The organism is Amniculibacterium aquaticum (genome assembly GCF_003852705.1).
GTDB classification, from domain to species: domain Bacteria; phylum Bacteroidota; class Bacteroidia; order Flavobacteriales; family Weeksellaceae; genus Amniculibacterium; species Amniculibacterium aquaticum.
Window position 1 is genome coordinate 230,686 of record NZ_REFA01000001.1, and the last position, 57,671, is coordinate 288,356.

Sequence of the window (57,671 nt, forward strand, 5' to 3'; positions counted from 1 at the left end):
CAACGCATGTAGGTGGTACTATTGCAGCACAAGGTATTACGGCAAATGCAAAAGGAGTCGCTTTTAACTCAAATTTAAAATCTTATGATTGGACTAATGACCTTGTAGAAATGCAAGCTGAAGCTGAAGCAGGACTTCTGTTGTCAAATCATTCATATATGATAGGCCAATTAGGATCATTATGGTTTTATGGAGCGTACGACTCAAGAGCAAAGCAGTTTGATCAATTGTGCTTTAATAATCCATATTATTTGCCTGTTGTTGCTGCAGGGAATGATAGAAATAGTACGGTTGCTCCTGCGTCTACGCAAATTGCAAATAAAGGAGGGAATGATTTGATTTTTGGACATGGAAATTCTAAAAACGCAATTACAGTTGCCGCTGTTGAACAGGTGAATAATTATCAAAATGAAGGTGATGTAGTAATGTCTTCATTTAGCAGCTGGGGACCTTCTGATGATGGAAGAATTAAACCGGAAATTTCTATGAAAGGAGTTGCTGTATATTCTTCTGTTAGTAGTAGTGATGCAGCATACGGAACCATGAACGGGACTTCGATGGCTACGCCAGGTGTGACCGGTGTGTTAACTCTATTGCAACAATATCACAAACAACTTTATACCAATTATTTGAAAGCGGCAACATTGAAAGGTTTGGTTTTGCATACTGCGGATGAAGCGGGTTATGCTCCAGGACCTGATTACTCTTTCGGATGGGGGTTGATTAATGCAGAAAATTCGGCTAAGGCAATTCGAGATAAAAATCTTACGAATAGCAGAAGTATCATTGAAGAACGATCGTTGTCCAATGCAGCAGTATTTACCAAAACCATAACAGCCAATGGGACAGGTCCTTTGAAAGTGTCCATATCTTGGACCGATCCTGCGTATCCAACTCCTAATACAGGTACCGTTGATCCATCAACAAAATATTTGGTAAACGATTTGGATGTTAAAGTAACTTCTTCATCAGGAACGGTTTACTATCCATGGAGGCTGTTTGGTATGAGTGATTATACCAATCCTGCTGCAAATGACGCTCAAAACAATGTTGACAATTATGAAAGAGTTGATATTCCAAATCCTTCGGGGACTTATACCATAACAGTGACTCATAAAGGAGCATTGCTAGGGGGCAGTCAAAACTATTCATTGATTGTAACATCCACAAATTTATCGAGCTTAGGAACTAATGAAGCTGCATTGAAAGGAGATGAGATATTGTTGTATCCAAATCCCACACAAGACTTTTTGTATTTTAAAAACAACAATTTGATCGAAGCTAATGTTACGGTATTGGATCTTTCAGGGAGAATTGTTTTGCAAAAAGTAATTAAAGACGGTAGATTGAATGTTCAAAATTTGAATAAGTCTGAGTATCTTCTGATTTATAAAGATAAAAAAGGAAAAGAGTTCTCCGAAAAATTTATTAAAAAGTAAAATATTTAACTTTTTATTTTGAAGTTAATGAAAATCAAAAAAAGTTGAGCCTTGGTGCTCAACTTTTTTTGATTTATAAGCCATTTAAGCAAATATTTTAATTTTATTTTGATTTCTATAATCGTTATTTTAGTGTCAAAATTAGAAATATGATAAAATAAAGAATTATTATTAATGCAAAACATCGATATTAGAAAAAATTGGCATGGAATGTTAAGTTTTTTCTTTTTTTTAATATTTCTTTGTGTATGTTAATTATATTTAACATATTTGTACGATAAAAATATTAAAATTTGTTAATATGAATGTAAAATTGCGAGTGCTAAGCATGGGGGTTTTGTTCTTTATTGGACAAGGCGTTGATGCTCAGGCGAAAAAAGACACAGTAACTAAGGAGAAAAAAATTGACGAAGTTGTTGTGCAAGGGTACAGAACCGTAAGTAAAAAAACAGCGGTTATCTCTGTTGCTCAAGTGAAAAGTGAAACAATTGAGGATAGACCAAATGCAAATGCCATGAATATTGTTCAAGGACAGCTTGCAGGGGTGAACATTTCCACAGGAACAGGTCAGCCAGGTGCAAAGTCTTCAGTAATCATTAGAGGGGTAGGTACCTATAACGGTAGTACAGATCCTCTATATGTTATTGATGGATTTCCATCCAACTCTGATAACTTTAGATCAATCAACTCCCAAGATATCGAAAGTATCGAGGTATTGAAAGATGCAACTGCAATTGCACAGTATGGTAACAGAGGTTCAAACGGTGTGGTTGTTATCAAAACCAAGAGAGGTTCTTATGGATCTCGTTTTGATGTTCGTTATCAATCTTTCTTTGGGGTGTCAATGCTTCAGACTAACAAGTATAACAAAGCGAACTCCAGACAAATGTTGACTTTAGAAAATCAATTTGGTGTTGGTCTAGGAGCAACCATGACACAAAGCGATATTGATAATTATCAAATTGATACAGACTGGACTAAATATTTCTTTAGACCTGCAGTTTCTAGTAGCCATACTTTGTCATTGACTACAGGAGGTAAAAATGTGAATTCTTATACTTCTGTTGGGTACTATGAGCAAGATGGTATCCTAAGAGGTACTTCACTTAAAAGATTCAATGTTCGTAACAATATCGAAGGGAAAAGTAACAACGATCGATTGAAGTATAGCTTGAATACGGCTGTTGGTTTCTCTAAGAACAACGAAGCACAGGCTTTGGGAACTGGAGGTGTTAATAACAACTTTATTATTGGTGCTTTTAAAGGTGCTCCTTATGTTTCTCCAAGTTTATATACAGGATCTCTTGATGTTTTTGATCTTTATGCAACGGACGGTACTTTATTGTATACACCATTGTTTTTGATTGATAAATTATACACTTCACCTAACCTAACCGACGAGTTAAGATTGGATGCGGGTGCTGAGATGTCTTATAAAATCTTAGAAGGGCTTACAGGTAGAGTTAGAACTTCAGGGCAATTCTTGACAACGAGATCAGTTTCTTCAACTGGACCAAACTCTTTTAACGGTTTGTTGTTCTCTTCTACTCAAGGTACCCCTTCATATATGGGAGGTAACTTTAACGGTAACGAAGGGATTGCTCAAAGAAGAGAGTTCTTATTCAATAACCTTTGGCAATTGGATTATTCCAAAACGATTGGAGAGCACAGCTTCAATGTTCAAGGGAATGCGGAGTATAACCATTCAACAACAGAGAATAATAACTTTACTCAGAGAGGTTTAAATCATAAAACATTCATTCCTAATACAGGTGCTGGATATGTTACAGATGTGTCCTCACACGATTTCTATGTACCTTCAGTTTCGGCATCAAGATTGCATTTGAACATGATTTCTTATTTCGGAAGTTTCGAGTATGATTTCAGTAAAAAATACGGTTTTGTAGCTACTGCGAGAAGAGATGGAACCAGCAGATTTGACAAAGACAGACAATGGGGTACATTCTGGTCTTTAGGTGCTCGTTGGAATGTTGATGAAGAAAAATTCATGGACAATGTATCCTTTGTTGATTCTTGGAAAATTAGAGGATCTATCGGTACTGTAGGTAACCAAAGATATGTTTCAGGTTCAATTTATTCAGGATTGGTGCCTCCAGGTTTCTTAGATATCTATAGTCCATCTAATAATGCCTATAACGGTGGTTTAGGATATAGTATTTCTTTCGGTTATCCAGAATTGAGATGGGAAACAACTAAAACATATAACATTGGTACAGACTTCGAATTGTTCTCAAGAAGATTAAGAGGTAGCTTCGATTATTATACCAAGAAAACTTATGACTTGTTCATGTCCGATCCAACAGTTCCTGCTTTAGGTACTACGGCAATCGATAAAAATACAGACAATGCAATCTATAACAAAGGTTATGAATTGGGATTGGCGTACGACATCTTGAGAAGCAAGCACGGAGAAGGTTGGAACTTGACTCTTAGAGCGAATGGATCTATTAACAACCAAACTATTGAAGGAATTCAAATGAATGGTGGTAAAATTTCTGTAGGAACTAATCCAACTCAAGTATCTCAAAACGGATATCAAACATTCTTGCCTTTTGTTTATCACTACATCGGTGTTAACCCAGCAAATGGTAACTTATTGTTTGAGGATGCAAATGGAAATCCAACAGAAACTCCAACCATGGACGATAGAAAACTTGCTAAGTACGGATCTACTCCTAAGTATCAAGGTGGTTTCGGTTTCGATTTAGGATATAAAGGATTCTATGCAAGCACGACATTTACTTTTGTAAGTGGTGTATCTAGATTTGATTGGGATTTAGAAGGAATGTTAGATCCAGGAGAACTAGGAACATTTAATGTTTCAACTGATTTATTGAATGCATGGACTCCAACAAATACGAATACTGATGTTCCTGCTCTTAATGCTTCTAACTATGCATATCAAGCCAACTCAGATAGATTTTTAGTTGACGCTTCTTATGTTCGTATGAGAAATGCACAAATTGGTTACAAAGTGCCTAGAGCAGTGTTAGAAGGAACCTTTGTGAAAGATTTGTCTATCTTTGTACAAGGTGAGAACTTGTATAACTGGACTAAATGGAGAGGATACGATCCTGAAAGTAATAGAGGATCCGATCAATATCAATATCCATCTCCAAGAACATTTACTTTAGGAGTTGATGTTAAGTTTTAATAAATATTATTAATATTTAAATTTAAAAAAAATGAAAAAAATATTCAATATGTGTATCGTCGTGGCAGGTTTATCATTAGTATCTTGTGATAGAGACTTAATGACACCTTTCACTCCAGGTGCACTAACAGAAGATGTTGCTATTCAGACCAGTTCAGAATTACAACAATTGTTAAATTCTACATACGCTAACTTAAACAGCAGATCAGAAGCAGAATTTGTATCGGTATTTACTGATGAAGTAGGTATTGGTTTTGCAAACGGTGGTCAAGGTTTAGATGATGATTTCGTATTCTATATGACTCCATCTGCAGGTGCACCTGGTGCTCTTTGGAATGGTGCATATTTCACATTGGCTAGAGCTAATAGAGTGATTACGATTGCAGATAAAATTACTCCAGTCGATGCGGCAGACGCTTCTAAAATTGCAAATATAAAAGCTCAAGCTTTGGTTGTTCGTGCATTTTGTCATTTGAGAATCTTGTCATATTTCACACCTGACATGAAAGATAATAACGCCTTGGCTGGTGTATTAGCAGATCATGTTTTTAAACCGGAAGAAAAGACAAATCCAAGAGCTACTAACGGTGCTTTTTATTCTTTAATTCATTCAGATTTGGATAATGCAATTGCTTTGTATAATGCCAATCCAATGGCTCAATCTCAAGTGGCAGCGAACTTGTTTTTTGCAATGGGATTGAAAGCAAGAGCTTATGCGTATAAAGGAGATTATGCAAATGCAGAAACTTGGGCAGACAATGTAATTACTTCTGGAGTATTGACTTTGGCTACTCCAACTCAGTATAAGCAGATGTTTTTCTCAGATACCAACTCTTCTGAAGTAATGTTCAAATTGAAAAGAACTCCTAACCAAAACTCACAAGGTTTCAACTTGCACAATGCATGGTGTTCAATTCGTCCGAACTTGACAGGTTCTCCATTCTATGAAGTTGGTAGATCTTTGCACAATGTTTTAAATCCAACAAACTTACCTGCTAATACTTTAGGTACTTTGTCCGATGTTAGAGCAAATGTTATTATCGCTCCTTCTTCAGTTGTAGATGTTAATTATGCTACTTCTTCTGATTATAGAAATACGGATAAATTAATTATTAATAAACACGGAGGTGTTGCAACTGGTTCTGCAACTTGGGCAACAGCAGCTACGAATGCAAATAACAACGATATCAAAGTAATGAGATTGTCTGAGATGTATTTGATCAAAGCTGAAGCTAGAGCTGCTGCTGGTGACCTTGCCGGCGCTGCTACTGCGGTACAGGCAATTAGAACAGCAAGAAATACTGTAGCTCCTGCAATGCCAGTTTATGGTAATGCAACAGCTGCTTGGGCTGGAATCTTAAATGAAAGAAGAATTGAATTCGCTTTCGAAGGATACCGTTTCTTAGATCTTAAGAGATTGGGTAATTTAGCAGGTTTAGGTATTGATAGAGATGCTGCGGATTATACATCTAGTTCAGCGAACTATCCTGGTGCAAACCCATCCAACTTGCCAATGTCAAGTCACAAGTGGGCTTTGCCAATTCCACAAGATGAAGTTAATGTGAATTCAGCTATTCAACAAAATATTGGATACTAATTAATATTAATTACATACCAACCCCGCTTCTAAAGCGGGGTTTTTTATTGCTATATTTTCGTATTTTTGCAAGATATCTTTAATCTATGCGAAGTTTATTTTTAATATTCTTATTGGTTTCCAATCTTATTTTTTCACAAATCGTAAAGCCTAATAATAAAGTTACAGAAGTAGATCAAGATACTTTGGTTGTTAATTCAGGTAAAAACGATTCTCTCAAAATTTTTAATCCGACCATTTCGGATTACCGTTTTCAGACTCAGTTTTCAGAAAAAAAAGTTTTTGATACTTTGCTGACTCATGACAAGTCGTACTCCTTTTCACAATACACCAATCACGATAATTTTGGTGCAATACAATATGCCAACATCGGTTCTGGATACAATTCTTTAACCTACAATTGGAATGGGCAGTACGACCTTTCTCTTATGCCAACCAATAAATCGTACGGAATTGTAGCGGCGGATCAAGTAAAATATTACGATGTGAAAACACCAACTACGGCTTTTGTATTCCATAACGGTATTAGCAACGGTGCTTCTTTGTATTCTACTTATACCCAAAATATAGGTAAACGATTCAATTTTGCAATTGATTATTTTGGACTACGATCACAAGGGGCTTATCAAAAATCTTTGGCCGTAAATAACAATACAACAATTTCCACCCATTATATTTCCAAAAATAACCGTTACGAATTGTTTGGACATTTCATTCATCAAAACATAACCAATCAAGAAAACGGAGGGATAACTAACGAATATGATTTGCTCTACCAAGCGGGAAATTCTGAGATCAGCAACAGACAGACCATACCGGTTAATTTTTCGGACTCGTATTCCCGATTTGCGTACAGAAGATATTATCTCAGTCATCAATTGGCATTGTTTGATATTGCACGATTTCCTTTCAAGATCAACCATACTTTTTCCAATCAAAGCAACAAGTATTACTACGAAATGTCATCGGCCGATTTAAGTCTTTTTTCTGATGCCATAGACCATAAAAACAATTCGTCCAAGAAGTTTTCTGATAATTTAAGCAACAGCATTTCTTTGTTGTACGATGCCGAAAAGTTTAAATTGGATGCGGGGATACGACATCAGCTCATTCGTTTAGGAACCAATAACGAAGCTTTGTTGGGAAATCCCATGTTGCCGGAATATCGCGAGAACCGCTTGGGGCTTGTCGGAAATTTAAAGTATAAATTTTCTGATGTATTTTCTCTTGCTTCAAAATTAGAATTGTCCAAAGGATCTGTTTTTGGAAATTATATTTTATCGCAAAACTCTTTGTTTATTCAACCCATCAAAGACTATACACTTCATGCTTTTGCCAATTTCAAATCCTCGGCTCCGGGCTTTAATTATTTAGTAAATTCATCTCCCGTATTGTCGTACAATTTCCAAATGCCCTTTTTTCAGAATGAAAATGCACTGTCTTTTGGTGGTGAATTGGGTATGAAATTCTGGCAAACAAAGTTTTTTGCTAAATACCACAGAATAGAAAATTATACTTATCTAAACCGTTTTTATCAACCCGAACAAAGTTCAGAAGCCGTAGGCATTGCCCAACTCGGAGGTGAGACTACCATGAACTACGGTCGCTTTTTCCTGAATACCCGTTTGCAATTTCAACAAAACAGCTCTGGAAAAGACATGCTGCCACTTCCTAATTTTTTAGGAAGAGCCAATTTTTTCTATCAATCCAGAGCATTCAAGGATAAAGCTGAAATACAAACAGGAATAAAAGTGTACTATTTCAGTAAATTCAATTCCAGAGAATTTTCGCCCATTTTAAATGAATATGCTTTGCCGGGACTTACTTCTTTTGCAATTGGAGGACAACCCATTGTCGATGCATATTTTAATTTTAAAGTAAAAAAAATGTTCTTCTTTATCGAAGGTCAGCATCTTACCACCTTGATCAGTCCTAACAAAGTTTATGCAGCGCCACATTATCCGTTTTACGATTTTCGTTTGAATTTAGGTATTGTGTGGTATTTATTTTCCTAATTTAGTCTCGTGAAAGCCTTAGCCCAAATACCATTTCAGAATTTAGAAAGCATCCCAACTCTTGTGAAAGATTTTCTAAACGCAAAGATTGAAGAAACTCAATCTTTGGTGTGGAATCATGAAAATATTAAGAATAAAATAGAATCTAAAACTTTAGGTTTTTCACCTTATAATAGAGAAATTCTTTCTGAAGTTTTGTGCGATCAGCATCAAGATTTATCGTTGAGTGCTTTGCAAAAAGAAAATCTAGATAGGTTATCCAACAAAAATACACTTACCATAACGACGGGGCATCAGCTTAATTTATTCTCGGGGCCTGTATTTTTTATTTATAAAATTGCGCAGGTTATCAAAAGCACTAACGAGTTGAACAAAATCCATCCCAATCATCATTTTGTTCCACTATTTTGGATGGCGACCGAGGATCATGATTTTGAAGAAATCAATCATTTTAAAGCCGAAGGAGAAGTGTTTTCGATTCGAGAAGAATCGGGTGGAGCAGTGGGACGAATTCAAGTTTCAGACTTAGATTTTATCCAAAATTTTGAAAATTCTTTTAAAGATAGAAAGTTTGGTGGCGATTTGATAGACCTCATGAAGAGTTCCTACAAAGAAGGGGAAACTCTGACCCAAGCAACTCGAAAGTTGGTGCATCAACTTTTTTCCGAATACGGCTTGTTGATGATCGATGGCGATGACAAACGATTGAAAGCTCTTATGAAAGAAACTTTTCAAAAGGAGCTAACGGAAAATTTGTTGTATAAAAGTACTCAGAAGACCATCCTTGATTTGAAGCAGCACTATGGAAAAGTTCAGGTAAATCCTCGAGAAATCAATTTGTTTTATCTTGAGAAAACCAGAAACCGTATTGAATTTGATGGCGAAAAATTTGTGGTGGTAGATACTTCATTACAATTTTCAAAAGAAGAAATTCTTAATGAGCTTAAAAATAATCCTGAAAAATTCAGCCCCAATGCGGTTTTGAGACCTGTATTTCAGGAAATAATATTACCCAATTTAGCCTACATTGGCGGGAATGCGGAAATTGCCTATTGGTTGGAACTGATCGAATGTTTTAAGTCAATAAATTTGGATTTTCCCATTCTGGTCCCTAGAAATTCACTTCTGTTTTTGTCTGAAAAAACTTTAGGGAAAATGCAAAAATTAGGATTAAGTATTGAAGAGGTTTTGGGAAATAAACAGACGGCAATCAAAACGAAATTATTGTCCAATCATCCGTTGGAATCCTTAATTTCTGAAAAGGAAAATGAACTGAAAACCATTTTTCAGGAACTTAAATTCCAATCCATTCATACCGATTTTAGCTTTGGACAATTGATTAATGCTGAGGAAATGCGACAAATGAAGTCGTACGATCGTATGAAAAAAAGACTTTTGAAAGCGGAGAAAATTAAACAACAAGAAAAGGTATCTCGAATAGAAAATGTATTTTCAGAAGTCCATCCTGCCGGTATTTGGCAAGAAAGAGTTTGGAATTTTTCTGAATTTTATGCCGATTATGGCTCAGAATGGCTTCAGGATTGCTATAACAATATTTCAATTGAAAAATCCGAACTCAATGTTGTTGTCTATTCATTTTGAAAGCCTTAATTTTGTGCTTTATAAAAACATGAGAAAAAAAATATTCACCGTAGCATTATCAACCCTATTTGTTGGACTTTTTGCCCAACAGACACATGCGGTATCCCAAGGGGATACGGCATACAGTATTGCAAAAAAATACGGAATTACGCTGGACGACCTTTTAAAACTGAACCCTTCTATAAAAGATGGAAAAGTGAATTTGGGCGATGTTCTTACGGTGAATTCTAAATCAAAACCTTCGGGGAATATAAAATCCGATTCGGATTTGGGAATCATCATCATTCAGCCCAAACAAACGCTATACGGAATTTCAAAGAAATTTAAAGTTTCTGAAAGCGATATTAAAAAATACAACCCACAACTAGAAACAGAAGGTTTAAAAATAGGAGCTCAATTGAAGCTTCCTATGAACAAAATCAAAAAATACGGCGATCCGCAAGAAGTATTTGTTCCTGTTGCAGCAACACCGGTTTCTGTAAACACTTCAGTTTCACCAAAAGATGAGTTTGCGACTTATACCGTAGAATCTGGTGATACCATTTTTTCTTTGGTAAATAAATTCGGTTCCAGCATCGATGAACTTTTAGCATGGAATCCATCGTTGTCTCAAGGCTTAAAAGCTGGGATGAATCTGAAAGTTAGAAAACTGGATGTGGCGTATAAAAAGAAAAGTGGTGATGCACTTGGTGTAGTTTTGATGTTGCCGTTTGGATACAACTCCAACGACTCTAAATACAGAGCGATGTCTCTAGAGTTTTTAAAAGGGGCAAAATTAGCAATAGAAAGAAATGCAAAATCCGGTCAAAAATTAGATGTTATAGTGGTTGATGCCGGAAATGAACAGAGTTTTAAAAATTCACTTTCTCAGATCAATGTCAACAACACCGATTTGATGATCGGTCCTTTTTTCAAGTCCAGTATTTTAGAAGCTTTGGAATTTGTAGGGGATAAAAAAATTCCGATCGTGTCTCCATTTGCCAACTCAGAAGATTTATACGATTATAACAATCTGATTATTGTTGAAACCAACGATAAAGTCTATGCCGACAAGATCAACGAAGAGGTGGAAAAAGTATATTCCAACCAAAAAATTTATATTTTAGCAGGTAACGATCCCGGAAACGCACAGTACATTCGTGCTCAGTTGGAGAAAAAATTAAAAAATGCGGTCGTAAGTATTGTTAAATCAGCGGACGACATCAAGATCGATAAGAATATGATGACCGGACAACCGGCTCCCATCATTGCTATTTTATCAGATCCTCAACAAATTTCTGGCGAAGCCTTTACCAATCGCATGATACAGTTGTCCAAAGAATCTACGGGGAATAAAGCATTCAGCATGTATTATTCTTCTAGTTTTGAGAAGAAAATTGACGATTTGTCTCAGGTGAATCTCGTGTATCTTATTGATAGAAAAATTAATACGGATGGGACTTTTGAAAAAGAAATCCTAGCCGATTACAAAGCTAAATACTGTACAACACCATCCAAATACGCCATCATAGGTTTTGATGTGGTGAACGATATGTTAAGCCGTGAGAACAAATCCGGTGAACTATTTAAGCAAATAACGAAGGTACAAACTCAATTGGCAACCAAGTTTGAATTTGTAAAAGCTAAAAACAATGGCGCTTTTATCAATACGGGGTTCAGAGTGGTAAGGTATTGATACCTTTAAAATAAACAACTAAAAACCTATAAAACATTCAATTATATTTATGAAAGCACTAATATTTCCTGGTCAAGGTTCTCAGTTCGTAGGAATGGGAAAGGAATTGTACGATTCCAGAAAAGATGTAAAGGATTTGATGCAAGCAGCAAATGAGATCTTAGGCTTCGATATACTTTCCATCATGTTCTCCGGATCAGACGAAGATCTTAAAAGAACCGAGGTAACGCAACCGGCTATATTTTTACACTCTGTAGCTGCTCTAAAAGCAGTGAATGGACTGGGTGCCGAAATGGTTGCAGGGCATTCTTTGGGAGAGTTTTCTGCTTTGGTTGCAAACGGAGTTCTTTCTTACGAAGACGGATTGAAGCTGGTGGCAGCAAGAGCTAAAGCCATGCAGGAAGCTTGCGATGCCAATCCGAGTTCTATGGCTGCAATCCTAGGATTGGCCGATGAAAAAGTGGAAGAAATTTGTGCTTCTGTTGATGGTATTGTGGTTCCGGCAAATTACAACTGCCCAGGTCAGTTGGTAATTTCAGGTGAAACAAAAGCTGTGGAATTGGCTTGTGAAAAAATGAAAGAAGCCGGTGCAAAAAGAGCTTTGTTGCTTCCTGTGAATGGGGCTTTTCATTCTCCTTTGATGATGCCCGCACAAGAAAAATTGGCCATTGCCATAGAAAATACAAAGTTTAGAAATGCAACCATCCCGGTGTATCAAAACATAACTACAACAGCCGTTTCTGATCCTGAACAGATAAAACAAAACCTGATTAAACAATTGACAGGGCCTGTGAAATGGACTCAAACTGTTCAAAATATGATTGCCGATGGTGCAATTAATTTTGTAGAAGTAGGACCTGGAAAAACACTGCAAGGTCTTGTGAAAAAGATCAACTCAGAAGCAGTATTGTCTTCAGCAATTTAAAATAAGAACAGAAAACCACAGGAAAATTGTGGTTTTTCTCTTTATATACTCATGATTCAGTCTCCTATTTTTTCTCCCGGCAAACTTTTATTAACATCAGAGTACTTCGTTTTGGATGGAGCACTTGCTTTGGCTGTTCCTACAAAAGCCGGACAGGAAATGGTGGTTCGAGTTATGGAAGACCAAGCTTCTTTTATTTTTTGGGAAGCCCATCATCAAAATAGACCATGGCTAAAAGCCGTTATTGACTTCACGACTTGGGAAATAATTGAAACGAACGATGTGGTTTCGGCTGAATTTGTGAAAAAAACCTTGCAAAATGTTGAATTTTTGAGAGGAGGTATTTTCGAAAAAGGTAATTCGTACCACTTTAAAACCAACCTTCAGTTTCCATCCAATTATGGTTTGGGTAGTAGTTCGACTTTGATGACCAATTTGGCAAGTTGGGCCGGAGTTTGTCCTTTTAAACTCAACGAAATATCACTTGGTGGTAGCGGTTATGATATCGCTGTTGCCGAAAGAAAAACAGCAATTTTATATTCGTGTACACCCAAAAGAGAAATAAAATCTATGGTTTATAAACCGGATTTTTATTCTGAACTTATTTTTATTCATCTCAATCAAAAAAAAGACTCTCGTGAGGGCATACGATTGTATCGATCAAAAGAGAAAAGCACCTCTATGATTGACGAAATGTCTTCTTTAACCAATGAAATTTTGAATGCTAAAAACATGAGTGCATTTTCAAATTTAATGGACATTCATGAAGGGAAAGTCTCTGAGTTTTTAGGACTAGAAACGGTGAAAAGCAGTCGCTTTTCCGACTGTCCTGTTTTTGTGAAAAGTCTTGGGGCTTGGGGTGGAGATTTTGTCCTTACCCAAAAATTTGAAGGATACCGGGCATACTTTTCGGACAAAGGATTTGCCGATATCTGGGATTGGGAACAACTAATTTTGTGATTGATAATGTTTTATATCAGTTACAATTATTTGCCAATTTAGTGCTTTATTAATATCTTTAGAACCTTATTTTTTTAACTATAAATTAATCTAATAATCTGTAAAATACAGAGAAGTAATTATGAAAAACGACAAAATTATTGATCAGTTGCATCAAATGGGAATTAAAGGATTCCAAGAAGTAGTTTATAATCCTTCATACGAAGAACTTTATCAAGACGAAATCTCAACAGAAAACCAAGGATACGAAGTAGGTGAATTGACTGAATCTGGAGCGATTTCTGTAAAAACAGGTGTGTTCACAGGGCGTTCTCCTAAAGATAGATTTATCGTTAAAGATGATGTATCCAAAGATAACATCAATTGGGACGGTAAAGTGAATTTGCCAACTACTCCAGAAGTTTTTGCAGCTTGTAAATCTTTGGTTATCGACCAATTGTCAAGTTCAAAAAAATTATATGTTGTAGATACCTATTGCGGTACCAACCCGGATACCCGTCTGAAAGTGAGATTCATTATGGAGGTAGCTTGGCAAGCACATTTTGTAACCAATATGTTCATTCGTCCTTCCAATTATGAGTTGGAAAACTTTGGAGAACCGGATTTCATCGTTATGAACGGCTCTAAAACAACGAACCCGAACTGGAAAGAACAAGGATTAAACTCTGAAAATTTCGTAATGTTTAACCTTACCGAAAAAATGCAAATCATCGGCGGTACTTGGTACGGTGGTGAAATGAAAAAAGGGATGTTTGCCATGATGAACTATTATCTACCTTTAAAAGGAATGGCTTCTATGCATTGTTCTGCGAATGTAGGTGAAGACGGCGATGTTGCCCTTTTCTTCGGTCTATCCGGAACAGGTAAGACTACTTTGTCTGCAGATCCTAAAAGATATTTGATCGGTGATGACGAACACGGTTGGGATAACAATGGAGTTTTCAACTATGAAGGTGGTTGTTATGCAAAAGTGATCGATCTTTCTGAAGAAAAAGAACCGGATATTTTCCGTGCGATTAAGAGAGATGCTTTGCTGGAAAATGTAGTTGTTAATAACGGTGTTGCCGATTACAAAGACGGCTCAATTACAGAAAATACCAGAGTTTCTTACCCAATCTATCACATCAACAAGATTGTATTGCCATCCAAAGCGGGACATGCAAAAAAAGTAGTTTACTTATCTGCAGATGCTTTTGGAGTATTGCCTCCGGTTTCTATTTTAAATGACGATCAAGCTCAATATCACTTCCTTTGTGGATATACTTCAAAATTAGCGGGTACTGAAAGAGGAATTACAGAACCTCAACCTTCTTTCTCTCCAGCGTTTGGTGAGGCTTTCTTAACCCTTCACCCAACCATGTACTCTAAAACTTTAATCGGTAAAATGAAAGAGCACGGTGCTAAAGCTTATTTGGTAAACACTGGTTGGAACGGTACTGGTAAAAGAATTTCTCTAAAAGACACCAGAGCGATTATTGATGCAATCATCGACGGTTCTATCGAGAAAGCAGAAAAAACCATCGTGCCAATTATGAATTTAGAAATTCCTACAGCGTTGCCAAATGTTTCTGAAGGTATTTTGGATCCAAGAGCAACCTATGCCGATGCTTCTGAGTGGGAAGTGAAAGCTAAGGATCTTGCAGGAAGATACATTAAAAACTTCGAGCAATATTGCGATAACGAAGAAGGTAAAAGATTGGTTGCAGCAGGTCCTCAACTATAAAATTATCTTATCAATTATAATAAAACCGTTCTCAAAAGAGAGCGGTTTTTTATTTTGTGGGACAATTTGAGTTGGCATTCTGATTTTCCTTTGTTACGAGTGTACTAAATTTAAAACAGCCAATCGGTAGCCGTTAAGACCAAAACCGGTAATTACACCGTCCGATTGTGCAGCAGTAACCGATTTTTGCCTGAATTCTTCCCTTTTGTAGATGTTAGAAATGTGGACTTCAATTTTAGGTTTTTTAATGTTTTTAAGGCCATCTGCTATGGCGTAGGAATAATGTGAATAAGCACCAGGATTGATGATTAAGGCGTCGTAATCATCAACATGCAAACGGTTGATAATTTCCCCTTCTATATTTGATTGGAAATAATGAATATTCAAGCTACTAAATTCCTTTTTTAAAGTTTCTAAAAAACTTTCCATACTTGTGGAGCCGTAGATTTCAGGCTCGCGACTACCTAAGAGATTAAGATTGGGACCGTTGACAATGAGAATATTCATTTTATTTTTTTTTTATTCAAATATAATAAAAAAACCTTCAGATTGCTCTGAAGGTTTGTAGCCCGTAGGGGAATCGAACCCCTCTTACCAGAATGAAAATCTGAGGTCCTAACCGATAGACGAACGGGCCGTAGATTTTATAATTACGCTAATTTGTTAACGTGCTTAGTCAATTTACTTTTTAAGTTAGCAGCCTTATTCTTGTGAATAATGTTTTTCTTAGCCAACTTATCCAACAAAGAAATTACTTTAGGCAATTGCTCAGTAGCAACTTTTTTGTCCTCTTCATTTCTTAATACTTTCATAGCTGTTCTAGCAGTCTTATGATAATATCTGTTACGCAATCTTTTTACTGCGTTTTGTCTGATTCTCTTTAATGCTGATTTATGATTTGCCATAATTACTTACTGTCTCAATTGTGGTTGCAAAGATATAACTTATTTTTTATTCTGCAAATATTTTTTCAATTTTTTTTTCGATTGAGAAAATATTTGAAAAAACTTAGTAGCCTATAGGGGAATCGAACCCCTGTTGCAAGAATGAAAATCTTGAGTCCTAACCACTAGACGAATAGGCCGTTTTTCCGGTTGCAAAAGTAGGAATATTTTTTATATCTGCAAGTGTATTTTTAATTTATTTTATTTTTTTTTCGATTACTGAGTTTTTTATCCCTTTGGCCTCTATTTCTTTTTGCAGTTTTATAGCGTCTTCCAGGTTGTTTACCTTACCGTAAGTATAATAGAATATACCGTCCTTCTTGTTTCTTTCCAATGGACTAAGCGTTTGTTGTACATACGATTTCGAGTTTAACTTCTCTTTACTTACAGCAACTTCTAAGGTGTAATATCCAAAATTGATGCTTTGGTTTGGGACGAAGCCAACGGAATAAGAATTTCTAAATCCTGCATCTCTTGCAGTCTTTTGGTTGTTGTCTCTTATAGAAGCCATATTGGTAGCACCATAATAATATTTGTACATGTCGTTTTCCTTTAAGATCAAAATGTTGTTGAGACCTTTTAGTTCGGGGTCGTTTTCATTGTATTTGTTGGCGCTGCTGAATAAAAAGATTCTGAAATCATTTTTCAAAGGAATTTCAGCGGGTTTGTCTTCTTTTTTAGGTCCGGATTTTATTCCACTTTTTTGATCAATGGTTTTCTTGTATTTGATGATCGCATCAAAGATGCTGGCTGCAACTTCGTCTTGGCCGTTGTCGGAAGCCAGATATCGAGCATCTTCCGGATTGTTGATGAAGCCGGTTTCTATCAAAACAGAAGGCATGGCATTCATCCTAAGGACATGGAGATCCTTTTGCATTACTCCTCTGGAGTATCTTTTGTCTTTGTTTACAAAATTTTCTTCCACCAATGCTCCAAAGGTAAGACTGGCCATAAGGTATTTGCTTTGGTTAACCTTTAATGCAATTAGGGATTCCGGAGAACTGGGATCGTAAGACGCGAATCGTTCTCTATCCTTGTCGTCTAAAAAGACCACATCGTTCTCTCTTTTAGCAACTTCTAAGTTGGTTTTGTTTTGGTTAGGACCTTGTACAAAAGTCTCTGTACCTGTAGCAGTCGCTATTTTGCTGGCGGTAGAATTTACATGTACGGATATAAATAAGTCGGCTTTGCTGTTGTTGGCCAAGTCGGTTCTATCTCCTAAGGACGGGTAGAAATCTTCCTTTCTGGTGTAGATCACTTTGTATTCTTTGTTTTTTTCCAACATCCTACCCAGTTTTAGTACGATTGCCAAGGTGATGTCTTTTTCACGAACGGTACCCAAATCGTCGTATTTTCTAGTTGCACCCGGATCTTTTTCGCCACCGTGACCTGCATCTAGGACGATGGTGAATTTTTTTTGAGCCATCGTTAATCCAAATAAAAAAACGAAAATGAATGTGAAATATCTTTTAAAATAAAATCTTATTAGGTTCATCTCTAAATTTTAAAAATTATATTTAATTTTGAAGCCGAATTTTTATACTTATAAAATTGTTCAGTAACTGCTCCAAAAATATATTACATATTTTAATTATCCTAATTTTTAACAATTTTTTAGCACAACAAAAAAGTGATAAATTATTGGCTGTTAAAAAGAATCAGGATACCGTTTCCCCCACAACGACTACCCAAAAAGAAGCGTTGGACGATGTTGTTCGGTATAAAGCCGAAAGCATAAGAAATGATTTGCCTAAAAAGATGACTTATCTCAAGCATAAAGCTCAGGTGAAATATCAAGATATGCAAGTAGATGCCGATTATATTAGTATAGATTGGGATAAAGGAGTGATTTTCGCCCAAGGTAAGTTGGATTCTCTAGAAAAGGTTTTAGAACCGGTTGTCACCCTGCAAGGAGGTAAAAAATACGAAACGGATCACTTTAATTTTAACTATAAAACCAAAAGAGCCATTGCATTTAATGCCCGAACCGAAGAAAGTGAAGGGGTTATTGTAGCCAAAAAAACAAAAAAATACAACGATACGGTATTTTTTATGAAAAATGGCGTTTTTACGACCGACGAATATTTTATTAAGAAAAAAGACAGTCTTCCGGATTACCACATGCTGGCGTCCAGTATAAAATTGGTGAAAGGGAAAAATAAGTCTCAAATAATCACCGGGCCTATTCAATTGTTTGTAGAAGGGGTTCCAACTCGGTTGATACTGCCTTTTGCAGTGTTGCCGTTTTCAGATAACCGAAGTGCCGGAATCCTGATCCCAAGTTTTGGTGAAAGACAGGATGTCGGGTTTTTCTTGAACGGTTTGGGATATTACCAACCTCTGGGTGAGCACTTTGACCTTAAAATTCTTTCGGACATCTATACCAAAGGGAGCTGGAACATCCGACCTGAGGTCAATTATGTGAAAAAATATAAATACAGCGGTAGTTTTCAGTCCGATTTCGGAACGACCATTCGTGGGATCAACGGATTGGATAATTATTCTAAAAACAGAACTTTTAGAGTTTCTTGGAGGCACAGCCAGGATCCTAAAGCCAATCCTTTCCTGAATTTTTCGGCCTCTGTGGATATTGTAAGCTCTAAGTTTTACAACAACACCATCAACAACAATTACATTTTCAACCAAAATGTGTTGAATGCACAACAAAATTCGACCATTAGTTTAACCAAAAGATTTTTGACCTTGCCGCTAACCATCACCGGGACTGCAGGTTATTCTCAAAACTTTTCTACCGGATTTTCGGATATTCGTTTGCCTCAGATGAATGTGGCCATCAATCAGTTTTATCTCTTCAATCCCAAATCCGGGATAAGACAAGGCTTGTTGGAAAATATTACCGTGAATACGGGATTTGATTTCAACAATTATGTGTCGGTTACCGAGGATCAACTGTTCAAAAAAGAAATGTGGGACAATATGCAAACGGGACTGAAGAACAGCATTGCCTTGGGAACCAATACCACCATTGCAAAATATTTTACCTTTAGCTTGGGAGCCAATATCAATAACGGTCTGACTACGAAATCCCTGAACCGTTCTTACAATCCAATAGAAAATAAAGTGGTTGATGAAATGAACAAAGGGATTGCAGGATTTTCGTATTTTTCGGCATCTACCAGTGTGCAAACTACTTTGTACAAAACGGTCATGTTCAAGAAAGGATCTGCAATACAAGGGATACGACACATGATGACTCCACAGATTAGTTTTAATTATTCACCGGATTTTGGAAAACCCGAGTTTGGTTATTATAAAAATTATTACGATGCTACAGGGGTGCTGACTCCGTATTCTATTTTCGAAAAAGGAATAATTGGCACGCCAACCACAGGGATGATGGGGAGTGTAGGATTTTCTTTAGGAAATAACATCGAAATGAAGGTGAGGAGTAAATCCGATTCTGTAGGGTTTAAAAAGCTTAAAATTTTCGAAACGCTTAATATTTCCGGGAATTATAATTTTGCTGCCAAATCCCATCGTTGGTCTCCTTTCAATATCAATGGGCAGACTTCTTTGTTTAACGGGAAAATGAACATCAATACCGGTTTGGTTATCGATCCGTATGAGGTGGTGTTTACTGAAGGTTCGGATGTTGGTGTGCGAACTGAAAATTTCGGACATTTTCATATTCAAGGATTTAATATGCAATTGAGCTATCCATTGAGCGACGAGTTGTTTGGTAAAAAGGAGGATTACAGTAAAAAGTACAGTTCAAAAGGGAGAATTCGAAATGAAAATTATTATTTTGATGACGATCATTATGCTCATTTTGACCAGCCTTGGACTTTAAATGTTACAGCCAATTACGCGTATTCCAAAACCACCAATCGATTTGGAAACACCATTGCAACCATTGGTTTGGACGGAAATATAAAATTAACCCCATATTGGAATGTGACTGCAACCACCAATTACGATTTTGTAACCAAAGAATTGGCCTATACGCGAATTGGTTTTGCAAGAGATCAGAGAAGTTTTACGATCAATTTTAATTGGGTTCCGTTCGGGCAATATAAAGTTTATGACTTTTTTATCGGGATCAAAGCGAACATCTTAAAAGACGCGGTGAAGTATAAGGACAGAAGTTTTAACCAACCCAATGCGAAGTTTTAGAGATTTATTGGTCGAATGATTTATATTTGTAAAAAAAATTATCGGGAAATAAATTTAATTTTAAACTAAAAATAATACAATCAATTTTTTTAATTATGAAACAAATCATCAATACAACAAATGCTCCAGCAGCAATCGGGCCTTATTCTCAAGCTGTACTTGCTAACGGAATTTTGTACATTTCTGGACAAATCCCTGTAGATCCTAGTAGAAGCGTGCTGGCCGAAGGTATTGAAGCCTCTACACACCAAGTGATGAAAAATCTTCAAGCCATTCTTACGGAAGCAGGAATGACTTTTAACAATGTGGTTAAAGCTACGATTTTCCTAAAAAGTATGGATGATTTTGCCGTGATGAATGACATCTATGCATCGTATTTCGAAGGAGGAAATTTCCCAGCAAGAGAAACGGTTCAAGTTTCGTGTTTACCAAAAAATGTAGATGTGGAAATCTCTATGATTGCACACCAAGATTAATGAATTTTATTAGAAATACTTTTGCGATTCTTGTGGGTATGGGCATTGTTGCTTTTACCGTAACTGTCGGTATCCGTATGGTTCCCGAATGGAGAACCTTTGATGGATATTCGCCTTTTGAACATTGGAACAAATTTTTGCAAAGTATGGACGGCAATTCAGGATTTTTTGGTTTTTTATTGTTCATATCAGGTTTGGGTACCACCATTGCCGGTGTAGTTACCGCCATGATTGTGAAGTATGCGAAAGTAGCGTATGCCATTTTGATCGGTTTCATCATGCTTTTCGTAGCCATGATTGATGTCGTGGTCTTTCCGCATCATCCTACTTTTTATAAGATATCCATTTTTCTGATCTATTTTCCGTTTTCCTGGATAGGAGGTAAGATTGTTGAAGTCTTTTACGAAAGGAAAAAGAAGAATTCTAAAAAAATAAAAAACGCATCCTAGGATGCGTTTTTTTATTGATGAACTTCAGGCTTAAGGCATGCTAAATCCTCTGCTGGTTATTCTGCCGTTGTCGTCTAAATATTTAACCGATACCGTACCTTTATAACCTTTCAAAATATTTTCTATGTCTTTTTGTGAATTAACAGGCTTGTTGTTAACTTCAAAAATAATATTTCCTTCCGAGACATTTATTTTGGCCAACTCTCCGTTTGCAATCACATTTTTAGCAATCACACCGTTCTCAATACCGTAATATACTTTTACTTTTTGATCGATGGGTGCGAAATCGGCACCTAATTTTTCAGGAATGGTCAAGTCTGCTAAACTTCTGAATGAAGTGTTTCCATTTTGATCTTTTAGTGTGACCAAGGTTGTGTTTTCAACGCCGTTTCTCAAATAAGTGACTTGCACCTTATCTCCTTGTCTTTTTTCTCCAATAATTCCCATTAATACAGATTGTCCGGAGATGACCGAGTTATCAACTTTAGTAATGATATCTCCTGTTTTCAATCCGGCATCTTTAGAGCCGCTGTTGTCGCTCAATCCCGTAATATAAACGCCTTTTCCTGCTTTTAGATTGGCTTTTTTGATGGAATTGTAGTTTGCGACTTCTTCTTCATTGGAGAGGTCAACCAACTGGATTCCTAAATATCCTCTTTGCACCATCCCGAATTTTTTCATGTCTTCTACAATTTTTCTAGCCAAATTGGCAGGGACAGCAAATCCGTAACCTTCATAATAACCGGTATTTGACGATATGGCGGAGTTGATCCCAATGAGATTTCCGTTGGTATCGACCAAGGCGCCTCCCGAGTTGCCAGGGTTGATGGCGGCATCGGTTTGTAAAAAGGATTCTAACGGATTTTTAGCAGCGGCATTTCTGCCTAATAAATTGATGTTTCTTGCTTTTGCAGAAATGATCCCAGCGGTAACTGTGGAGTTCAATCCCATAGGATTTCCTACAGCCAATACCCATTGTCCAATTTCTACATTGTCCGAATTTCCAAAATTAAGGAATGGAAGTCCCTTTTCTTCGATTTTCAACAAAGCAATATCGGAATTGGGATCGGTCCCAATCATTTTGGCAACAAATGTTTTTTTGTTTGAAAGTACAATTTCCAATCGACTTGCACCTTCCACAACATGGTTGTTGGTGACAATGTAGCCGTCGGGAGAGATGATGACACCAGAACCCATCCCGTCTGGTGCATTTTTAGGTTTTTGGGCTCTTTGTCCAGGCTGCGAACCTCTCATTTGGTCTTTAAAAAACCAATCAAACAGGTCTTGGTCGTTCATTTGTTGTCTTGGTGCAGCGTCTGAATATCTTTTGATGGTGACCACAGCCGGAATGGCAGATTTTGCTGCTTTTACAAAATCTTCACCAACTACGGCTGTGTTTAGTCCTGCAAACTGTGCATTTTCATTTGCAGGTTTAAAATAATTTAAATCGGAGGTGCTGTTTCTTGATGCTTCAGCGAAATGAATGGCTCCAAATGTTGTAGCTCCAGAGATTACCCCAACCATTGCAAATGGAAGAAATTTTTTGATTGTATTGTTCATGCTGATTCTATTTTTGAATTTTGATTCGATATATCAAATATAATGCAAAATTGTTGTTGACGACTGTGGGTTTATCGTAGTTTTAACTAAAATTTAACAAAATGCATCTGGATGTATTGGATTTTATGAAAACTTAAACATTCTTTTAATTTTTTTTTAATTTTTTTAGGTTGAAGTTGTGTTCACAATTGGGATGAATTTTGAAATGCAGCGTAGGAAATGGTTTAGCATTAAATTACTTATCTTTGCAAAAATTTTAATTTTACAATGACAAAATCAGGAAGAATAGAGTTGATGTCGCCAGCAGGTGATTTTACATCTCTTCAAGCTGCAATAGATAACGGTGCCGATTCGGTATATTTTGGGGTAGAACAACTGAATATGCGAGCCAGAGCTTCGATGAACTTTACCATTGACGATTTGCCGGAAATTTCAAGAAGATGTAAAGAGAAAAATGTCAGAACTTATCTTACCCTAAATACCATTATTTACGATCACGATTTGTCCATCATCAAAACACTTTTGGATAGAGCAAAAGAAGCGGATCTAACTGCGGTAATCGCGATGGATCAGGCTGTAATTGCCTACGCAAGACAAATTGGGATGGAGGTTCATATTTCTACTCAAATTAACATTACCAACATAGAAACGGTTAAGTTTTATGCACTGTTTGCAGATACCATGGTGATGTCCAGAGAATTGAGCGTTACCCAGATCAAAAAAATCTGTCAACAAATTGAAAAAGATCAAGTGAAAGGTCCTTCTGGCAACCTTGTAGAAATTGAGATTTTTGGGCACGGTGCTTTGTGTATGGCGGTTTCAGGAAAATGTTATTTGAGTCTTCATTCTCATAACTCATCTGCAAATAGAGGAGCTTGCAAACAAAATTGTAGAAAAAAATACACCGTTATAGACCAAGAGTCTGGTTTTGAAATTGAGTTGGATAACGAATACATGATGTCACCAAAAGATCTGTGTACGATAGGTTTCTTAGATCAGATCGTAGATGCAGGTGTGAAGGTACTGAAAATTGAAGGTCGAGGTCGTGCTCCAGAATATGTAGCTACCGTTACCAAAGCATATCGTGAGGCTATCGATAGCATTGCCGAAGGTACATTTACACCGGAAAAAGTAGATGTATGGATGGGCGAATTGGCTAAAGTATATAACAGAGGTTTCTGGGACGGCTATTATTTAGGACAAAAATTAGGAGAATGGTCCGATAACTCCGGTTCTAGCGCAACTCAAAAGAAAATTTATATTGGAAAAGGAAGACACTTCTATCCAAAATCCAATATTGCAGAATTCTTGATAGAAGCCTACGACTTGTCCGTTGGAGATACTGTACTGATACAAGGTCCTACAACAGGTTCGCAAGAAATGGTGATAGAGGATATGATGGTCGATCAGAAAGGAGATGCTCAAAAAGCAACAAAGGCGGATGTTATTACCTTTAAAACGGATTTCAGAGTGCGACCAAGTGATAAATTGTATAAAGTAGTCCAGTCAGAACTCGTTCAATCCTAATATTTATATGGTCATCATCACATTGCAAAGGGACAAGTGCATCGGTTGTAACTATTGTGCCGAATTTGCTCCTGAATATTTCAGAATGTCCAAAAAAGATGGAAAATCCGTCTTGCTAAAATCAATTGAAAAGAAGGGATTCTTTACACTGAAAACTCCCATGCAAACTGCTTTTGAACCTTGTGAAAAGGCAGCGAAAGCGTGTCCGGTAAACATTATCTCTGTTAAAGAGGTATAATCATACAAAAAAGAATGAAAAAGAAGTCGATCCGAGAAGAGTACTTGCAAAAGCGCAAGAACCTTAGCCCTACTGAAGTGGAAGAAAGATCTAGACAAATTTTTCATTCTTTTTTATCTTTTTTCCAACCTCAAAAAGGTCAGAAAGTTCATCTTTTCCTGAGTATCGAAAAATTTAAAGAAGTCAACACTCAATTTTTTATTGATTATTTTTTCAAAAACAAAATCAGAGTTTTTGTTCCTAAATTGATTGAAAATGAAATGATTACGATTGAGTTGTTTCCCGATACCGAATTGGTTAGAAATAATTGGGATATAGAAGAGCCTAAATCGAACACCGAGGTGCAGAATGTATCATTTGATTTTGTCCTCACACCTTTGTTGTATTGCGATGTCAATGGGCATAGAGTGGGGTATGGTAAAGGATTTTACGATCAATTTTTTAATCAAATCAATACCGATGCAAAAAAGGTTGGTGTCAATTTTTTCGAACCCAAAGATATCATCGAAGATGTTCGGCCGGAAGATGTGGCTTTGGATTATTTGGTTTTGCCCAATGAGGTGCTGTCTTTTGGAGCTTTGATATCAAAATCGACAAAATAAAATTTGAATTCTTTTTTGAATTTTACCGGATTGGTTGTCAAAGTGTAGCGAACGGTTTTGTCAAAATCTCCAATTTTTTTGTTGTTTTCACCAAAAAACTCTACTTTGAATTTAGCCAAATCCATCGTGTCTTTCCCTTCAATCACCTTGTTTACTTCGAGATCGCCAATCTTCGCTTTTCTCACTTTTAGGCTGTCCATTTGCAGAAGGGTACTGCTCACTTTTGCAGAATCGGGTTTTTCAAAATAACCCATCATTTGTTGATAGATGATGGAGTCTATTTCTGTGTCTTTGGTACCTGAAGTGTACAGGGCAGAAAGGTCAAAGAGTTCTTGTATTTTTTGTTTGGTAATAAACTGTATGGCTTGTATGCTATCCATTTTTGTAACGGGATAGGATTTTTTATTGTTGCTTTTTCTCAAGGTGTCCAATTCGCTTTTTTCTTCAACTTTATTGTTGCAAGATAGGAAGCAAAACCAAATGGTTATAAGGCTTAGTACGGTATTATTTATTTTTCTCATTGTTTCCGATTTTAAATTTAATCATGCTGATTTTTCCATTTTTATCACCAATAATATCGATGACATCTAGATTTTCTAGAGAGGTTGTAGGCAGGGTTACCAAGCTGATGTATCGTTGTTTGTCCATCGTTTCAACACCGTATCTTTCGTTGTCGAAAACTTGATAGATGACAGCGTTGTTGTTAATCAATTTATTGAGGTTTTCTCTTTTTTTCTTTAAATCCTGAATAGATTTGGAATAATAATACAGCATGATGGCGTAATCATTCGGTTTCAACTCTATATTTTCGGTGTCAGGAGCGTTTACTAAATTTCTTTGTATGGTGTCGGATTTGTAATACGGCGAAGAAACAACCATTGTAAGCTCTTTATTGTGGGTTTTGTACACAAAAGGTTGGTTAGGTAGAACTTTTATAAGGATGGGCGATTCGTTTTTATTTAAAATTTTCACATCCAAATCGGCATTGATGTTAGAATTTCTATCGGCATCAATAAATTTGAAAGTATATTCTTTCATCAAAAGCATGTCTTTAAATGCAAAAAAAGCAACCATAATCAATAAAAGAATCGAAATGGCTACCCATAAATTTTCTTTTACAATACTGTTTTTCTTTCTTTTTTTATCATCCAAATTTATTGTTGGGATTCTCGTAACATCTTTGTTTTCAGACTCGCTTGTTTGTAAAATAGGTTTTTCAATCTCGGAGGTTACTTCTTTTTCTTCAATTTTAACCGGTTCAAAGGAAGGGGTGTCTATTTTTTGTTCGGAAGATGGGTTTTCACCTGTTTCTACTTCATCTTCGTTTTCATTTAATACTTCATTAGCAAAAAGATGGGTCTTTTTGAATTCATACCAAGATGCATAACCTGCATATATGCTGAGTAAATTCAGCATATCTATTCTTGGTAGTTTTGTAACGGACGAGGATTTGAAATAGGTGTAAAAAGACTTCTCGGAAATGTTGGCTTTCGTGATTTTCCTCAAGTCCTCTTGAAAATAGATGATATCTATCCCTTTCCATTTTGATATATCATCATGAGAAGGGGTGTGATTCTTCAAATATTGGTTTTGAACTTCGGTTTTTAACTGTTCAAAATGTAAAATATCTAGAGGATTCAATTTCTGTATTTATTTAAAAGTCTGATAATCAGTTGTGCTAATTTGTAAACTGTTTTACAAAGATATTACAATTAATTTTCTGTGCAATTTTTTTTTCTCGCCATACATTTGTCTTGTTCAAATGAGAACACAATTAATTAAGAAACAATTTTTAACAAACAAATTTAAATTTAAATCATTATGAAAAAATCATTGTTCGTAGCTGCTATCGCTGCAATCTCTCTAGTAGCATGTAAAAAAACTGAAGCTGAAACTACTGAAGCTACAACTGACTCTACAGCTGTAACTACTGATTCTGCTGCTGCTCCAGCTGTTGATTCTGCTGCTGCTCCTGCAACTGACTCTGCTGCTGCTCCTGCAACTGAAGCTGCTGCTCCTGCTGCTGAAGCTCCAAAAACTGAAGAAGCTGCAAAATAATTAGCACTACGCAATTAAGATTAACCGTCTCGAACATCGAGACGGTTTTTTTTATGCCTTTTTTTGTCTTAAAATTTCATAGCAACTGATGGCAACTGCATTACTCAGATTTAGAGAATCTATGGTGCCAGCCATTGGTATTAATATGTTTTCTGACCGATCCAGCCAATAATCACTTATGCCAGAGTGTTCTGTACCAAATATAATGGCTGTGCTCTTTTTGAAATTTACTTCATAAATATCCTTTGCACACTCACTCATAAAGGTAGAATAGGTTTTTATATTATTTTTCTCTAAGAAAGCTGCCGTTTCTTCATTTGTTGATGTAAAAACATTCATTCCGAACAGGCATCCAACACTGGATCTTATGACATTGGGGTTGTAAAGATCGGTTTTTGGGTCTGTAATGATGAGTGCATCTATCCCAAAAGCTTCGCAACTTCTAAGGATGGCCCCAAGATTGCCCGGCTTTTCTATACCTTCAACAATAACGATTGAAGTGTTTTCATTGGGGGTAAAATTCATTAAAGCGTTCTCCGGTACTTTGTAGATTCCGATAATCCCTTCTGAACTTCCACGATACGCTATTTTTTGATAAACTTTTTCACTGATCAAATGGATTTTTCCTTGCGGGAGTTCTTCTTTGAAAATAGCTTCACATATATACGATTCAACATGTTCAAAATTGAATTTTTTAGCTCTGTTGTTCTCTTGTTTTCCTTCCACAATCACCAATCCGGCTTTTTTTCTAAAGCGATTATCGTCGTTCAGACGGGCCAGGTATTTTATTTTTTCGTTTTGTAAACTTTCTATCATGGCATTAATTTTCTTCAATCATATTATCTTCGATATTCGATCTTTTTAGCAATCCTTCGGGCAAAGATTTTTTAGCTTTTGCACCCATTAATTTTAGTTTCTGTGTGCTTTTCACCAAATTGCCTTTTCCACTTACCAATTTATTCATAGCGGCTTCATAGTCTATTTTGGCATCGTCCATTTTTTTACCCAATTTGATAAGGTCAACTACAAAACCTTCAAACTTATCGTATAGCGCTCCTGCTTGTCTTGCAATTTCTATGGCATTGTCTTGTTGTTTTTGGTTGGTCCACATGCTGTCAATGGTTTTTAATGTTGCCAATAAAGTAGATGGCGTTACAATCACAATATTCTTAGCAAATGCTTTGTTATAAAGGTCTGTATCTTCGTTTAGGGCCAATGCGAAAGCGGGTTCTATCGGGACAAACATAAGCACGAAATCCGGGCTTTCTATATGATAAAGCTGTTGGTAGTTTTTTGCGCTTAACTGTTCTGTATGCCTTTTTATGGAATTGAGATGTTCTTGTAGGTGGGTGCTTTTCTGGATCTCATCTTCTTCATTTATATATTTTTCATACGCATTTAATGAAACTTTAGAGTCGATGATCATTTTTTTTCCATCCGGCAAATGGATGATGACATCGGGTTGCAATCGACCTTCGTCTGTGGTGTGACTTTTTTGTATTTCGTATTCTCTGTCTTTTTCCAAACCGGATTTTACCAAAACATTTTCCAAAATTAGCTCGCCCCAATTTCCTTGTATTTTGTTGTCGCCTTTTAGTGCTTTGGTCAGGTTTACAGCTTCTTTGCTCATTTGTTGGTTCAGTTCTTTCAGCCCAACAATTTGCTGTCTAAGGGCTGCATGGTAGTCAATGCTTTCCTTGTGGGTGTTTTCTACTTTTTTTTCGAAATCCGAAATTTTTTCTTGCAAAGGTGTTAAAAGCGTTTTTATGTTTTGCTCGTTTTGTTGGGTAAATTTCTCCGTTTTTTCTTCTAAAATTTTATTGGCCAAATTCTGAAATTCATTCTTAGCCATTTCCTGCAATTTGATGATTTCTTCTTTCTGGTTGTCCAATTGGGTTTGCAAATGTTTGTTTTTTGCAAGGATGTCGGATTTTATGGCAATGGATTCATTTTTTTCCAAAGTCATTTCCTCAATGGATTTGTTTTTCTCAACCAGGTCGTACTTTAGAGTTGCAATTTGTTCAGTCAGAAATTTTTTCTCAGCAAGGAATGTTTTGTTTTCAAGTTGAATTTCATTCAGGATATTCTGTGTGTCCAGAAAGAGGTCTTTTTCATTGTTGAATTTTTCTTCGTCTTCTTTCTTTTTTTGAACCAAATGGTCGAAATCCGATTTGGTTTTGACCCAGTTCATGTTCAATTCGTCATGGTCTTTTTTAGAAACCGATCCCGCTTTCAAAGTGAAATAGCATGCCACAGCTCCAACGATTAAACCAACAATTAAATAAATGATTTCCATTTTTTTTTACATTATTTTTTCGTGAAAATCTTCAATTTTATTTACATTTTCTATGATGATACCAAATTTTTTCTTGGACAACTTGTTCAGTCCGGAGATGAAGATTTTTTCGTAGCCCAATTTTTCGGCTTCGGTAATTCGATGTTCTATTTGAGGTACAGGTCTAATTTCTCCGCTCAGTCCAATTTCTCCTGCAAAACAATATTTTTCCGAAAGGGCAATGTCTTCGTTACTGGAAAGTATGGAGGCAACAACGGCAAGATCCAAAGCCGGATCGTCGGTTTTTATACCGCCGGTAATGTTCAGGAAAACATCTTTGGTACCCAGTTGGAAGCCGGCTCTTTTTTCCAAAACCGCCAAGAGCATGTTGAGTCTTTTGGCATCAAATCCGGTGCAGCTCCTCTGAGGTGTGCCATAAACGGCCGAACTCACCAAAGCTTGTATCTCCAGCAACATCGGTCGGTTGCCTTCTAAAGTTACGGCTACTGCGTTTCCAGAAAGTTCTTCGGATTTTTTGGTGATGAGCAATTCCGAAGGGTTTTTTATTTCTTTTAATCCTTGGGTGATCATTTCGTAAATCCCAATTTCGCTGGTCGAACCGAATCTATTTTTGTTGGCCCTCAACAATCGGAAAAGGTGGTTTCTGTCGCCATCAAAATTAAGGACCACATCCACCATGTGTTCCAAAACTTTGGGACCTGCAATTTGTCCATCTTTGGTGATGTGGCCGACTAAAATGACGGGTATGTTGTTTTCTTTGGCAAATTTAATCAGTTCCGAAGAGCATTCTCTGATCTGTGAAACCGTTCCGGGCGAACTCTCTAAAAGTTGAGATTGCAAGGTTTGTATAGAGTCCACAATCATCAGGTCAGGAGCGAGTTGTTTGGCTTCTTTTAGGATTTTTTCCATAGAAGTTTCTGTATACAGAAAGCATTCTGGATTTTGGATGTCGGTAATTCTGTCGGCACGCATTTTTATTTGCGAAGCCGATTCTTCGCCCGATACATAAAGGATTTTTTTCTTCATTTTCAGGGCGAGTTGCAGCAGAAGTGTCGATTTTCCGATGCCGGGTTCGCCGCCGATCAGGGTAACGGATCCCAGAACAATGCCACCGCCCAAGACACGGTTCAGCTCTTCGCTAACGGTTTTTAGTCGTTGCTCGGTGCCGGTTTCTACCTCCGTGATGTTCACTATTTTTTGTTTGCCACTGCCGATGATGTCGTATTGCGAGGTTTTTTTCTCGACAATTTCTTCGGTTAGGGTGTTCCATTCGCCGCAGCTTTTGCATTGCCCAAGCCATTGTGGGAACTGTGTGCCACAATTGTTGCAGATGTATGCCGTTTTGAGTTTTGCCATAGTGCAAAAATCTAAAAAATAAATGGAATATTGGTTATGTCTGAACATTGTATTTCTTTTCCTGAAATTAATTTTTGCCAGGATTTAATCATCAGGAAAGGATTGCTTGAATGATTTGTCTTGGATAAATGTTTTAATGGAAAGTGTGCTTTTAGCTTGGCTTTTTTGCTCCGTAGGAGCGATCTGTTCATAGCGGGATGTTGTGAAATTTGGTAGAGCTCCGTAGGAGCGACCTGTTAATTTTTTGTTGAAAGAATCTCTACTCGATTTTCTAGCCCAGATGGGAGCGGCATCCTTTTGCTAAGCCCGGAAAGTGGGAGGGAAGCAAAAGATACAGCGGACAGCTGGACGGGTCTTGATGTGAAGGATAAAGGGTGACGCTCCTAAAAAAATTAGAAACTTGCCTTCACCTGCATGCTGCCGATGTGTATGGTTCTGTCACCGGAATTTCGTCCCTCATAATTGACATTCAGGATGATGAAGGAGTTGATGTTTTGTTGCAAAAATACGGACCAGACTTGATTTTTGCCGGGCTTGAGTCCATCGAGCATTTGGTTGCCGACCAAAGAATAATTGTTGCCGGTAAAATCGTTGTTGATGAAAGAAAAACTGCCACGGATGGAGGTTTTTTTTCTTTCCCATTGCACCGCTCCGGTCAGATCCAGGGCTTTTAACCGTTCCGTGCCGTCTTGTCTTTTTTTGTCTCGGAACGCTGTGGAAAGCTCTGCCTGTATGGTTTCTGTAAATTTATAAGTCGCTTTTGGTTTGGTCTCGATGTTGAAAAGTTGAAAATTTCTGGTGTCGAACATTTGTGAAGCATTGTTGATGTTTTGAGCAGAATTTTCCCAATCGATTCTGAAAATTTTACTGAACCAATAACCTACGGTTAGGAAATGCGCATTCTGATCCCTTTCTTCGTTGCTGAAGTTGGCGTTGATGAGGTTTTTGTTGTTCAGCCAACGATATGATCCGTTCCAGCCGGACTTTTCTGTAGGGTTGAATTGAGCTGCTGCCAAGAGGTTTTGATTTTTAAGAATCTGCGTTTCATTTTTCTCAAACGGGTTGATGACCACCGCTTTGTCGTTTTTGAAATATGAATTGTGGGTGTTGAGTGAGAGGTTGATGTTCCATCTTTTTAGAAATGCATTTTCGGAACTGAAAACCACCGATGGGTTGACAAACAATGCCAAGGTGAGCTTGTTTTTGTTGGACGGAATGTAGCGTACCGAATTGGTGTATATGCGTATGTATTGGGCAAGGTCGGCATATTCTGCCACTTCGAACTCGTCCAATTGTTGTATGCCGTCGCCGTTGTAATCGGTCCATTTGTAGATGCCTTTTCCGTCGGTAACCTTTATGTACTGAAATTCTCTTTGGGCTTCTTGTCCGTTTCCGAGCTCATAAAAAGCCTGAAGACGCATCCCATTTTGGAAAAGTTGTTGGTTGTAAGCAATATTCCCGATGATAAAATCGGCATTTTGATGGCTGTCTGTACTTTGGTTTTTATAGTAAAACTTTCGATAATGCACCAGAGCGTTCAGCGTGGTTTTTTCGGTTTTTATGATTTGGCTTTCAGCCATCATGCCCAAAATATTGTTCATCTTTACCAATCGGTTGTCTTGTATGGAGTCGTTGGTACGGAAATATATTTTGGTGAGGAGTTTTGTCCTTACCGAATCGCCAATTTTTTTCTGTGCAAAAACTTCCTTCCAACTGAAGCTGGTCACATCTTTTAGCCCCGTGTCGTTGTAGTTTTTCAGGTTGTGTTCCATGGCTGCGCCTACTGCCCAACTTCCTTTCTTACCGAACCATTCTCCAAGGATGTTTCCTTTTATGAAATTGGTATTTTGGAAGGTGGCATCGGTTTTCAGGTAGGACAAATAGGCTTTTGTGGCGATTTTGTTTTTTTTCCAACCCAAATCGATTTCATTTTTAATGCCTTTGTAGGAGTCTTTTTCGTCCAAATAATTAAAACGATAATTCAGGTGGCTGATCTTTTTCCAATCGTTCAGGAAGCTGAAGGAAAGTCTATTTTGAGTTTTCTGGCTGAACTCTTGTAAGAGGTTGAAATCTCTTGCAAATTCGACATCGTTGATCCTGTCCAAGACATGGAATCTGGAAGAAATGTGTTGGAATTCAAGCCCTGGAGTTCCTGTCCAATTGTTTTTGGTAAATGTTTTGTACGCAAAAAATCGTGTGGCAAATCCTATATTTTCTGATGAATCTTTGGATGAAAACAAATTGGGATCGTAATTGCTCAACGAAAGATCGCCACCTATTTTTCCATTTTCCAAAAGATATTCGGCTTGTGTAGAGAAAACTTGGGATTGCTGTGGCGCAGGAAGTTTCCTTACGGCTTTGTAATCGCCGTTGTTGTTGCCAACAAATTCGAAAATTCTTCCGTTGTTTACCGTTTGTTTTAGACTGTAATCGCCCAAATTTTTTCCAAAATAGGTGAATGCTACCTGATACAAGGTTGCATTGGCATTGGTAGAATATTGGTAATAATTCCCGTTGGGATTGGTAATTTGTTCGTACAAAACCTTATTCACATCGTATTCGGTAACCACTCCGGATGGTGCGTACATCAGTTCGGGATCGTTTCCGGCTAAGCTCAGGATTTTTTCATCTTCCTTGCTCAGGTTCAGGGCGAGAGGTGCATTTTTGTTATCGTTTTCCAAAAACCAATTTATCCCTACTTTTAGTCGTTCTCTTTCGTGTTTTAGACTTCCGGTTATCAGGTATCTGGAGTAATTTCTATTGGTGTAATTGTAAGAAATGGTGATGAAATTCTGTTTCAGAATGGGTCTGAAACTGGTAAAAGTAACTTCGCCTGTATTGTAATTGATGGTGTAATCGAGGTTTTCACCTCTTTTCATTAAAATTCCGTCGATAAAAACCTGTTCGGATCCGGAAATAACGGTGATGAATTGTTCTCCATTTTTCCCGGTCAATCGGTAAGGTCCCTGGTTGCCCTCGATGCCTTGAAATCGTAAACGATGAAATTCGCTTCGGGCAATACCTCCGGAAACATCGATGAAGGTTTTGTTTTTCTCACCAAATTGGGAGAGGAGTTGCAATCCCATGCTTCGTCTTTGGTAACGGCCAAAGTAGGTTTTGTCGTCCAAAATATCCAAATGTCCAGCGCGGATAATCGTATGGTTTTTAATTCCCAATTGCACAAAAATTTTATCAAATTCTTCCAGCGATTGGGTGTATCCATCGGCTTGTATCGGGAGGTTGTGATCGGAAATGGAGGCCAAAACAGAAATGTCTGGAGAAAGTTTTCCGGAAATCTGAAGATCCATGGAGCTTTGTACGGACGAACCTTGGTTGTTGCCAAAAGTCATCCCACGGATGATGGATCCTTTGGAGTTGAGCCCACCAAGAAATTGTTGTCGGTTGGGTTTTACCAAAACTTCTTCATCCACCACAATTTTATTTTTATGCTTGATGAAATCCAAAGTATCTCTTGTGAAATAGTCTTTTTGCAATTTGGCTGAAAGGATGGAATCCTTTTTTAAAGAGTCTTTTTTTAGATTTGGGTTTTGCCAAGAAAAAGTTTGAGCATAACCATAATGGAATACTGTTAGAAGAAAAGCAAGGATAAAAAGGTTTTGTTTCAAACTGCTCAAGGCTTTGGTGGTAAAATTAAGAATTTTTCAGACTGTGCTAAGTGGTTAGTTAACAATTATTTAATACTTAAATTTTTTGGCATGTTGGATTATTGTTTAATTTTGTAATATTAATTAATTAAACTTAGAAATTATGAAAAAATTGTATTCTTTATTTGCAGTGGTGGCTTTAGCGGTTTCTGCGAATGCACAGACCAATTTAATTCCGAATCCAGGGTTTGAAAATTGGAATGCTGGTGCACCAGACGGATGGTATGTAACAGGATCTACGGTGGCTCAATCTACAACTACCGTACATGGAGGTGCATCTTCTCTGGCATATACAGCGCCTGCGACAGGAAATAAAACTATTAGCCCGGCAGTTGATACTCCTGTAACACAAGGGGTTACTTATGTTTTTACTGGGTGGTATTTAGATAACTCTACAACTGCAAAATTCAGATATTGGAACCAATTTAGAACTGCGAGTGCTGATACTGGTGGTAATGATATGCAGATGGCAACTTATTCTACAGATGCTCCAGGTTGGGTACAGTTTTATGCTGAGGCGATGCCTAATGTTAATGCTACCGTTGCAAGACCAGGGTTAAGAATTTATCCTGAAAGTAATAATAATGGTGGAGGAGTAATTTATTTTGATGATATTTCTTTCTATGATAAATCTACACTTTCTGTAATGGATATCAAGCAATTTGATAAAGTGGTTAAGATGAATACTATTGTTGAAAATGAACTTAAATTGCAATTGCCTTCAAGATCGACTGTTAATGTTTACTCGGTTGATGGTAAATTGGTTTCATCAAATAGAGTTAATGATGGTGAATCGGTTCAGTTATCTCATTTAGCAAAAGGAAATTATGTTGTAACAGTTCAAGATAATTTTCAAAATAAAGTGAGCAGAAAAATCATCAAAAAATAATTTTTGATCTATATGATAAAAAAGTTGCATCTACGGGTGCAATTTTTTTTTGTGGTAATAAAAAATCCGACGAGGCATTTTTCGTCGGATTTTTTATTGGTCAATTTTATTTCTACAACTGCACCATTTCTGTAATCTCTACACCATAACCGGAAACCATTGGTTTGTGTTGCGGGTTTTGGCTGATGACACGGAATTTGTTGATGCCCATTTTTTTCAAAATCTGTGTCCCAATTCCATATTCCATAAAGTTGGCGGCAAGTGTTGGTCTTTGCGCTTGTCCGTCTTGGAAATTTAGGAATTGTTGAAGCTTTCTCATCGTATTTTCGGCGTTAGAAACATTGTTGATGAAGATCATCACGCCTTTTCCTTCTTGGTTTATTTTTTCGGCCACCTTTTCCAAAAGTGGTGTTTCGCCATTGGTAAATCTGCTGAGAACATCAAAGTAAGAGCTGGAACTTTGCACCCTAACCAAGACCGGCTCTCCAATTTCCCAATTTCCTTTGGAGAAGGCAAAGTGGATCTGATCGGTATGCTCCTCTTGAAAAGCGTGGAAAGTAAATTCACCAAAATGAGTTTTTACTTTTCTCTCCTCAATTTTTCTTACCAAATCTCCTTTCTTCAATTGATAATCGATAAGGTCTTCTATGGAAATAATTTTAAGGTCTAATTTTTTTGCCAATTCCATCAGTTCCGGTAGTCGGGCCATGGTACCGTCGTCGTTCATGATTTCGCAGATGATGCCGCCTTCCTTCAGTCCTGCCAATTTTGTAAGGTCGGTTGCTGCTTCTGTATGTCCTGCTCTTTTTAACACGCCTCCGGATTTTGCTCTCAGTGGGAAAATGTGTCCCGGACGCATAAAGTCTGTAGGTTTGGTTTTTTCGTCCATCAATGCAGCAATGGTTTTCGCTCTGTCGCTGGCAGAAATTCCTGTGGAAACGCCGTCTCCTAATAAGTCGATGGACACCGTGAAGGCCGTTTCTTTAGGATCGCTACTTCTGCTGACCATAATGTCCAGACCAAGTTCGTCACATCTTTTTTCAGGAAGTGGAGTGCAGATTAATCCTCTACCATGGATGGTCATGAAGTTGATGATTTCTGGAGTTACCAATTCTGCAGCCGATAGGAAATCTCCTTCGTTTTCACGGTCTTCATCGTCCACAACGATGATGACTTTTCCGTTTTTAAGATCTTCTATGGCTTCTGGTATGGTATTGAGTTTAGACTGTGACATTTTTTATGTAAATTTTTTTGCAAAGATACGGTTTATGAATGATTTTTCTTGTGGTCCAGGTAGGTCCATAGCAATCTAATTTCACCATAATCAAAATCGTTCGGGAGGTTAGATTTCCAGTCGTTGAGGTTGTCGTATTGTTGGTCTTGATATTTTTTTTTGAAAACATCAATTTTTTCTTTGGTGATGATTCTTTTCAGGTCAGCCATTTCCAGTGTTCCTGCTTCAGCAAACTTAGAGAAATGACCAATAATTGTTGTGTTCAAAACTCCTCTTTCTTTGGCAATTTCGGAGATGGATTTTCCTTCCTGGAAGAGCCTCCAAGTAACGATGTGTGTCGGTATTTTTACCGTTTTACTCGTGCTTTCTTGTTTTTCTTCTTCCTTAATGAGTGGTTTTTCTAATAAATAAAGGTCTTTTATGTTGTCCATGTAGTCCACCAAATCGTCCAAGATGGTTTTCAGTTCTTCGTTGTAGCCTTTCATGCCTTTTACACCTTTGGTTTCGGCATAGAGATCTTTGAGTGGGACAAATATTTTTTCTCGGGTATTTTTCAGGAAAAACTGTGCTGCGCCTGTGGCTTTATTTTCTATTTCTGTCCAGTTCTCTTCACCGATCGTATATTTTTGAACTTTTTGTAAAAGTATTTTTTCAAATTTTACAAAAATAGTATTTAGGTTTTCACTCTCGGCTTTTAAGGTGGTGTACATGTTTTGCACCTTCACTTTGTCCGGAAGTTGGGCATTTCTGGTATGGAGGTTCCATTCGTCAATAGCGTTTTTCAACCAAGAGCAATTGATTTTTAGCAGTACTTTTTGGATGGCAAAATCGTATTTTTCGGCTTCTAATATTTCATCAATCTTATCGTTTGCATTGGTTTCTTCTTGAAAGTTTTCTACTCTATGGTCGCTAAAGATGACTTCTGGGGTGATTTTGGATTTCAGAACAATGCCTTCCAAAGTCCTGCATCGGGAAAGCGCTACATAGACCTGTCCAGAGGCAAAAGAGCTGCCTGCATCAATAATCAATCGGTCAAAAGTTAGCCCCTGAGATTTATGTATGGTTACCGCCCAAGCCAAACGGATGGGGTATTGTTCGAAACTTCCTACGACTTCTTCTTCAATTTTTTTGTCTTTTCCAAGTGTGTATTTTTTGTGTTCCCAAACTTCTCTTTTCACTTGGTATTCTTCGGTATGGTTTTCAATTCTTACCCAAACTTCATGTTCTTCAATACGGGTGATCTCTGCCAATTTTCCGTTGTAATATTTTCTTTCGCCACTGGCATCGTTTCGGATAAACATCACTTGGGCGCCGCATTTTAATTCTAGAGTTTCCTCATTGGGATATTGGCTTTCCTTAAATTCGCCATGTACTTTTGCATGATACAATCTCGATTTCCCAGGAAGCTCTTTTATTTTTTTTTGATTAATGTCGTCCGCCATTCTGTTGTGAGAGGTAAGATAGACATACGCTTCATCTTTGGGTTCAAATTGTGGGTCGTATCTTTTGTTCAGTTCATCAAAATCTATTTCATAAGGATTTCCTTCCCGAATGGCATTGAGTATTTTCAGGAATTTTTCATCGGTCTGTCGATATACTTTTGTGAGTTCAACGGTTATTAAAGGAGTTTCTTTAAGTGCCAAGCTATCAAAAAAGAAGGGTGAGTTGTAATACATTTTTAAGATGTTTTCGTCCCTTACCACGGGCGGAAGCTGTTGCAGGTCGCCGATGAAAAGCATTTGTACGCCTCCAAATTTTTGCTGATTTCTCCTCACGGTTCTCAAGGCAAAATCCATCATGTCCAAAACATCGGCACGAAGCATGGAAACCTCGTCTATGATGATGATCTCGATCTCTCGTAACAATTTTTTCTTGTCTTTTCTGTACCTGAAATGCTGTACAAGATCCACAATGTTATTTCCAAGATTGCTGTCCACCCTTTCCAAAGTGGGCAAGAACGGTCGCAGCGGCAATCCAAACATGGAATGTATGGTTACGCCACCTGCATTGATGGCTGCAATCCCTGTAGGTGCAACCACAATGTGTTTTTTTCTAGTTTTCGACACGAAATCGTTCAGGAAAGTGGTCTTTCCGGTACCGGCTTTTCCGGTTAAAAAAATACTTCTGTTGGTTTGTTCGACAAGATTGAAAAGTGAGGCATTCATTTTTCAAAATTAAGTATTATTTTCTTCTTTGTCGATTTGAAATTCTATTTTTGCATTTCTAAAATTCTAAAAAAAATGATATCAAAAATAGTTGTACATAAAGTTGGTAACAAAATCAATCAGGAAGGTTTGTTCTTGTCCAACGAAGAGCTGAAGTTGGACGAAGAAATGTTGGAAGTTCTGGAGAATTACTTTCTTTCCGGCTTCAAATCCGAAGAGCAATTCCAATTTTACAGAGATTCTTATCTTGCCAACAATGTGGTGTACGGTGCCGTAAGCGAAATTTTTGAAGATCAGGCGAAGTTTCTTTGGGAAAGCGAAACCATTGCAAAGCATCTTTTTGAAATTGCTGAAAACCCAAGAGTTAGCGGAGGAGAGATTTTTGTAATTTTCTTTGAAGGTGAAGAAAGTGACGCCGGAAAAATTGATAAAATAGGCATCTTTAAAACCGAAAAAAAGGAAATGTTCCTAAAAGTGAATGCCAATGATAACGACGGCTACGATCTGGATAAAGATTTCGGAATAGGTCTATCCAAGCCCGACAAAGGGGTGATGATCTACAACAACGACAAGGAAACGGGATTTGTACTTTCTGTGTACGATAACAATAAGTCCGGTGATATCTATTATTGGTATGAAGACTTCTTGAAAGTAAAACAGAGAGACGATGATTATTTTCATACTCAAGAAACACTGACGGTGTACAAAGATTACATCACCAAGCAATTGCCTCAAGAATTTGAAGTTTCTAAAGCCGATCAGGCGGAATTTCTAAATAAATCTCTGAATTATTTCAAAGAAAAAGAACAGTTTGATTTTGATGATTTCTCTAAAACCGTGCTGCAAGACGAACATGTTATTGAGAGTTTTGGGAATTTTAAATCCGATTACGAACAAGAAATGCAGGTGGCTCTTTCTGAAGATTTCCCGATCCATCAAACGGCGGTTAAAAAACAACAGAGACATTTTAAATCCATCATCAAATTGGATAAAAACTTCCACATCTACATTCATGGTGATCGCAAAATGCTGGAAACCGGACAGGATGATAAAGGAAAATACTACCGTCTTTATTTTGAAGAAGAACAATAAAAAGCATAAAAAAATCCCGAATAATTCGGGATTTTTTATTGTACTTATGCTTTCAAAGCGTTGTCGATGTCTGTAAGAAGGTCTTCGATATCTTCGATACCAACACTTAGTCGTACCAAATCATCGGTGATCCCAATCTCGGCTCTTTTTTCAGCCGGGATAGAGGCGTGGGTCATCAAAGCAGGATGGTTGGCCAAAGACTCAACTCCACCAAGACTTTCTGCCAAAGTGAAAACTTTTAGATTTTCTAAAAACTTGATGGCATCTTCTTTTTTACCGGAACGGAAAGTGAAAGTAACCATGCCGCCGAAACCATTTCTCATTTGGCTTTTCGCCAATTCGTGTTGTGGGTGGTTGCTAAGTCCTGGGTAAATGACTTCTTTGATCATTGGGTGGTTCTGTAAAAACTCAGCTACTTTTAGTCCATTTTCGGAATGTCTTTGCATTCTAATCGCCAAAGTTTTTATTCCTCGCAGAGCCAAATACGAATCGTGAGGGCCCAAAATTGCACCGCTGGCAAACTGTATAAAATGCAATTGCTCGCCCAATTCAGGGGTTTTAGCAATTAATGCTCCAGCAATAATATCCGAATGTCCGCCAATGTATTTTGTAGCCGAATGCATTACGATGTCAGCACCCAGATCCAAAGGGTTTTGTAGGTACGGCGAAGCAAAAGTGTTGTCCACAGCTACTAAAATTCCTTTACCGCTCACAGCTTGGCAAACCGCCTTGATGTCTATGAGTTTCATCAAAGGATTGGTTGGGGTTTCTAACCAGATCAGCTTGGTTTTGGCCGTAATTTTTTCGGTGATGTTCTCGGTGTTTTCCATATTTACAAAATGGAATTTCAGCTGATATTTTTCAAAAAGCCTAACGAACATTCTGTAAGAACCACCATAAAGGTCGTCGCAAGCGATTACTTCATCGCCCGGGTTTAGTAATTTTAAAACACAATCGATGGCCGCCAAACCGGATCCGAAAGCCAAACCTCTGGCTCCGTTTTCTATGCTTGCCAAGGCATCTTCCAAGGCTTGTCTTGTTGGGTTTGCAGCTCTGGAATATTCATATCCCGAATGTTCGCCGGGAGATTTTTGTGCAAAAGTCGAGGTTAAAAATAAAGGAACATTGACCGCCCCGGTTACGGCTTCGTGGTGTTGTCCACCGTGTATAACTTTGGTATTGAATTTCATTTTTTTTTGTTTTTTTGAATTATATTCTGATGGCTGATTTTATGGCAAATTCATTGGCCATTTCTTCCAACCACAATGCGACATCTTCTTCGCCGGAAGCTCTTTGGTAAGTTTGTCCCAAAGAAACGATGGATTGGTGGATGAACATTTTCATTTGATCGAGTGGCATATCTTTAGTCCAAAGGTCGATTCTTAGGGCTTCCATGGTTTTGTCGTCCCAAACGGAAATCATGGCCGATTTGGTTTCTTCATTTTTTACACCGCTGTCTTCGGCATTCCAAGTTAGTTTTTCTGGGATATGGTTGTCATCAAGTTCTACATTGATGGTGATGGTGGTTTGTCTCATTGTATTATAGGTATGTTAAGGATTGTTTGTATTAATTTTTAGGTTTGTATTCGCTTTCGTTGAATATTTTTGTAGAGTCCATGGACAATAAATCGGTCAACTTGGTTTCTGGGTGTTTTTCCAAAAACTTTTTACAGATTTGCCATCCGATAAAAATTCCCACTTGAGGCGAAGATTTATTGTCGATTTCTGTATAAAATTTAGAAAAAGGACTTTGTAGGATGAATCGCTCTTCCAATCGGGGATCGTCGCCAAAGACCATGTTGTTTTCAACAAAATAATTCCAAATATTGACTTCGTTGGCTTGTGACCATTCGTACTGTTTTTCGGTATAGTTCATTTTCAAATGCTCTGCAGTCGTTGGTAAAAAAGCATCTTGAAGCAACATGATTTTACCTTGATAGATCATCTGATCGATGAATTTCATGTGGTTTTTGTTGGCGGGAACAATATTTTGTGCGAAAACCAATGAGGTTTTTGGGACAATGTTCTCAGGATTCATGGATTTTTGCAAATATTTTTCATATCCGTCGTAATGCGGGTTTCCTTCGCCCATAAAAGCCGAAATATCGATGAACACCATGTTGGCTTCGGGTTGGTAAAAAATAGGATCGTCCAACGCTTGCAAGCCGGATGAGTAAATGAAGACTTTTGGACTTTTGAATTTCGGAAAATAATGCTGGATGTGGGAGAATAGATCGGCCAATCCCGCATTCAACTTGTTGAGGTCTATTTTTGTCAATGCTTTTTTATAAACTTCAATTTCCTTGGCGTCCGTTCTTCGTTTAGAAAAATCTTCATCGCTTACCGTTCCTTGAAACCAAGGATATTGGGATTTAAACTGTTCTAAACCCATGTTGGGATCAAAAAAATCTTTAGAAATATCGACCAATTCTACTTTGGAAATGGGCTTCTTTATTTCGACTTGCCAATTGTTTTGCTTTTCTTTTTCACAAGAAATCAATCCTAAGGTTAGAGCAGTTGCAAGGGCAAGGTTTCTGAAAATCTTCATTTTATACGAGTCAAATTTTAGTATGCAAAAGTAAGCAATAATCGCGGCATCCTCAATTATTTGTAAGGTGATTTTGAATATTTTTGTGGGAATGTTTTTGTTTTTGTTAAAAAGTCTAAATTGATTTTAGCTTGTGTTAATGTTCAGTTTTTCAGGATCTTATAAGTGTTTCTTTCGCGGTTGTGAAAGTGAAGCCTAATCGGGGTTGACAAATAATTTGATATTTTTTCGAAAAGCATTTGCAAGATATAAAACAAAAGCCTACTTTTGCACCACAATACTTCTGAAGTGTTGTTTACCAAAAAGGTTTCTTAGCTCAGTTGGTAGAGCAACGGATTGAAAATCCGTGTGTCCCTGGTTCGATTCCTGGAGAAACCACTTTTGATCCGCATTGATTTTTCGATGCGGATTTTTTTTGTTTATTTTTGTCCTTCAAATTCATACAAATTCTAAGATGCAAGAAAAAAAAATAATAGATAAAATTGTTGTTTGGTTAAAGGAATATGCCGAAATAGCTCGTGTAAAAGGTTATGTTATTGGGGTTTCTGGTGGGGTGGATTCCGGAGTGGTTTCCACACTTTGTGCCATGACGGGTTTAGAGGTTTTGGCAATAGAAATGCCGATTCGTCAAAAAAAAGATCAGGTAGATCGTGCGCAAAAACACATGGAGTGGTTGGCGGATCGTTTTCCGAATGTAACAACACGATCCGTAAGTTTGGATGCCCCTTTTGAAGCTTTTTATTCGACCCTAGCACAGGAGAATGATCATCTGTCGCAACAAAATCTTTCTTTGGCCAATACCAGAAGTCGTTTGAGGATGCTTACGCTTTATTATTTTGGTCAGATCCACGGACTTTTGGTGTGCGGAACGGGAAATAAAGTGGAAGATTTTGGCATCGGATTCTATACCAAATACGGTGATGGTGGTGTCGATGTATCGCCCATTGGAGATCTGTATAAAACCGAAGTGTACGCCTTGGCAAGAGCTCTTAATCTTATTGATGACATCCAAAATGCGATACCGACCGACGGATTGTGGGATGCCGAAAGAACCGATGAAAACCAAATTGGTGCGACCTATCCTGAGCTGGAAAAAATTCAAAAAGAATGGGGACTGAAATCCGAATCGGATTATTCGGGTCGTGATTTAGAAGTTTACAAAATATTTAAACGAATGAATGCTGCGGCACAACATAAAATTAATCCCATTCCGGTTTGTGATATTCAGGAAGATTGGAGGTAATACAAATTTATAAACATGAACGATAAGATTAAAAATTATTTCATCCTTTTCGTTGGGATTGTACTCGGTTTGGGAATTATGTTTTTTTTCAAAACCTATAAAATTGAAAAAAGAACGGAGCAAATCACTCAAAAAGTAGGGAATACTTTTGAATATCCAGAAAAAAAGGTTGAGAATAAGCAGGTAAATTATAAGGGTAATAATTCTGAAAACGCAGACATTACCGCACTTACCCAAGAAAATGTTGTGGTGGACTATGTAAAAGAAAATCATGAATTGCCGAACTATTATATCAAAAAATCCGAAGCCAGAAGTCGTGGTTGGGTACCTTCTCAAGGAAACTTGTGCGAGGCAGTACCTGGGAAAGCCATAGGCGGGGACAAGTTCAGCAATCGTGAAGGTCAACTTCCAAAAGGAGTTCAGTATTTTGAAGCCGATTTGAATTATATTTGCGGCAGAAGACAGACCGATCGCATGGTCTATACCAAATCGGGTGATGTTTGGGTGACCCACGATCATTATAAAACTTTTGAAAAGAAATAATAATAAATAAAATGAGTGTAAATACCGTTTATATTGACTTTGTAGATCTAGGCGATTATGAAGATTTTTACGATCAACTGAAATCCAAATTGACTCTGCCGAAGGATTTTGGTGATAATCTGGATGCCCTCTACGACAGCCTCACCGGTTTTGTCGAATTGCCTTTGCATATAGAATTTGTCAACCTTTCTGTGGAGCAGTTGGAGATTTTTGAGGACTTACTGACCACTTTGGAAGATGCTGAAGATGAGTTGGAGGATTTTTCATTTTCGTATTATTTGGAGCAATACGAAGACGAAGATTAGTACAAAAAAATCCATCTCGATGTTTCAGAGATGGATTTTTTTTGTTGTTGAGAAGTTTTATTTGCCCAAAACCTCGACAATTGGGTTTCCTATATTTCCACTTGGAAATTGAATTTTTAACAAGGCCGAAACGGTTGGTGCAATATCGGTCATGTTATATTCTCTATTGCTTTCACCTTGTTTTACTCCTGTTCCCATGAATATTAATGGGATGTGAGCGTCGTAAGAATTCCAAACGCTGTGCGTGGTTCCGGTTTTAGAATATGAAGGGAGCATATTGTCTCTGGTGATGATCTGGATGTCACCACTTCTGATCCTGTTCAGTCCGTTGATGACTCTTTCTTTGATCGGTTGAGGGACAGTGGTTTCTTGCACTTCATTGGCATCAATTACAAAAAGGAAGTCCGGTCTTTTTTCCAACTCGGAAATCGTGAATTTTTTAATCTTTTCTAGATCCAATTGGTGGTCACTAATTACTTTTCTGTCAAAGTACACTTGGTAGTTTTGTGATGAGTTGATGATTTTCTCAACCCCAAATTTTTCTTTCAAAACGGCATTCAAATTCTTTTTCATGTCTTCTTCAAAAAATCCGGTTGGTATTTTGTGTTCTTCCAAAAAGCCTACAGAATGAGCTCCACCATGGTCTGCAGATAAGAAAACGGTGTATTGTCCTTTGCCAACTTTAGCATCCAAATGGTTGAAGAAATCCTTCAGATCTCTATCCAATCTTAGATATACATCTTCAACTTCAATAGAGTTGGGTCCAAATTTATGCCCCGCATAATCGGTAGAAGCAATGTTGATGGCCAAGAAATCGGTAATGTTGTCCTGTCCCAATTGTTCACCGGTTATAGATGCTTCGGCCAATTTCAAAGTGAGTGTACTGCCAAAAGGAGTTGCTCGTATTTCGCCTTTTTTCTTTTGGAAATCTTGTGCCAGGTTGTTGTAAGGGAAAGTAGGAGTTTTTGCCGATCCTAATAGTCCTTCCCACGAAGAATTGTCCGGAGAACTTTCTGTATATTGTTGGATGGGCAAAAGGGTGTTCCAACCGTTTGCGACTAATTTTGTTGGCAAATCTTGTTGGTTGAATTGTTGTACCCATTTGGGCAGCTCGTTCATGTAATAAGAGCTGGTTACAAAATTCCCACTGGTGTCATCGTACCAAAATGCTCCATTGGGATTGTGTCCGGCTGGCAAAATGGAGGCGCGATCTTTAAGAGAAACTCCAATAACTTTTGCTTGGAAGTTGGTGCCCAATCTCAATTGATCCGTAACCGTTGTGCTCCATAGATTTCTTGGAGAATGCTTGCCAACCTTGTCGCTGCTGGTACCAACGGGAAGTACGGTTTCGTCGGTAGTGCAGTACATGTTTTTTCCGGTTTGCTTGTCCACCCAATCGTTTCCTGCAATGCCGTGTATGGCGGGTACAGATCCTGTGTATATCGAGGTGTGTCCAATAGCGGTAACGGTTGGTACATAGTTGATGTGTACATTGTTCAAGGAGAAACCTTCGTTCAGTAATCTTTTAAAACCGCCGTCACCAAATTTTGAATAATATCGATGGAGGTAGTCCCAACGCATTTGGTCAATGACCAATCCTACAACCAATTTGGGTTGTTCTGAAGTAGTGTTTTTTTGAGCAAAAACGGGCGTTGTAGCCAATAATGCTAATGCGGCTATTCCTATTTTCTTAAACATAAGCTGTGAAATTATAAAAGCAAAAGTAGTTTTTATTTTTTTTGAATGTATTTTTTTTATGTGAATAGTTCATTACGATTTATTTATCTTTGCCCTTATGATATTAAGAGGAGAGAATTTAATAAAAGAATACGGTCCCAAAAAAGTAGTAAAAGGTGTTTCTGTTGAGGTAAAACAAGGCGAAATCGTTGGTCTGCTCGGTCCGAACGGAGCTGGGAAAACCACCTCGTTTTACATGATCGTGGGTTTGGTGAAACCGACTTCTGGAAAAATTTTTTTAGACAATAAAGACATCACTCAAGATGCCATGTATCGCCGAGCTCAAAATGGGATAGGTTATCTGGCACAGGAAGCTTCCATTTTTCGAAAACTATCGGTGGAAGAAAATATCATGGGAGTTTTACAATTGACCAAGCTTTCCAAAAAAGATCAACAACGCAAATGTGACGAGCTGATCGAAGAATTTTCCCTTCAGCATGTTAGAAAAAACCGTGGCGATTTGCTCTCTGGTGGAGAAAGAAGAAGAACGGAAATTGCGAGATGTTTGGCAACGGATCCCAGTTTCATACTTTTGGATGAACCTTTTGCCGGTGTAGATCCCATTGCTGTAGAAGATATTCAGAAAATTGTACGAAGCCTAACGGATAAAAATATCGGTATCCTAATCACCGACCACAATGTGCAACAGACCTTGGCTATCACCCATAAAACCTACATCATGTTCGAAGGTCGAATTCTAAAAGAAGGTGCACCACGAGAGTTGGCAAACGACCCACAGGTGCGTGAGGCGTATCTGGGAGAAAATTTCGTGTACCAAGATATTTTGAACAAACCCAAGAAAAAACATTTTGTGTACCAAGTTTGGGGTGGGAATTTCGAGGCCAAAACTCATTTTCAAGAATTCGTAAATGAAAATTTTGAAAATAAAGAGCAATTGAGATTGCTTTATGGCTTTGATGAAATTGGCTTTGCCTCGCTAGGGAATTCTGAAATTGAAAAAGTATTTTCAGAAGAAATCGATAAAAACGCCTACAACTCGTTTGTATTACTTAAAAAAGAAATTAATGCTCAGTACAGTTTGGACGATGCCCGAACAGAAGCTCAACAACAAAGTGCCGAAGCATTAAAATACTTAACCACTTATTCTTTCGAAGGATAATTTATTACAAAATAATATGAAAATATACACCAAGACCGGCGACAAAGGCCAAACTTCTTTATACGGTGGGACCCGAATTTCTAAAGCGTCTGCAAGGGTAGAAGCTTACGGAACCATTGATGAGCTTAATGCGTTTATCGGCGTAGCAAAAAGCCAAATCGAAAGCGAAGAAACCATTAAGCAACTGAAAAAAATTCAGTTCGACTTGTTTACTGTAGGTTCCGAGTCGGCAACTCCAGCGGATAAACTGATGTTGGCCAATGGAAAATCGAGATTGCCTTTGGTGATTTCTGAAAAAGAAATTGAAGAGTTGGAAGTCTGGATGGACGAGATGGAAGCTCAACTGGAGCCGTTGCAATATTTTATTTTGCCCGGTGGTGGAAAGGCGGCAACAGCACTTCATGTTTCCAGAACCGTATGCCGTAGAGCCGAAAGGGCTTTGGTTTTCTTGAACGAATCCGAAGAATTGAGACCGGAATTGGTGAAATACCTGAACCGACTTTCGGATTATCTTTTTGTTTTGGGACGATTTGTTTCTAAAAATCAGAGCGAGCCTGAAGAGTTCTGGAATCCCAACCAACGCTAATTTTTCCTTAAAAATTCTTGTTTTTTTATAAATGAAAAAGTACCTGCTTTTTATCAACGGTCAACCGCCGAATGTACTTCCAAACTGTGAATTGTACGACGGTGTAGGCTGTTCGGACGGAGCTTTTCATTATTTAAAAGAAAAAAACTTTCCTTTAGAAAAATTGGATTTTATTTCCGGCGATTTCGATTCGCATTCCGGAATCGACGATGGCATCTATCAAGAAAAATTCATACACACGCCCGATCAAAATAAAACCGATTTTGAAAAGTCATTGGAAATTATCCTGGAAAACGGAGGTTCAGAAGTTGTCGTTTATGGAGGCAGTGGCGGCGAGATGGATCATTATTTAGGAAATCTGCATGTGGCTCTGAAAATGAAGTCCAAGCTGAAAATTTATTTTGTTGATGAGTTTTCTAACTATTTTTTTGCTGAAAAAACAACGATGCTGAATGATGTTGAAGGCAAAATGATTTCACTTTATCCTTTTCCGAAAGCCCAAAAGGTAAAGTCTCTGGGACTTCAGTGGGAATTGGATGCCGAAGATCTGGATCTGTCTTCCAGGATTGGGATTAGGAACCGTGCACTACAGCATGTTGTTTGTATAGAATATCAATCCGGTGAACTTTTGATTTTTCAAAGTCACAACTAAGAAATAAACACCAATAATTTGGTGTTATTTTTTTAAGAAAAAATCAAACTTTTTTAGCAATTTTGCAGTCTAAAATTTTTTATCCGTATAATGAAAATTAAATACTCAGAATTAATCGACCAAACCCTTTATTTTCCAACAGAAGAGTTTGATGTTGCCGAGCACAAATTACAATTTCATGGCATTCCGTTGATGGATGTCGTCGAAAAATTTGGAACCCCTCTGAAATTTAATTATCTACCCAAAATCTCCATGAACATCAATCGTGCAAAAGCATGGTTCAAGGAGGCTTTTGAAAGAAACGATTACAAAAAAAGCTATCGCTATTGCTATTGTACCAAATCCAGCCACTTTAAATTTGTATTGGATGAAGCTCTAAAAAATGACATTTCCATAGAGACCTCTTCGGCTTTCGATATGGACATTGTGAAATCTTTGTACGATGAGGGTAAAGTCGATAAATCGATAGAAGTAATTTGTAACGGTTTCAAAACCGATGATTATTTAACCAAAATCTCTAACCTGATCAACAGCGGATTCGAGAACATTACTCCGATTATCGATAATTACAGAGAGTTGGATAAGCTAACGGAAAGCATCGATTCTACCTTTGATATTGGGATCAGAATAGCATCTGAGGAAGAACCAAAATTCGAATTTTATACCTCGAGATTGGGAATTGGATACAAAGACATCATCCCGTATTATTCTCAGAAAATTGCAGAGCATCCCAATGCAAGACTCAAAATGTTGCATTTCTTCATCAATACCGGTATCAAAGACACCGCGTATTATTGGAACGAGTTGTACAAATGTCTTCGTGTGTATGCCCGTTTAAAGAAAATTGCTCCAGAGGTGGATTGTCTGAATATTGGTGGAGGTTTTCCTATTAAAACATCGCTTAATTTCGATTATGATTACCAATATATGGTGAATGAAATTGTGATGCAAATTAAAAAATTCTGCGAAGAAGAAGGAGTGGATGAACCGAACATCTACACCGAATTTGGAAGTTTTACTGTGGGCGAATCTGGAGGGCATCTCTATAAAATTATTTCTCAAAAAAGACAAAACGATAGAGAAAAATGGAACATGATCGACTCGTCTTTTATGACCACATTGCCGGATACTTGGGCAATTTCCAGACACTTCATCATGCTTCCGCTCAACCGTTGGGACGATACTTACGAAAGGGTGTTTTTAGGTGGATTGACTTGTGACTCCGACGATTATTACAACTCCGAGCAGCACACCAATGCGATTTATCTACCGGTGTTCAACGATACAAAACCTTTGTACATCGGGTTTTTCCATACGGGAGCCTATCAGGAAACCATCAGCGGATACGGCGGTGTGCACCATTGCTTGTTGCCGCAACCCAAACACATCCTCATTGATAAGGACGAAAATGGTGAGTTTGTCTATACGGTTTTCCGTGAAGAGCAAAAGCCAGAAGATGTTTTGAAACTTTTGGGATACTAAGGTTATCCAATAACATAAAATCCACATTCGAACGGAATGTGGATTTTTGTTTATGGGAAAATAGATTGTTTTTTACTCAACATTTATTACTTCTGTAATTTCCGGGACAAATTGTTTAACGGTGTTTTCAACCCCCAATTTCATGGTCGAAAAACTCATCGGACAACCGTTGCAATTGCCAATTAATTTTACAAAAACTTTATTGTCCTTTACTTCAATCAATTCAATATCGCCTCCGTCGTTGTGTAGAAAAGGACGGATGGATTCTAAAGCTTCTAATACTTTGGTAACTGTTTCTTCGTGGTTCATGTCGTAATAAATGAAATTCTAAAAATTCGTCAAAAATAAGATTATTTTTTTGGAGAGCATCCTGCCATGGTCGTAATTTTTACGGCTTCGGTAGGTGGCAGGTTGTTGTTTCTCTCTACCAAGCTGGCGACTAAGTTTTGGGCCGTTTGGTAATAGATTTCACTTATTTTTGAATCTTCTTGCAAAGCTGCCGGTCTTCCAACATCACCCGCCTCACGGATGCTTTGGATGATTGGGATTTCGCCCAAAACAGGGATGTTTAAATCGTTTGCCATGTTTTGTGCACCTTGGTTACCAAAAATATAATACTTATTATTTGGCAATTCTTCAGGTGTGAAATAAGACATGTTTTCGATAAGTCCCAAAACAGGGATATGAATGCTTTCCATGGTGAACATGGCAATACCTTTTCTAACATCGGCCAAGGCAACATGTTGTGGTGTAGATACAATTACTGCACCGGTCACAGGAACTTCTTGGATGATGGATAGGTGGATATCACCTGTACCTGGAGGCAGGTCGATCAATAAGAAATCCAACTCGCCCCAATGTGCATCTCTGATCATTTGGTTCAATGCTTTTGAAGCCATGGGTCCTCTCCAAACTACAGCTTGGTTGGCTCCGGAAAAATAGCCTATAGAAAGCATTTTCACGCCATAATTTTCTACAGGTTCCATCAAGTTTTTGCCGTTTACTTCTACCGACAAAGGTCTAGATCCTTCGGTATCCAACATGGTTGGGATGGACGGTCCGTAGATGTCGGCATCCAATAATCCAACTTTGAAGCCCATTTTGGCAAGGGTCACAGCCATATTGGTTGCAACGGTAGATTTTCCTACACCTCCTTTTCCGGACGCAATCGCAATGATGTTTTGTATTCCTGGGATTTGTTTTCCTTTAATCTGATTTTGTTGAACTTGACTGGGTTCTGGAGAAACGATTTTTATTTTCAAGTTTACTTGCTCTCCGAATTCCGAAGCAAAAGCTTGTTTCATGGCTACTTCTAGTTTTTTCTTCTCGTGCATGGCAGGCGAATGTGCCGTCATGTCGATGTAAACTTCGTTGCCCATAATTTGTAGATTGTTCACCAGATCGTCCACTTCAATTTCTTTCAGAAATTCTTGAACTTTTATTTTTGTAAGCATGATTTAATGGTATAAAAAAAATGAAGTACAAAAATACGGTTTTTATTTAATTTAGAATGAATAAAAGTAAGACTATTTTATCTGAAATAATTCATGAATGGTATTTTAGGACTTAAAATATCACTGGATTTCATCAGCCAAGAAGTGGAAAAGAAGAACAATGCAGTGGACTCGAAAATAATGGTAGAGTATTTGACCAAAATGCTATTTGGATGGTCTTTTTCGGTGACGATGAAGCTGAAGAAAGCGATCAGTGCAATGCTGAGCAATATACCTATGCCGCAAATTCTGTAGTACATGTTTCTGTTTTTTTTCTTGTCCATATCTTCGGTGCTTGCTTCCGAAATGTCTTCGTCTGATTTCTGAAAAAAGGAAAGGCAAAAAATAGAAAAAGAAAGGAATAAACAAAAGGCACAAGCGAAATGTACAATGTTCATCCAATCCCTGTAAAAAGGATCAAAAATACTAAGATATTCATTGCCTTCATAGCCGTTGAGTTTGGTCGGGAATGCAGCTACACCGATGGCAAATGCTCCAGATAAATTAGAAACGCGGTTCTCCCAGCGATCTTTTCCTCTGTAGGTGAGAAATAATCCTCCCATAATGCATAGGGAACCTACAAAAATAATGTGTCCAAAACTGTAATAGTAATGGCTGATACTGATCTTGAATACTTTAGAATCACCTAAGATAAAAGTAGTTAGTATCAATAAAAAAGTGAGTAAAAAGCCAAGTAATCCTATAAACATTCGGAGTTGTTTGTACGAGATTACACTGTCGTGGTGATCATGATTGTTGGGTTGGGCTTGTGGTTTCATGGTGTTTAATTTTTATGGTTTCTATTAGCTTTAGGTTGTCTTTGTAGTTGTTGAAGTGTTTTTTTAGAAATGTGTCGTGTCCATTTTCATCAAAAGTGGTTTCTTCAGACATCTGTTTTTGTAGGTCTTTGGGATTGTTTTTTTTGATGAGATTTAACCATTGATATTGTTCCTTAATTCCGAAAACATAAAGTGTAATTTCGTCCTTGGTGATTTTGAATTTTATAAAATTTCTATAACCTTCTTGAATTTTTCCCGATGAAATTTCAGTAACATGAAGTCCGTAAAAGCGATAACTGAGATAAAAATAAACCCCCATCAAAAAAGCTTGTATCAAGGCGGGAATTACCCATTGAATAATAAATAACCCGAATTTTGGATTGCAATCGGGAAGGATAAAATCCGTGTCGAAAAGATTTAAATGAAAAATACTTGATACGACAGAACAAACAATAAAAAGTGATGCGTATAAAATTTTATTATGTCTTCGTTCCAAATCCGAAGGTTCAGGGTTGGCAACTTGAACGACCGTTAGCGTTAAAATAGCCGGAACCATGAAAATACTGATGATCTCAATTGCAATATTGTCTGTGAATGAATGGATATAAATGGCGATCAAAGAGAAAAATAAAATGAGAGAGGTAAATTTGTAATTTTTAATGAAAAATAATAGATTGTAACCGATGAACTTGTCTGAAACTTCTTTGGAAGGGTATCGTTTTTTAAGGTCGTAGGGAATGTATTCTGTGGTCGAGTTTCCTAATTTAGGAAGTATAATCTCTTCTTTCAAAAATCCAGTAACATGCCCAAAAGCACCACCACCACCGGAAGCGATGTAATGTTTGACATCGGTTTTATGATTCGGGGAACGCAATTCATAATGAGAATAATGATGGATGTCGCCTGTGATTACAATGTCAAATTCTACTTCGGTATCGTAAGCCTTGTTGTTATTAATCACCGTTCGCATGACTTTCACAAAATAGTCGATGCTGTCCATTCTCTGTCTTCGTTTTTTGAAATCCTTGGCTTCAAAGGCGTACCAATACGGTTCGGCAACCAACAGTATGATATGATGAGTAGAACCGATTTTGCATAAATTTTCAATGTATTTTTTAAAATATTCCATTTGAGGAAGATCCAAATCTCCTTTCAATTGATTGTCCAAACCAAAAAGGTGATGGTTGAAGCCCAAATGATAGGCAAAATAGCTCCTGTTTTGTATGGTTTTGTAATTTCCAATGATGTTTTGTTGCGCCATCATACGATAGAATGCGGTGAGCCCATCGTACCAATCGTGGTTGCCAGGAACAGCCAGTAAATAAGGAGCCGATTCTCTGGATTTTGATGGGAAAACAAATCGTATAGGCCCTTTGAAGCGGTCTCCATAATTTTTGTCCGAACCGTCAGGATAGACCAGATCTCCACCAATCACCAAGGCATCACCCGGTTTTAGATTTACTCCCAGATTTTTGCTAAAATGGGATCGGGTAAGGTGATAAAATACGGATGTGGTTGTATCGAATCCGTCTCCGGTATCGGCAATAAAATCCAGCCAATATTCATCAGGATGGCTTCTTTTGTCAAAGATTTCGTTGAAATTATCTTTGCCAAAATTGGCTTGAACTTCTCTTTTATCAATGACAGAAAGAATGTCACTGGACAAAGAAACTCGTCTGAAAGTATTGATGAGGCCTTGAAAATCGAACCAATGAACGGGTTTTTGTGGACTGAAATAATACGGGTATTTTTGTTCGTGATCCCTGAAAATTGTGATTTGTTTAGCGTTTTTAGGAATGAAAATTTCAAGAGCATGAGGAATTAAAAAGCCCAGCGCTATGAAGATGAGTAAGATCGTAAAAGTAATCATGGTGGTTTAGTTTTTAGCAGTTGAGTGTTCTTATGTCATGGCGTATTGTTTGTTGTTTTTGAAATCATTACATCAAATTTAGTTAAAATAATTAATAATAAATAGCAAGATGTTGAATATTTTTAATTGTTAATTGGTGATTGTAGGCGGGTCTGTTTTTTATAATTGTTCAAATAATAAATGCGTATTTTTGAGAATTTTAAAATTCTTTTTTCATCATTATGAAAAACATACTACTTTCAAGTGTTTTAATTTCTGGTTTGTTTTTTGGCCAGAATTACTCAAAATATGTCAATCCCATGATTGGGACCGGAGGACATGGACATACTTTTCCCGGAGCTACAGTACCTTTTGGCATGGTCCAACTTTCTCCAGATACCCGTATCGATGGCAGTTGGGACGGTTGCAGCGGATACCATTATTCGGATTCTATAATTTATGGGTTTTCTCATACCCACCTGAACGGAACCGGTGTTTCGGATTATGGCGATGTGATGTTGATGCCTACCATGGGAAAACCTAATTTTCAGCCACAGAATTACTCGTCGGCATTCTCTCATCAACAAGAAAAAGCCAGTGCAGGATTTTATTCTGTAAAATTATTGAAAAACGATATCGATGTCCGATTGACCAGCACCACAAGAGTGGGCTATCATGAATATACCTACAACCAATCGGGGCAAGGGAATGTCATTTTGGATCTTAACCACCGTGATGAGGTGCTGGAAGGTGAAGTGAAAATTTTAGACGACAAAACCGTTGAGGTTTTCCGAAGAAGTAAAGCGTGGGCAGAAAATCAATTCGTATATGCCAGAATAGAGTTTTCAAAACCCATGAAGTTCTCAGATCTTGCATCCAACGGTGAGAAAACCGAAACCCTAGCCAATACCAGTTTGCCTAACCAAAAAACCGTGACCATCAACGGAAAAAAAATAGCATTGGCTTTTTCTTCGGATATGAAAAAAGGGGAGAAGTTGTTGGTGAAAGTCTCTATTTCTCCGGTTTCTTACGAAGGTGCAAGAAAAAATATGTTGGCAGAAGGTAGCAGCAATTCTTTTGATGAAATCCATAAAAAAGCCGAACAACTTTGGGATAAAGAACTCGCCAAAATAGAGGTGAAGTCTGAGGATAACGACAAGAAAACCATTTTCTACACAGCGATGTATCATGTTTTTACCCAGCCCAATACCTATTTTGATGTAGACAGAAAATACCGTGGTCGGGACAATAAAATCCATACCGCTGATGGTTATGATTATTACACCGTATTCTCCCTTTGGGATACTTTCCGTGGTGCTCATCCTTTGATGACCCTCATCGACAAAAAAAGAACCACCGACTTCATCAATACTTTCATAAAACAATTTGAACAAGGTGGGAGACTACCAGTTTGGGAATTGGCAGCCAATGAAACCGAGTGCATGATTGGTTATCATGCCGTTCCCGTAATTGCCGATGCCATGGCGAAAGGGATAAAAGGTTTTGATTACGAATTGGCTTTTAAAGCTTCAAAAAATTCGGCCATGCTCAATATTTTTGGTTTGGATGCGTATAAAAAAAACCTCTTCATCTCCATAGATGACGAGCACGAAAGCGTTTCCAAAACTTTGGAGTACGCCTACGACGATTGGTGTATTGCGCAAATGGCTCAGATGTTGGGCAAGAAAGAAGACTATGAGTACTTCATGAAGAGGTCTCAGAGTTGGAAAAATTTGTACAATCCCAAAACAGGATTTATGCAAGCCAGAAAAAACGGATCTTGGCTAGAGCCTTTTGATCCACGAGAGGTGAATAATAATTTTACTGAAGGCAACTCTTGGCAATATTCCTTTTTTGTGCCTCAGGATATTTCTGGGCTCATCAATGCTCACGGTGGCAAAAAGAATTTTGAGGACTTTTTAGATGCCTTATTTTCTGCTCCAGAAAAAACCACAGGCCGGGAACAAGTTGATATCACAGGACTTATCGGTCAGTATGCACACGGAAACGAACCGAGTCACCACATTGCCTACCTCTATAATTTTGTAGGAAAACCTGAAAAAACCGATGCCAAAATAAAATACATTTTGGATAATTTTTACAAAAATACTCCGGATGGATTGATCGGAAATGAAGATTGTGGACAGATGTCTGCGTGGTACATCTTAAGCTCCATGGGGATATACAGCGTAACGCCAGGAAAACCAGAATGGGAAACGACCGTGCCGTATTTTGATGAAGTTAAAATTAATTTTGAAGACGGTACTTCGACCATCATCACGAAAAATACTCCAAAATCTGATCTTAAAAAACTCGGCTTCCAAAATGTTCAAGCTTTGCAACCACTGCCGTATACAGCATTGGTGCCGACTCCGGTGGTGAAATCCAAGCAACTTTTTGATTTTGAATCTAAAGTGGAAATAGAAGCGCTGAACCCTAAGGATAAAGTGTTTTATCAACTGACTGAAGGTGAGAAGAATTCAGATTTTAAACCGTACAAAAAACCATTTACCATCAACAAAACAACGAAGGTGACGGCTTTCTCAGAAAATAAAGGCAGAAAAAGTACTTTGGACGAAGCGGTGTTTTACAAAAGACCCAACAATTGGGATATAGAGGTTTCTTCAATTTTTGTAGCTCAGTACCACAACGGTGGTTTTAAATCGTTAATTGACGGAATAAGAGGAACCGAAAACTGGAGAAAGGGCGAGTGGCAAGGATATCAAGGGCAGGATTTTGAAGCGGTAATCGACATGAAAACGCAAAAAAACATTCACGAAATTTCATCCTCATATCTTCAGGACAGCAGATCTTGGATTTTGATGCCGAGAAAAGTAGAGTATTATGCTTCTTCGGACAACAAAGATTTCTTCTTGATTGCAACAGTCGAAAATACAGATGTTAAGCCTGAAGATACCCAATCTCAGGTAAAAGATTATACCGCGAAAGTATTGCCGACCACTGCAAAATATATTAAAGTGAAAGCCTATAATTTTGGGACTTTGCCCGATTGGCATGTGGGAGCAGGAAACCAATCGTATATTTTTATCGATGAGATTTCTGTAAAATAATTTGGATTTTATCCCATAAAAAAGCTCTATTTTCTGATGAAAGTAGAGCTTTTTTATTTTATTCTTTGACTACGATGTCCGGATTTCTTTTGAGCAATTCTGTTTTGAAATCTTCAAAATTTTTTGGTGAAATAACGACGGAATTGTATCCGTTCCAGTAGATTTCTACCCGTCCTGTTATGCTAGGTGCAGGTGATGAAATAAGATTCCAAGTTTTTTCAATTTTATACACCCTCCTGATCTCTACTTTTTTATAGACTCTAAAATAAGAATAGATATAAAGGTAATCTTCGTCCATTTCATAATGAATACTGAAAATAGTCACTACGAAAAAAAGTAAAACAATAGCACCAACTAATCCTACAATCCAAGATTGTGAGATGATGGCATCGTAAGCCACGACAGAAGTTAATACAAGGGTGATTGCATAAGGAAACCATCCCGTTTTTACAGGTATTTTTATTCTA

At 37.6% G+C, this 57,671-nt stretch carries 45 protein-coding genes, 3 tRNA genes and 2 pseudogenes (2 of these 50 only partly in view); 27 read left to right on the top strand and 23 right to left on the bottom strand.

What is annotated here, in order from left to right:
• From EIY84_RS01065 to pckA, 9 genes are all read left to right on the top strand, one after another.
• A protein-coding gene (locus EIY84_RS01065) for a S8 family serine peptidase (RefSeq protein ID WP_124639611.1) crosses the window boundary here: on the top strand, positions 1-1,439 show its 3' portion. Its footprint begins 472 nt before the window's first position; 1,439 of the gene's 1,911 nt are visible here — the last part of the coding sequence; its start codon lies beyond the left edge, outside the window; its stop codon occupies positions 1,437-1,439.
• Between the two features lie 301 nt (positions 1,440-1,740).
• A complete protein-coding gene (locus EIY84_RS01070; protein ID WP_124639613.1) occupies positions 1,741-4,614 on the top strand; it encodes a SusC/RagA family TonB-linked outer membrane protein in 2,874 nt (957 codons plus the stop codon).
• A gap of 100 nt (positions 4,615-4,714) precedes the next feature.
• Positions 4,715-6,211, top strand: a complete 1,497-nt coding sequence (locus tag EIY84_RS01075) for a RagB/SusD family nutrient uptake outer membrane protein (RefSeq protein ID WP_164471996.1) — start codon at positions 4,715-4,717, stop codon at positions 6,209-6,211.
• A gap of 86 nt (positions 6,212-6,297) precedes the next feature.
• Positions 6,298-8,226, top strand: a complete 1,929-nt coding sequence (locus EIY84_RS01080) for a putative porin (RefSeq protein ID WP_124639617.1) — start codon at positions 6,298-6,300, stop codon at positions 8,224-8,226.
• Between the two features lie 9 nt (positions 8,227-8,235).
• A complete protein-coding gene (gene bshC, locus EIY84_RS01085; protein WP_124639619.1) occupies positions 8,236-9,828 on the top strand; it encodes a bacillithiol biosynthesis cysteine-adding enzyme BshC in 1,593 nt (530 codons plus the stop codon).
• A 28-nt stretch (positions 9,829-9,856) separates the two neighbouring features.
• Positions 9,857-11,503: a LysM peptidoglycan-binding domain-containing protein gene (locus EIY84_RS01090; RefSeq protein ID WP_124639621.1), complete on the top strand. Its 1,647-nt coding sequence runs from the start codon at positions 9,857-9,859 to the stop codon at positions 11,501-11,503.
• A gap of 49 nt (positions 11,504-11,552) precedes the next feature.
• Positions 11,553-12,428 carry an ACP S-malonyltransferase gene (gene fabD / locus EIY84_RS01095; RefSeq protein ID WP_124639623.1) on the top strand — a complete coding sequence of 292 codons (876 nt, stop codon included), beginning with the start codon at positions 11,553-11,555 and terminating at the stop codon, positions 12,426-12,428.
• Between the two features lie 51 nt (positions 12,429-12,479).
• A complete protein-coding gene (locus tag EIY84_RS01100; RefSeq protein ID WP_124639625.1) occupies positions 12,480-13,388 on the top strand; it encodes a GYDIA family GHMP kinase in 909 nt (302 codons plus the stop codon).
• A 121-nt stretch (positions 13,389-13,509) separates the two neighbouring features.
• Entirely contained in the window at positions 13,510-15,111 is a 1,602-nt protein-coding gene (gene pckA, locus EIY84_RS01105) for a phosphoenolpyruvate carboxykinase (ATP) (protein ID WP_124639627.1), read from the top strand.
• A 93-nt stretch (positions 15,112-15,204) separates the two neighbouring features.
• Here pckA and aroQ read toward each other — a convergent pair whose 3' ends face one another.
• From aroQ to EIY84_RS01130, 5 genes are all read right to left on the bottom strand, one after another.
• Entirely contained in the window at positions 15,205-15,618 is a 414-nt protein-coding gene (gene aroQ, locus EIY84_RS01110) for a type II 3-dehydroquinate dehydratase (RefSeq protein WP_124639629.1), read from the bottom strand.
• A gap of 58 nt (positions 15,619-15,676) precedes the next feature.
• Positions 15,677-15,748 (bottom strand) — tRNA-Glu (locus EIY84_RS01115).
• 13 nt (positions 15,749-15,761) lie between these two features.
• Positions 15,762-16,016 (bottom strand): 30S ribosomal protein S20, encoded by a 255-nt coding sequence (gene rpsT, locus EIY84_RS01120; RefSeq protein WP_124639631.1) that lies wholly within the window; start codon positions 16,014-16,016, stop codon positions 15,762-15,764.
• A gap of 107 nt (positions 16,017-16,123) precedes the next feature.
• Positions 16,124-16,195: transfer RNA gene (locus EIY84_RS01125), tRNA-Glu, on the bottom strand.
• A gap of 56 nt (positions 16,196-16,251) precedes the next feature.
• The gene (locus tag EIY84_RS01130; RefSeq protein WP_124639633.1) at positions 16,252-17,550 is read right to left on the bottom strand and encodes an N-acetylmuramoyl-L-alanine amidase family protein; all 1,299 of its coding nucleotides are present in this window, start codon (positions 17,548-17,550) and stop codon (positions 16,252-16,254) included.
• A 56-nt stretch (positions 17,551-17,606) separates the two neighbouring features.
• On the opposite strand from EIY84_RS01130, the gene EIY84_RS01135 reads away from it, so the two are divergent.
• The 3 genes from EIY84_RS01135 (at position 17,607) to EIY84_RS01145 (ending at position 21,114) form a co-directional block, all read left to right on the top strand.
• Positions 17,607-20,189, top strand: coding sequence for a putative LPS assembly protein LptD (locus EIY84_RS01135; protein WP_124639635.1), 2,583 nt, complete (start codon positions 17,607-17,609; stop codon positions 20,187-20,189).
• A gap of 95 nt (positions 20,190-20,284) precedes the next feature.
• Entirely contained in the window at positions 20,285-20,665 is a 381-nt protein-coding gene (locus tag EIY84_RS01140; RefSeq protein ID WP_124639637.1) for a RidA family protein, read from the top strand.
• Entirely contained in the window at positions 20,665-21,114 is a 450-nt protein-coding gene (locus EIY84_RS01145; protein ID WP_124639639.1) for a hypothetical protein, read from the top strand. Before EIY84_RS01140 ends, EIY84_RS01145 begins: the two co-directional genes overlap by 1 nt.
• Positions 21,115-21,144: 30 nt before the next feature.
• Here EIY84_RS01145 and EIY84_RS01150 read toward each other — a convergent pair whose 3' ends face one another.
• Complete coding sequence (locus tag EIY84_RS01150; protein WP_124639641.1) at positions 21,145-22,674, bottom strand: trypsin-like peptidase domain-containing protein; 1,530 nt, start codon at positions 22,672-22,674, stop codon at positions 21,145-21,147.
• 267 nt (positions 22,675-22,941) lie between these two features.
• Here EIY84_RS01150 and EIY84_RS01155 point away from each other — a divergent pair, with 267 nt between their 5' ends.
• From EIY84_RS01155 to EIY84_RS01165, 3 genes are read left to right on the top strand one after another with little or no spacing between them, the layout of a single operon-like run.
• Positions 22,942-24,201, top strand: a complete 1,260-nt coding sequence (locus EIY84_RS01155; RefSeq protein WP_124639643.1) for a peptidase U32 family protein — start codon at positions 22,942-22,944, stop codon at positions 24,199-24,201.
• A 7-nt stretch (positions 24,202-24,208) separates the two neighbouring features.
• Complete coding sequence (locus EIY84_RS01160) at positions 24,209-24,439, top strand: ferredoxin (protein WP_124639645.1); 231 nt, start codon at positions 24,209-24,211, stop codon at positions 24,437-24,439.
• A 14-nt stretch (positions 24,440-24,453) separates the two neighbouring features.
• Positions 24,454-25,041 carry a 5-formyltetrahydrofolate cyclo-ligase gene (locus EIY84_RS01165; RefSeq protein WP_124639647.1) on the top strand — a complete coding sequence of 196 codons (588 nt, stop codon included), beginning with the start codon at positions 24,454-24,456 and terminating at the stop codon, positions 25,039-25,041.
• On the opposite strand, the gene EIY84_RS01170 is transcribed toward EIY84_RS01165, so the two are convergent.
• Positions 24,978-25,562, bottom strand: a complete 585-nt coding sequence (locus EIY84_RS01170) for a hypothetical protein (RefSeq protein ID WP_124639649.1) — start codon at positions 25,560-25,562, stop codon at positions 24,978-24,980. The genes EIY84_RS01165 and EIY84_RS01170 overlap by 64 nt on opposite strands.
• Positions 25,546-26,682, bottom strand: coding sequence for a hypothetical protein (locus tag EIY84_RS01175; protein WP_124639651.1), 1,137 nt, complete (start codon positions 26,680-26,682; stop codon positions 25,546-25,548). The genes EIY84_RS01170 and EIY84_RS01175 overlap by 17 nt, the downstream gene beginning before the upstream one ends.
• A gap of 180 nt (positions 26,683-26,862) precedes the next feature.
• Between EIY84_RS01175 and EIY84_RS01180 the strand changes: the two genes are divergently transcribed.
• On the top strand, positions 26,863-27,099 hold the full coding sequence (locus tag EIY84_RS01180; protein ID WP_124639653.1) for a hypothetical protein: 237 nt from the start codon (positions 26,863-26,865) through the stop codon (positions 27,097-27,099).
• Positions 27,100-27,150: 51 nt separating this feature from the next.
• Here the strand turns inward: EIY84_RS01180 and EIY84_RS01185 are convergent, their stop codons facing one another.
• The 4 genes from EIY84_RS01185 to EIY84_RS01200 all read right to left on the bottom strand — a co-directional run bounded on the left by EIY84_RS01185 (position 27,151) and on the right by EIY84_RS01200 (position 34,377).
• Positions 27,151-27,915 (bottom strand): TrmH family RNA methyltransferase, encoded by a 765-nt coding sequence (locus EIY84_RS01185; protein ID WP_164471997.1) that lies wholly within the window; start codon positions 27,913-27,915, stop codon positions 27,151-27,153.
• A gap of 4 nt (positions 27,916-27,919) precedes the next feature.
• On the bottom strand, positions 27,920-29,395 hold the full coding sequence (gene rmuC / locus EIY84_RS01190) for a DNA recombination protein RmuC (protein WP_124639655.1): 1,476 nt from the start codon (positions 29,393-29,395) through the stop codon (positions 27,920-27,922).
• A 6-nt stretch (positions 29,396-29,401) separates the two neighbouring features.
• Positions 29,402-30,751 (bottom strand): DNA repair protein RadA, encoded by a 1,350-nt coding sequence (gene radA / locus EIY84_RS01195; protein WP_124639657.1) that lies wholly within the window; start codon positions 30,749-30,751, stop codon positions 29,402-29,404.
• Positions 30,752-31,143: 392 nt separating this feature from the next.
• A complete protein-coding gene (locus tag EIY84_RS01200) occupies positions 31,144-34,377 on the bottom strand; it encodes a hypothetical protein (protein ID WP_241154712.1) in 3,234 nt (1,077 codons plus the stop codon).
• Positions 34,378-34,519: 142 nt separating this feature from the next.
• Here EIY84_RS01200 and EIY84_RS01205 point away from each other — a divergent pair, with 142 nt between their 5' ends.
• The gene (locus tag EIY84_RS01205) at positions 34,520-35,305 is read left to right on the top strand and encodes a T9SS type A sorting domain-containing protein (RefSeq protein ID WP_124639659.1); all 786 of its coding nucleotides are present in this window, start codon (positions 34,520-34,522) and stop codon (positions 35,303-35,305) included.
• 112 nt (positions 35,306-35,417) lie between these two features.
• Here the strand turns inward: EIY84_RS01205 and ribB are convergent, their stop codons facing one another.
• Together ribB and EIY84_RS01215 are read right to left on the bottom strand one after the other, a co-directional pair.
• On the bottom strand, positions 35,418-36,539 hold the full coding sequence (gene ribB / locus EIY84_RS01210; protein WP_124639661.1) for a 3,4-dihydroxy-2-butanone-4-phosphate synthase: 1,122 nt from the start codon (positions 36,537-36,539) through the stop codon (positions 35,418-35,420).
• A 32-nt stretch (positions 36,540-36,571) separates the two neighbouring features.
• Positions 36,572-38,704: a helix-turn-helix domain-containing protein gene (locus EIY84_RS01215; RefSeq protein ID WP_124639663.1), complete on the bottom strand. Its 2,133-nt coding sequence runs from the start codon at positions 38,702-38,704 to the stop codon at positions 36,572-36,574.
• Positions 38,705-38,779: 75 nt separating this feature from the next.
• Between EIY84_RS01215 and EIY84_RS01220 the strand changes: the two genes are divergently transcribed.
• Positions 38,780-39,796 carry a nucleoid-associated protein gene (locus tag EIY84_RS01220; protein ID WP_124639665.1) on the top strand — a complete coding sequence of 339 codons (1,017 nt, stop codon included), beginning with the start codon at positions 38,780-38,782 and terminating at the stop codon, positions 39,794-39,796.
• 44 nt (positions 39,797-39,840) lie between these two features.
• Here the strand turns inward: EIY84_RS01220 and EIY84_RS01225 are convergent.
• The 3 genes and pseudogenes from EIY84_RS01225 to gldB form a co-directional block, all read right to left on the bottom strand.
• Positions 39,841-40,995, bottom strand: a pseudogene (locus EIY84_RS01225) (cystathionine gamma-synthase); the annotation flags it as partial.
• 10 nt (positions 40,996-41,005) lie between these two features.
• The gene (gene gldC, locus EIY84_RS01230) at positions 41,006-41,332 is read right to left on the bottom strand and encodes a gliding motility protein GldC (RefSeq protein WP_124639669.1); all 327 of its coding nucleotides are present in this window, start codon (positions 41,330-41,332) and stop codon (positions 41,006-41,008) included.
• 31 nt (positions 41,333-41,363) lie between these two features.
• Positions 41,364-42,344 (bottom strand): gliding motility lipoprotein GldB, encoded by a 981-nt coding sequence (gene gldB, locus EIY84_RS01235; RefSeq protein ID WP_124639671.1) that lies wholly within the window; start codon positions 42,342-42,344, stop codon positions 41,364-41,366.
• Positions 42,345-42,649: 305 nt separating this feature from the next.
• Here gldB and EIY84_RS01240 point away from each other — a divergent pair.
• From EIY84_RS01240 to EIY84_RS01255, 4 genes are all read left to right on the top strand, one after another.
• Positions 42,650-42,722 (top strand) — tRNA-Phe (locus EIY84_RS01240).
• Positions 42,723-42,798: 76 nt separating this feature from the next.
• Positions 42,799-43,587 carry an NAD(+) synthase gene (gene nadE / locus EIY84_RS01245; protein ID WP_124639673.1) on the top strand — a complete coding sequence of 263 codons (789 nt, stop codon included), beginning with the start codon at positions 42,799-42,801 and terminating at the stop codon, positions 43,585-43,587.
• A gap of 15 nt (positions 43,588-43,602) precedes the next feature.
• Positions 43,603-44,130, top strand: a complete 528-nt coding sequence (locus EIY84_RS01250; protein ID WP_124639675.1) for a ribonuclease domain-containing protein — start codon at positions 43,603-43,605, stop codon at positions 44,128-44,130.
• An 11-nt stretch (positions 44,131-44,141) separates the two neighbouring features.
• Positions 44,142-44,435 carry a barstar family protein gene (locus EIY84_RS01255; RefSeq protein WP_124639677.1) on the top strand — a complete coding sequence of 98 codons (294 nt, stop codon included), beginning with the start codon at positions 44,142-44,144 and terminating at the stop codon, positions 44,433-44,435.
• A 57-nt stretch (positions 44,436-44,492) separates the two neighbouring features.
• On the opposite strand, the gene pafA is transcribed toward EIY84_RS01255, so the two are convergent.
• Positions 44,493-46,133 (bottom strand): alkaline phosphatase PafA, encoded by a 1,641-nt coding sequence (gene pafA, locus EIY84_RS01260; RefSeq protein ID WP_124639679.1) that lies wholly within the window; start codon positions 46,131-46,133, stop codon positions 44,493-44,495.
• 97 nt (positions 46,134-46,230) lie between these two features.
• Here pafA and lptB point away from each other — a divergent pair.
• From lptB to EIY84_RS01280, 4 genes and pseudogenes are all read left to right on the top strand, one after another.
• A pseudogene (gene lptB, locus EIY84_RS01265) lies at positions 46,231-46,956 on the top strand (LPS export ABC transporter ATP-binding protein); the annotation flags it as partial.
• Positions 46,957-47,308: 352 nt separating this feature from the next.
• Positions 47,309-47,878 (top strand): cob(I)yrinic acid a,c-diamide adenosyltransferase, encoded by a 570-nt coding sequence (locus EIY84_RS01270; protein ID WP_124639683.1) that lies wholly within the window; start codon positions 47,309-47,311, stop codon positions 47,876-47,878.
• Positions 47,879-47,909: 31 nt separating this feature from the next.
• Positions 47,910-48,530, top strand: a complete 621-nt coding sequence (locus EIY84_RS01275) for a thiamine diphosphokinase (RefSeq protein ID WP_124639685.1) — start codon at positions 47,910-47,912, stop codon at positions 48,528-48,530.
• Positions 48,531-48,620: 90 nt separating this feature from the next.
• Positions 48,621-50,012, top strand: a complete 1,392-nt coding sequence (locus EIY84_RS01280; RefSeq protein WP_124639687.1) for a type III PLP-dependent enzyme domain-containing protein — start codon at positions 48,621-48,623, stop codon at positions 50,010-50,012.
• Between the two features lie 72 nt (positions 50,013-50,084).
• Here the strand turns inward: EIY84_RS01280 and EIY84_RS01285 are convergent, their stop codons facing one another.
• The 4 genes from EIY84_RS01285 to EIY84_RS01300 all read right to left on the bottom strand — a co-directional run bounded on the left by EIY84_RS01285 (position 50,085) and on the right by EIY84_RS01300 (position 54,154).
• Positions 50,085-50,321, bottom strand: coding sequence for a NifU family protein (locus EIY84_RS01285; RefSeq protein WP_124639689.1), 237 nt, complete (start codon positions 50,319-50,321; stop codon positions 50,085-50,087).
• 41 nt (positions 50,322-50,362) lie between these two features.
• Positions 50,363-51,466, bottom strand: coding sequence for an Mrp/NBP35 family ATP-binding protein (locus EIY84_RS01290; protein ID WP_124639691.1), 1,104 nt, complete (start codon positions 51,464-51,466; stop codon positions 50,363-50,365).
• Between the two features lie 77 nt (positions 51,467-51,543).
• Positions 51,544-52,284: a hypothetical protein gene (locus EIY84_RS01295; protein ID WP_124639693.1), complete on the bottom strand. Its 741-nt coding sequence runs from the start codon at positions 52,282-52,284 to the stop codon at positions 51,544-51,546.
• The gene (locus tag EIY84_RS01300; RefSeq protein WP_124639695.1) at positions 52,253-54,154 is read right to left on the bottom strand and encodes a metallophosphoesterase family protein; all 1,902 of its coding nucleotides are present in this window, start codon (positions 54,152-54,154) and stop codon (positions 52,253-52,255) included. The genes EIY84_RS01295 and EIY84_RS01300 overlap by 32 nt, the downstream gene beginning before the upstream one ends.
• Before the next feature lie 221 nt (positions 54,155-54,375).
• Between EIY84_RS01300 and EIY84_RS01305 the strand changes: the two genes are divergently transcribed.
• Entirely contained in the window at positions 54,376-57,204 is a 2,829-nt protein-coding gene (locus EIY84_RS01305; RefSeq protein WP_124639697.1) for a GH92 family glycosyl hydrolase, read from the top strand.
• A gap of 58 nt (positions 57,205-57,262) precedes the next feature.
• On the opposite strand, the gene EIY84_RS11875 is transcribed toward EIY84_RS01305, so the two are convergent.
• Positions 57,263-57,671: the 3' portion of a PH domain-containing protein gene (locus EIY84_RS11875; protein ID WP_241154713.1), read on the bottom strand. Its footprint extends 5 nt past the window's final position; 409 of the gene's 414 nt are visible here — the last part of the coding sequence; its start codon lies beyond the right edge, outside the window; the stop codon is at positions 57,263-57,265.

Excerpts from the sequence above, each read along its gene's own strand:
- gldC (WP_124639669.1), bottom strand. The coding sequence starts at position 41,332 with ATGAGACAAACCACCATCACCATCAATGTAGAACTTGATGACAACCAT.
- EIY84_RS01180 (WP_124639653.1), top strand. The coding sequence starts at position 26,863 with ATGAAAAAATCATTGTTCGTAGCTGCTATCGCTGCAATCTCTCTAGTA.
- ribB (WP_124639661.1), bottom strand. The coding sequence starts at position 36,539 with ATGTCACAGTCTAAACTCAATACCATACCAGAAGCCATAGAAGATCTT.
- EIY84_RS01100 (WP_124639625.1), top strand. The coding sequence starts at position 12,480 with ATGATTCAGTCTCCTATTTTTTCTCCCGGCAAACTTTTATTAACATCA.
- EIY84_RS01290 (WP_124639691.1), bottom strand. The coding sequence starts at position 51,466 with ATGCTTACAAAAATAAAAGTTCAAGAATTTCTGAAAGAAATTGAAGTG.
- EIY84_RS01215 (WP_124639663.1), bottom strand. The coding sequence starts at position 38,704 with ATGAATGCCTCACTTTTCAATCTTGTCGAACAAACCAACAGAAGTATT.
- EIY84_RS01185 (WP_164471997.1), bottom strand. The coding sequence starts at position 27,915 with ATGATAGAAAGTTTACAAAACGAAAAAATAAAATACCTGGCCCGTCTG.
- EIY84_RS01285 (WP_124639689.1), bottom strand. The coding sequence starts at position 50,321 with ATGAACCACGAAGAAACAGTTACCAAAGTATTAGAAGCTTTAGAATCC.
- pckA (WP_124639627.1), top strand. The coding sequence starts at position 13,510 with ATGAAAAACGACAAAATTATTGATCAGTTGCATCAAATGGGAATTAAA.
- EIY84_RS01255 (WP_124639677.1), top strand. The coding sequence starts at position 44,142 with ATGAGTGTAAATACCGTTTATATTGACTTTGTAGATCTAGGCGATTAT.
- EIY84_RS01080 (WP_124639617.1), top strand. The coding sequence starts at position 6,298 with ATGCGAAGTTTATTTTTAATATTCTTATTGGTTTCCAATCTTATTTTT.
- EIY84_RS01250 (WP_124639675.1), top strand. The coding sequence starts at position 43,603 with ATGAACGATAAGATTAAAAATTATTTCATCCTTTTCGTTGGGATTGTA.
- EIY84_RS01270 (WP_124639683.1), top strand. The coding sequence starts at position 47,309 with ATGAAAATATACACCAAGACCGGCGACAAAGGCCAAACTTCTTTATAC.
- EIY84_RS01160 (WP_124639645.1), top strand. The coding sequence starts at position 24,209 with ATGGTCATCATCACATTGCAAAGGGACAAGTGCATCGGTTGTAACTAT.
- EIY84_RS01155 (WP_124639643.1), top strand. The coding sequence starts at position 22,942 with ATGACAAAATCAGGAAGAATAGAGTTGATGTCGCCAGCAGGTGATTTT.
- EIY84_RS01140 (WP_124639637.1), top strand. The coding sequence starts at position 20,285 with ATGAAACAAATCATCAATACAACAAATGCTCCAGCAGCAATCGGGCCT.
- pafA (WP_124639679.1), bottom strand. The coding sequence starts at position 46,133 with ATGTTTAAGAAAATAGGAATAGCCGCATTAGCATTATTGGCTACAACG.
- aroQ (WP_124639629.1), bottom strand. The coding sequence starts at position 15,618 with ATGAATATTCTCATTGTCAACGGTCCCAATCTTAATCTCTTAGGTAGT.
- EIY84_RS01205 (WP_124639659.1), top strand. The coding sequence starts at position 34,520 with ATGAAAAAATTGTATTCTTTATTTGCAGTGGTGGCTTTAGCGGTTTCT.
- EIY84_RS01295 (WP_124639693.1), bottom strand. The coding sequence starts at position 52,284 with ATGAAACCACAAGCCCAACCCAACAATCATGATCACCACGACAGTGTA.
- EIY84_RS01075 (WP_164471996.1), top strand. The coding sequence starts at position 4,715 with ATGACACCTTTCACTCCAGGTGCACTAACAGAAGATGTTGCTATTCAG.
- rpsT (WP_124639631.1), bottom strand. The coding sequence starts at position 16,016 with ATGGCAAATCATAAATCAGCATTAAAGAGAATCAGACAAAACGCAGTA.
- EIY84_RS01090 (WP_124639621.1), top strand. The coding sequence starts at position 9,857 with ATGAGAAAAAAAATATTCACCGTAGCATTATCAACCCTATTTGTTGGA.
- EIY84_RS01165 (WP_124639647.1), top strand. The coding sequence starts at position 24,454 with ATGAAAAAGAAGTCGATCCGAGAAGAGTACTTGCAAAAGCGCAAGAAC.
- EIY84_RS01280 (WP_124639687.1), top strand. The coding sequence starts at position 48,621 with ATGAAAATTAAATACTCAGAATTAATCGACCAAACCCTTTATTTTCCA.
- fabD (WP_124639623.1), top strand. The coding sequence starts at position 11,553 with ATGAAAGCACTAATATTTCCTGGTCAAGGTTCTCAGTTCGTAGGAATG.
- EIY84_RS01275 (WP_124639685.1), top strand. The coding sequence starts at position 47,910 with ATGAAAAAGTACCTGCTTTTTATCAACGGTCAACCGCCGAATGTACTT.
- EIY84_RS01130 (WP_124639633.1), bottom strand. The coding sequence starts at position 17,550 with ATGAACCTAATAAGATTTTATTTTAAAAGATATTTCACATTCATTTTC.
- EIY84_RS01305 (WP_124639697.1), top strand. The coding sequence starts at position 54,376 with ATGAAAAACATACTACTTTCAAGTGTTTTAATTTCTGGTTTGTTTTTT.
- nadE (WP_124639673.1), top strand. The coding sequence starts at position 42,799 with ATGCAAGAAAAAAAAATAATAGATAAAATTGTTGTTTGGTTAAAGGAA.
- EIY84_RS01070 (WP_124639613.1), top strand. The coding sequence starts at position 1,741 with ATGAATGTAAAATTGCGAGTGCTAAGCATGGGGGTTTTGTTCTTTATT.
- EIY84_RS01170 (WP_124639649.1), bottom strand. The coding sequence starts at position 25,562 with ATGAGAAAAATAAATAATACCGTACTAAGCCTTATAACCATTTGGTTT.
- radA (WP_124639657.1), bottom strand. The coding sequence starts at position 30,751 with ATGGCAAAACTCAAAACGGCATACATCTGCAACAATTGTGGCACACAG.
- EIY84_RS01150 (WP_124639641.1), bottom strand. The coding sequence starts at position 22,674 with ATGAACAATACAATCAAAAAATTTCTTCCATTTGCAATGGTTGGGGTA.
- EIY84_RS01145 (WP_124639639.1), top strand. The coding sequence starts at position 20,665 with ATGAATTTTATTAGAAATACTTTTGCGATTCTTGTGGGTATGGGCATT.
- rmuC (WP_124639655.1), bottom strand. The coding sequence starts at position 29,395 with ATGGAAATCATTTATTTAATTGTTGGTTTAATCGTTGGAGCTGTGGCA.
- gldB (WP_124639671.1), bottom strand. The coding sequence starts at position 42,344 with ATGAAGATTTTCAGAAACCTTGCCCTTGCAACTGCTCTAACCTTAGGA.
- EIY84_RS01300 (WP_124639695.1), bottom strand. The coding sequence starts at position 54,154 with ATGATTACTTTTACGATCTTACTCATCTTCATAGCGCTGGGCTTTTTA.
- EIY84_RS01220 (WP_124639665.1), top strand. The coding sequence starts at position 38,780 with ATGATATCAAAAATAGTTGTACATAAAGTTGGTAACAAAATCAATCAG.